Genomic DNA, 53903 nt, shown 5'->3' on the forward strand with positions numbered 1-53903 from the left:
ACCTCCAGCGGCGGCCTGGCGCGGCTCGACTGGTCGGTGCCTGAGGGCACGCAGCTGGTGATCCTCGAACTCGGCGCCAACGACATGCTGCGCGGCGTCGCGCCCGACATTACGAAACGGAACCTGGACGAGATGCTAGGCAGGCTCAAAGAGCGCAAGATTGCCGTGCTGCTGGCCGGCATGCGGGCGGCGCCCAATCTCGGGGCCGACTACCAGAGCGCCTTCGACGCCATCTTTGCCGACCTGGCCGGCAAATACGATGTTCCGCTCTACCCGTTCTTCCTCGACGGCGTCGCCGGCCAGCCCGGCCTGCAGCTCGAGGACGGCCTGCATCCGAGTGCTCGCGGCGTCGACCTGATGGTCGAACGCATCCTGCCTACCGTCGAGAAGGCCATGGCGGCGGCGCCAGGCGGATCGTGACGTCGGATGGAACCGGTTCCGCCGCGGAAGCTTTAGATTGCATGTAGATTGCATCCGCGACCAACAAACCACTTGCTCCATTTGATTATCGATGATTCGCTAGGGATGACAGTTTCGATTCGAGGAAGGGAGGCTCTTCATGCCGCGTCTTTTCACCGCCCTCGAAATTCCGCGTGATGCCGCCCTTTCGCTGTCCCTGCTCCGGGGCGGCCTGCCCGGGGCCCGCTGGATCGACGTCGAAAACTACCATCTGACGTTACGCTTCATCGGCGACGTCCAGGGCCATGTCGCCGACGAGATCGCCAACGCTCTCGACCGGGTGCATCGCCCTTCCTTCTCGCTGACCTTGTCCGGTGTCGGGGCTTTCGGCCAGAAGAAGCCGCATGCGGTGTGGGCCGGCGCTTCGTCCTCGCCCGATCTGGCGGCTCTTCAGGCCGAAATCGAGCGCATCTGCCAGCGGCTCGGCATTCCCGCCGATCCGCGCAGGTTCATGCCGCATGTGACGCTGGCGCGGCTGCGCAATTCGAGCCCGCTCGACGTCGCCCAATATCTGTCGGCGCGCGGCAATTTCTCGACGCTGCCGTTCCGCATCGGCCGTTTCGTGCTGATGTCGTCGCGCGATTCGGTGGGTGGCGGCCCCTATATCGTCGAGGAGGCATGGCCGCTGTCCGGCGTCGATACGCGTGCCGCCAGCCGTGTCGCCAGCACCTCCGACGCCTCGCGGATCATGCGATAGACCTCGGCAAACGCTTGCTGGTCCTCATAGTAGGGGTCCGGTACATCGCGCGGCCTTCCCTCGGCGAATTCCAGGAACAGGTGGATACGGTCGCGCACCGCCGCCGGCGCCAGCGCCTTCAGGTCGGCGACGTTGGACCGGTCCATGCCGAAGATCAGGTCGAAGCGGTGAAAATCCTCCGGCATGATCTTGCGCGCCCGCTGCCGCGAGATGTCGATGCCGTGGTGAGACGCGATGGCGATCGAGCGCGGGTCGGGAGCGGAGCCGACCTCCCAGCCGCTGGTCGCGGCCGAATCGAGCACGATATCGCCGCCATATCCGCGCTCAGCCAGCACGGCGCCAAGGATGCCTTCGGCCAGCGGCGACCGGCAGATGTTGCCGAGGCAGACGAAAAGAATGGAATTTATGGGCTTCGCGATCATGGATCCGGCGCTATGGTGACGACTTCAGCCCAATAGCACGGGAAGCGGACATGACGAGAGAGAAACTGGGCAGGGAGGCCGCCGAAGCAGCGCTCACAGGGCTTGATGGCTGGGCACTGGCGGACGACGGCGCCTCGATCGGCCGCACCTTCACCTTCGCCAATTTCTCCGAAGCCTTCGCCTTCATGACCAGGGTGGCGCTGACCGCCGAGAAGATGGACCACCATCCCGATTGGTCGAATGTCTACAAGACCGTCAGCGTTACCCTGAACACGCATGACGCCGGCGGCGTGACGGCGCTCGACATCGAATTGGCGAAGAAGATGAACCGTTATTTCGGCGGCTGAACACGGGCTGTCCAACGTCCAGGCCCGGCGCGGACCCGGCAAATCGGCGCCCGCATCTTGCAGCCGGGTTAAGCTTTCACCACATTTTGATCGGCGGACGTGCGCTGAGACGCGCATGAGGCCCGCAAGGAGAGATTGATGGCGCAAGAATCCGGTTTTGATTTCTTCGGCTTTGGCGACAAGCTGGCCGGCGAAGGCGAAGTGCGCGAAAAGTTCTGGCGCACGGCCAGGAAGGCCGCTCGGCAGATTCCGTTCATGGAAGATGTCGTCGCCGCCTATTACTGCGCCATGGACAAGAAGACGCCGCTGCGTGCCAAGGGCATATTGGTGGCCGCGCTCGGCTATTTCGTCCTGCCGGTCGATCTCATCCCCGACTTCATCTTCGGTCTCGGCTTCACCGACGACATCGCCGTGCTGACCGCCGCAATCACCGCCGTCAGCGCCCATATCACGCCCGCGCACCGGCAAGCCGCCAAGGACGCCATCGCCGATAAGAGCTGAAGTCCCGCCGGTCGAATCCCGCCGCGACGGCTCGACCGCTGGACAGGGGCGTTCAGCGGCGGGTTAGAAGTCAAACTCTTGCCGTTTTCGTGGCCTCCAAGTCGCCAAAGAGACACCGAGCCGGCCGCTGACAAGGCGGCGGCGCGGAAATGGCGGCGGTTTCCTGGGGTGAAGGTCCTTTTCTCTTGGGAAATTCACCGTTTGGTAACCCAGATTAAATCAAAATGAAGCGACGGCAGGACGCCACGCGGCCCGCCTCCGCACCATTTGGAATACGGGAAAAACGATGCGCGGATTGATTGCACTAGTTTCTAGCCTGGTCCTGGCGGCCTCGGCGGCGCCGGCGCTGGCGCAGCAGGCGACCAAGATCGGCCAGCACAATGCCTGGGGCACCTACAGCTACCAGGCTTCGGGCGGCAAGGTCTGCTACGTGCTGACCGTGCCGACCGACAAGCAGCCGCCGACGCTCGACCACGGCGACATGTTCTTCTTCGTCAGCCAGCGGCCCGGCCAGCAAGTGTCCTATGAGCCTCAGTTCATCGCCGGCTACAATTTCCAGGAAGGTTCCAAGGCCACCGTCACCATCGACAAGAAGAGCTTCTCGATGTTCACGCGCGGGAAATCGGCCTGGGTCGAGAACGCGGCGGAAGAGCCAGTGCTGATCGCCGCGATGAAGACCGGAACCGACATGAAGGTGTCGGCGAAGTCGGGCCGCGGCAATCCCACGAACTATGTCTTCTCGCTTAAGGGCATTTCGGCGGCGCTGTCCTCGATCGCCAAGTGCAAATAGGCCATCTTCGTTTTTGAACCGAAGGCCGGGCCGTAACGCCCGGCCTTTGCTTTTTCAGCCCAGCCCTGATTCCGGTGCGGCCTCCGCCCGCCGCCGCCGGATCGCCTCGGCGATGAACACCCGCGACAGGGCGTGATAAAGCGGCTCGTGCGAGATCAGCCGCGCCGTGCCGTAGCCCAGCATCGAAGCCAGCATCAGGCCGATGACATTGTCGTGATTGCCGGTCATTTCGAGGATGATGACGAAAGCCGTCATCGGCGCTTGCACGACGCCGGCGAAATAGCCCGCCATGCCGAGCAGGGCCGCGACGCCCGCGCTGCTCCCGAACATCAGGCCGAGCGAGCTGCCGATGCCGGCGCCGACCGCCAGCGAGGGCGCGAAGATGCCGCCGGGAATGCCTGAGATCATCGACAGCAGGCCGGCCGCGAATTTCTCGGCAAAGAAGAACCAGGGCAGCGGCGTGCCTTCGACCGCGCTGCGCGCCTGCGCGTAGCCGGTGCCGAAGGTCAGCCCGCCCGAGGCGATACCGATCACCGCGACCGCCAGTCCGCAGATCGCGGCCACCAGCAGCGCGCGCCACAGCGGCTGCAGCGCGTTCCAGCGTCGGATACGCCGTGTCGCCTTGAGGGCCAGCAACGAGAACAAGGCGCCAAAGCCGCCGCCGATGACGCCGCAGGCGATCACCAGCGGCCAGTCGACGGCAAACGAGATCGTCTCCTTGGACACGCCGAAATAGGTGTAGTTGCCGAGCACGCCGAGCGAGGCGAGGCCGGCCAGGATGACCGCTGTCAGCACCAGTCCGTTGGTGCGCGCCTCATAAGTGCGGCCCATCTCCTCGATGGCGAAGACGATGCCGGCGAGCGGGGTGTTGAACGCCGCCGCGATGCCCGCCGCCGAGCCGGCCAGGATCAGGCCGCGCGCCTGCGCCATGCCGCCCCAACGCGCCGCCTGCAGCATCAGCGACGCGCCGACCTGTACGGTCGGTCCCTCGCGGCCGATCGAAGCGCCGCAGAACAGGCCGACAAGGGTGAGCGCGATCTTGCCCGCCACCAGCCTGAGCGACAGGATATGGCTGCGGTCGTCGTCGTCGCGCAGGTGGCGGGCGGCGATCGCCTGCGGAATGCCGCTGCCTTGCGAGCCCGGGAAGAAGGCGTGCGCCAGCCAGGCGCACAGCACAAAGCCGAGCGGCGTGATGGCCAGCGGCAGATAGAAACGCCAGCCGCCGTCATTGCCGATCACGACATGAAAAAGCGCCTGCGCCTTGTCGGCCAGCACGGCAAAGAGCACGCTGATCAGGCCGATGGAGATCGCACCGGCCCAGAACACCAGACGTGGCTGCCAGACGCGGCGCGAGGCCCACATGGCGCGCGAACGCCGCAGCATGGGGTGTTTTCGCGATTGGCCGGCCATGTCTGCCCTCGGGGGGAAAACCCAGCCCTAACACAGGCATGACGCCGATCAAGTGTGAGTCTGCCGATCGGACGGGATCAAAAAGCCCACCGTCGCGGTTGTGTCCCTTTGAACAAGGAGCCCGCAGTCATGAGCTATGTCAGATTCGCCGCGATGATCCTGGTTTCCACGGTCCTCATGTACGGGCTCATGTACCTGAACACCTATGCGCTGGATCATGTTTTCTTCAGCCAGACCCGGGTGTGGATGGCCATCGTGATGGGCGCCGCCATGGCGATCGTCATGATCGGCTTCATGTGGGGGATGTACGAGAGCGTGGCCGCGAATGTAGGCATCGTCATCGGCGGCATGCTGGTATTCGCTGGCGCCTTGTGGCTGGTCAGAAGCCAGGAAACCGTGAGCGACGTCTCTTACATGAAGGCCATGATCCCGCACCACTCGATCGCGATCATGACCAGCGAACGCGCCCATATCCGCGACCCGGAGGTGCGAAAGCTGGCGGACGGCATCATCGACGCCCAGGTGCGCGAGATCACGCAAATGAAGCGTCTGATCGCGCGGCTCGACGCCAATCCCGTAGCGGCCGGCGCTCCCGACCTGCCGTCCTACCGAGCCCTCGGGGCCGCGCCGCCACCGCCGGAAACCGACCAGAGCACCGGGATCGATACGCTCTCCATCGACAGGTAGACGCGGGGATGGACGCGCGGAATATGGAAGCCGCTCGTCCCGCCGGCCTCCAAGCCGGCGGGAACATCCTTGCGGGATCGTCACATAGCCATTTTTTCACATTCGGCCTGGGCCTTCTTGGTCGAGGTGTCGATCATGTAGGCTTTGCCCTTGGCGTCGGTCATCATCATCATGCAGTGCTTGATGGGCTTGGCCATCTTCATCATGTCGGCGCCCATCTTCGCGTCCGGCGTCATGGTGCCCATATGCCCGTCGGGCATGATCGCCGTCACTTGTCCGCCTTTCATCATGCTCATGGTGCCCATCGCGTCCTCGGCAAACGCCTGCGAGGCGCAAAAAGCGGCGAAGCCGGCAACGACGGCGAGCTTGATCGATTTCATCCTGCATACTCCCATTCTGTAGGGGCACAGTTGCCCCATTCAGGGTTCGAAGGCGCGATGGGGATCGTTACGCCAACACGACTAAGTGATCGCCGCCAACGACATCGCGTCCACCGGCGGCGATCGTCCTTCACGGGGACGGTGGCGATCGGGACACCGACGGCGGACCCCAGTTTGGCGTGCACGGCATGACTTCGCGCTCAACCTGTGCTATGCGCCGCGCTTCATATCGGGCCGATGGATGAAATCGGCCGCAAACCGCTTATATCTGTGCAACCATGACCCTTTCACTCGACCTTACCGCCGAAGGCGCCCGTGACGCCTTGCGCGGCCGTGCCGCGCGGACCGAAAAGCCATCGCTGATCGGCCTCACGCGGACGGAACTCGCCGCCGCTCTTGTCGAATCCGGCATCGTGCCGGAGCGCCAGGCAAAGATGCGCGCCCAGCAGCTCTGGCACTGGATGTATGTGCGCGGCGTTTCCGACTTCGCCGGCATGTTCAACATCTCCAAGGATCTGCGCGCCGAGCTCGACAAGCATTTCACCGTCGCCCGGCCCGAGATCGTCGAGGAGCAGATTTCCGCCGACGGCACGCGAAAGTGGCTGTTCCGCTTTCCGCCCCGCGGCGCCGGCCGGCCGGTCGAGATCGAGACCGTCTATATCCCCGAGGAAGGCCGAGGCACGCTCTGCATCTCCTCGCAGGTCGGCTGCACGCTGACCTGTTCGTTCTGCCACACCGGCACGCAGAAGTTGGTGCGCAACCTGACCGCGGAAGAAATCCTGGCGCAGTTGCTCACCGCGCGCGACCGGCTCGGCGACTTCCCCGACCGCGACACGCCGGATGGCGCCATCGTGCCGGCCGAGGGCCGGAAAGTGTCCAACATCGTCATGATGGGCATGGGCGAGCCGCTCTATAATTTCGAGGCGGTGAAGAAGGCGCTGCTGATCGCCTCCGACGGCGACGGCCTGTCCCTGTCGAAGCGCCGCATCACGCTGTCGACCTCCGGCGTCGTGCCCGAGATTTTCCGCACCGGCGAGGAGATCGGCGTCATGCTGGCGATCTCGCTGCATGCGACCAACGACGATCTGCGCGACCTTCTGGTACCGATCAACAAGAAGTATCCGCTGAAGGAGCTGATCGCCGCCTGCCGCGCCTATCCCGGCCTCTCCAACGCCAAGCGCATCACCTTCGAATATGTGATGCTGAAGGACGTCAACGATTCCATCGAGGACGCCAAGGGGCTGATCAAGCTGCTCAAGGGGATTCCGGCCAAGATAAACCTGATCCCGTTCAACCCGTGGCCGGGCACCAACTACCAGTGCTCGGACTGGGAGACGATCGAGAAGTTCGCCGACTACATCAACAATGCCGGCTATGCCTCGCCGATCCGCACGCCACGCGGCCGCGACATCCTGGCCGCCTGCGGCCAGCTGAAGTCGGAATCGGAACGCATGCGCAAGGTCGACCGGCTGGCGCTGGAAGCCATGATGATCGCGGGGCACGGCGAGGTGTGAGCCGTCTCGCCGCCGGCCTCACACGCTTCGCCATGATCGCAGTCGGCTACCTCGCCGCCGTGCTGACCTCAATCCTGGTGCCGGTACTGCTGATCGTTCTTCTGGCAGGGATCGAGGACGGCAACTGGTCGATCATTTTCACATTCGACTGGCTGGCCTCCTTCCCGCTCGCCGTGTTGACCGTGGCGATCTGCGCGCTGCTGATCGTCGGCCCGGCGATCTTCGTCGCCGAACGGCTGGCGCTGCGAGGATGGTTCTACTTCGCCGTCACGGGCGCGGTCACGTCGATCGCCTTTGGTGTTTTTGTGCCGGGCTCCGCCGGAGGCTTCGTTTTCAATCCGGGCTTCCTGGGTTTTCTGGCCGCCGCCGGCATTGCCGCCGGCTGGGTCTACTGGCTTCTGGCCGGACGCAGCTCCGGTCGTCTCAAGGGCCATGATCCCCGATGAACCGTCTCGTCGCCTACATCGTGCGCTTCGCCATCATCCTGTTCGGTTATGCCGTCGCCTCGCTGGCCGCCAGCGCCTTCCTCAACATCCTGTTCCTGGCCTCGCTCGGCTACGCGCCGGCGCAAGCGCATCCGGCGGCAACGGCATCGCTCTATTTTTCAATTCCCTTCGTCGCCCTGTTCGTCGCCTATTTCGGCTTCATGCCGGCGGCGATCGTCATCCTGATTGCCGAAATCCTCGGCCGGCGCGACTGGTTGTTCTACGCGCTCGCCGGCGCGGTGGTGGCGGGGGTTTTCCTCGGCCTCGTCGACAATGTCCGCGATTCCCCTTTCGCGGTCACCGAAGCCAGCGCCATCATGGCGGTGCTCGGTGGCGGCATGGTCGGCGGGATCTTCTATTGGCTTGCCGCCGGGCGCTGGGCGGGAAGCTGGTGGAAGGTTTCTACTTCGCCTGGGCCGTCAGGATCTTGAGCGCGAACGCCGAGAACACGCCGGCGAAGAGATAGTCGACCACCCGCGTCACACGGGGGCTGGCTTTCATTGCCGCCGAGAATTTTTCCGCCGCCAGCACCATCGGCACCGTCACCGGGATCGACAGCACGATGAACATGGAGCCGAGGAAGAACAGTTTCCCCGGCGCGTTCGGATCGTGCGCGGAGACGAATTGCGGCAGGAAGGTCATGAAGAACAGGATGATCTTCGGGTTGAGCAAATTGACGCCGAGCCCCGCCGCCCAGCTGCGCAACAAGGAAATCCGCGGACCGGTCTTCTTTTCCGGCGAGAAAGCCGAGCCCTTGGCGATCGCCTGCCAGGCGAGGAAGACGAGATAGCCGGCGCCAAAGATCTTCAGCACGAAAAAAGCCATCGGCGAGGCGACGATCAGCGCCGAGACGCCGACCACCACCAGCGTGGTGTGGATCAGCGTGCCGCACAGCGCGCCGGCCATCGAGGCGAAGCCGGTGGCGCGGCCCTGGCTCAGCGTGCGCGACACGAACAGCGTCATGTCGGGGCCTGGCGTGATCGCCAGGATCACGGTGGCGATGGCGAACTGGATCAGCGTGGTGGTGTCGGGAATGAAGGACATGGCGGGCCCCGGGGGAACGCGTCGGCTATACAGGACCCGTCTCGCCGGCGCCAGATGGGGCCAGCGCGTCCTTCCGTGGAGTTGGAGCGGTTCGGCCAGTTTCGCCAGCTTACATTTCGCCAGCTTACAGGCGGCGTTCTTGAGCGCCTGGTAACCGGCGGCATGGCCCCGGGATCGGTCCTCCCGATCAAGCCCGGCGTCGCACTGCCGCGCTGGATCAGCAACCTTGCGCCGCGTGCGCTTGCTCGCTTTGCCGTTCCTGCTAAAAGGCGCTCCGACAATCCGTGACGCCTTGCCTCAGGCGTCCGCTTTCCGACGGAGCAGAAATGTCCAAGATCAAAGACGTCAAGAAGGTCGTGCTCGCCTATTCCGGCGGCCTCGACACATCCATCATTCTGAAATGGCTGCAGACCGAACTCGGGGCCGAAGTCGTCACCTTCACCGCCGATCTCGGCCAGGGCGGCGAACTGGAGCCGGCGCGCCGCAAGGCCGAGATGATGGGGATCAAGGACATCCGCGTCGTCGACGTACGCGAGGAATTCGTCGCCGACTTCGTCTTCCCTATGTTCCGCGCCAACACCGTCTATGAAGGCACCTATCTCTTGGGCACCTCGATCGCGCGGCCGCTGATCTCCAAGCACCTGGTCGAGATCGCCAGGGAAACCGGCGCCGACGCCATCGCGCATGGCGCCACCGGCAAGGGCAACGACCAGGTCCGTTTCGAGCTTTCGGCCTATGCGCTCAACCCCGACATCAAGGTCATTGCGCCGTGGCGCGACTGGTCGTTCAAGTCGCGCACCGACTTGATGAACTTCGCCGAACAGCACCAGATCCCGGTGCCGAAGGACAAGAGGGGCGACGCACCGTTCTCCGTCGACGCAAATCTGCTGCACTCGTCCTCCGAGGGCAAGGTGCTGGAAGACCCATGGAGCGAGCCGCCGGAATTCGTGCATCAGCGCACCGTGTCGCCGATGGACGCGCCGGATGCCGTCACCGAGATCGAGATCGAATTCCTGAAGGGCGACCCGGTCGCGCTCAACGGCAAGAAGCTGTCGCCGGCCACTATGCTGGCGGCGCTCAACGATCTCGGCCGCGACAATGGCATAGGCCGGCTCGACCTGGTCGAGAACCGTTTCGTCGGCATGAAATCGCGAGGCGTGTATGAAACGCCGGGCGGCACCATCCTGATCGTGGCCCATCGCGCCATTGAATCGATCACGCTCGACCGGGGTGCCGCGCACCTCAAGGACGAGTTCATGCCGCGCTACGCGGAGCTCATCTACAACGGCTTCTGGTTCTCGCCCGAGCGCCTGATGCTGCAGGCGATGATCGACAAGAGCCAGGAAGACGTCGAAGGCACGGTGCGGCTGAAGCTCTACAAGGGCAATGTCATGGTTACCGGCCGCAAATCTGGGAAGACGCTCTATTCCGACGCGCTAGTCACCTTCGAGGACGACCGTGGCGCCTATGACCAGAAGGACGCCGCCGGCTTCATCCGCCTCAATGCGCTGAGGCTGCGGACATTGGCCGCGCGCAACCGCAACAGCTAGACGGAATGCGCAGTCTCGGTCGATGCCTGGTGCCGCTGCTCTTTCTGGCGGCGCCGGTCATGGCTGGGGACTTCGCGCCCACCTCCCTGGACCTCGCCGCCCTCATCGAATGCAGGGCCGATCTGCCGGCGTATAATGGTCTTGCCCTCTGGCTGGGCGGTGAGCCAGACGCGGCGCAGACCCTTGGCTGGAAGGAGGTCGCTTCCGGCAATCCCTTCCTGCGGCAGTATCGATTGTCGGCCCCGGTCCATGTCTTCGGGCGCGAGACCGCGACGATCGTCTTTACCGCGACAGGGCCGATGGCCGTGCTTGATGGCATCGCCGCGCCGGACCTCGCCCGCCAGCTCGACGTCCCGGCGACGGTCTCGACGCCGGACAAGTTCCTCGGCGAGAAGGTCATGGCCGAAAGCAGCGAGGACGCCGGCGGCGTGAGCCTTGCCACGCGCATCACGCTCAACGTCTCGACCGTCGAGTCCCACCCCGGCAGGACGCTGGCCGGCTGTTCCTATGCGCTCGACGTGAAATGAAACCCGGCGCGGTGGCCGGGTTTTTCGTTCAATGGCCGTGCGGATCGATCAATCAGCGTCGATCGCGGTGGCGATGCGGGCGATGGCCTGCTGATAGACGCTTGCCGAATTCCAGCCGGCGATCGCGCCCATATTCGACTGCGCGCTGGCGCCAGCCCGCCAGCCGTGACCCTTGAGGAAGTTGGCGGTGGAGGCCAAAGCGATCGCCTTGTCGCGCAGGTTTCCGCTGCCTACCGCATACTTCAAGACATTTCCGGGCAGGAACTGCGTGTGGCCGATCTCGCCATGCATGGCGCCGACCGACGAGGCGGTCAACGCTCCGCGATCAACCAGCTTCAGGGCCGCGATGGCATGCGGGTGAAAATAGTCGGGCCGGCGGCAATCATAGGCAAGCGTCACAATGGCGGAGACTGTGTTCTGGTTGCCCATGGAAGCACCGAAGCCGGTTTCCATGCCCCAGATGGCGAGCAGCACGCCCGGCGACACGCCGTAGTTGGCTTCAATCTGGTTGAACAGCGCTGCGTTCGACTTCTTCAGCGAACGGCCCTTGGAGATGATCGCCGACCCGCCGCGGCGTTTCATGAAATCGTCCACCGAGCCGCTGAAAGCCTTGTGGATGGCGCGGTCGGCGGAGATCGTCCTTGTTGCGTAGGTCGCGCCGGCCAGAGCGGCCAGACCCCTCGACCCGACACCTTCGGACTTGGCCTCGGCGGCGAAGTCCTGTTTCCAGGCGTCGAAGCCGGCGCCGGTCTTGCCGCAGCTGGCCGCCGCTTGCGCGCCGGTTGCCAGCCCGAGCACTGCCACCACCGCCGCCGCTAAAATCCTACCCTTGGCACGAAATGCCATGTTGTTCTCCTGGTTGCCTGATTCACGTCCCGTTTGCGAATTTGCCAGCGAAACGCGCATTTGTCACCGTCTGTGGCGCGATGCTGGCGAATGCCGGGGAATTTGCCTACGATCAAGTGATTATTATGGCGAGTGTCAGGCATGAAAGACGCTGATGCCGCCCATGGACCGGGGCAGGCGCGCCTGGACCGGCGAAGCAAAATAGTCGCGCTGGACCGCGGAACACCGGCCGGTGGTTCGCGTTTGGGCACGGGCCGCCATGCATCCCTTTCAGATGAATCATACATCCCTTCTGACGAATTGAGACCGAGATGAAACTTTTCGACTGCCCGCATTGCGGCCACCGTCTCTATTTCGAGAATGCCCAGTGCCTGAACTGCAGCAGTCTCGTGCTCTATGATCCCGAGGGCGCGCGCTTTGTCTTGTCCGGCGTCGACGGCGCGATCCAGTGCACCAATGCCGACGAATGCGCCTGCAACTGGATGGCCGAGCCGGGACAGGTCTTCTGCCGTGCCTGCGTGCTGAACCAGCTGATCCCCGATCTCTCGGTCGACGGCAATCGCCGCCGCTGGATTCGCGTCGAGGCGGCGAAGAAGCGCGCCATCTATTCGCTGCTCGCCTTCGGCCTGCCGGTGGCGCCCAAGCAGAGCCCGACGGACGAGATCGGGCTGGCCTTCGACTTCCTCGCCGATCCGATCGGCGGCGGCCCGGGCGGCGAACGGATTCTCACTGGTCACGACAACGGCCTGATCACGCTGAACGTCGCCGAAGCCGATTCAGCCGAGCGCGAAAAACGTCGCGTCCAGATGGGTGAGAATTACCGCACGCTGCTCGGCCATTTCCGCCACGAGCTCGGCCACTATTACTGGGACCGCCTGATCCGCGACGATCCGCAAAGGCTGGAAGCGTTCCGCGCCTTGTTCGGCGACGAGCGTGCCGACTACGAACAGGCGCTGAAGGCCTATTACGCCAATGGCGCGGCGCCCGATTGGCAGCAAGACCACATCTCGGCCTACGCCACCTCGCATCCGTGGGAGGACTGGGCCGAGACCTGGGCCCACCACCTGCACATTACCGACACGCTGGAGATGGTCCATGCGCTGAACTTCCCGCTCGGCCGGCTGGAGACGGTGGAGACGAACGAACTGCCGCGGGGCGATACCGGGGGCGAGCCGCAGGCAGCACCCTCGGAGCCCGCCAACACACCCGAGCCCTTCGACAAGATCCTTGCCCGCTGGCTGGTGCTGTCGGAAGCCTCCAATTCGATCAACCGCTGCATGGGCCTACCCGACCTCTACCCCTTCGTCATTTCGGACGCGACCGCGCGGAAACTGGCGTTCGTACACGATCTTCTGACCGGCTTGCCGATGGAGGCCGGAACAAATCGTGAGTTGGCTCGCGCATTTTAGCCGGAACGCATGCGCTGCTGTCCCGTTGTCACCGCCGAGGGACTGTGAAACGGAGAGAACCCATGAAATCCTTATTGTTTCCCGCAATAGCCGGGATGCTGACCGCAATGTCGGGCGCGGCATTGGCCGATACCGCTGTCTCGGCAGTCACCGATCTCAACGTGCGTGCCGGTCCCGGCCCGCAATATCCTGTCATTGGCGTTCTCGCCGCAGGCCAGTCGGCGACGCTCAACGGCTGCATCGAAAACAGCAAATGGTGCACCATCGCCGAAGCTGGCGGCCAGGGCTGGGTCTATTCCGACTACGTCACCGCCGATTTCGGCGGCAGCCGCGTGGTGCTGACGCAGCGCCGCTCCGCCGTTGCCGTGGTCTCGCCGCCGGACGACATCGGCAACTATTCGACCGACTATACCGGTGCGATCATTTCCAGCGATCCGGTGGTTGGCGACTTTCCAGCGCCGCCGGCCGCGGTACGGACCTATGTCGACACCCATCGCCTCGACCCCGTCTATCTCGACGGCGAGGTGGTCACCGGCGCGACCCTGCCCGATACGGTCGAGCTGCGCGAAATTCCTGACTACAACTACCGCTATGTCTATGTGAACGGCCAGCGGGCGCTGATCGATCCGCAGACACGGCGCATCATGTACGTCGTGCGTTGACGCGATGCCGGCGGTCGCCGAAGCGGCCGCCGGCGAAACCTGGATTGGCGACCGCGGCAGGCCGGCCCGCGCCTGCGTTCCGTGGCAATCGGAGTGCGCGTATTCCTGCTGATATCGATTCCGGTTCCCGAAGCCATCAGCTGGATCAAGCAGCGATGGATTGGGATCGAGGACAAGCGTGACGATCGACGACACTGCTTTCGAGCGCTATCGCAACACGCCGAACGCCAGGACGACCTTGCCGCGCCTGTTGCTGGGAACGCTGATCGCCGTCCTGTTCTGGGCCGCCACCACCGCGGCCGTGCTGTTCGGTGGCACCCATGTCTACTTCGCCTGGCAGGGGGCGGCGGCTTCGCCATACGGCATGGAAGGTTTTCTCGCCTCGCCCGCCGGCATCCTGTGCGCGCTCGCCTCTTTCGCCGGGATCTGGATCGGCCTGTGGATCGCCATGCGCTGGGTGCATGGCGAGCCGCTGTCGGCGCTGCTTGGCGCCGGCCGCCGCGTAGCGCGACCGGACTTCCTCAAGGGGCTGATCGCGGTGCTGATCACCTCGGCCTTGTCCGAAATCCTGTTCTATCTGCTGCAGCCCGGCATTGCGCGCGGCACGATCAGCCTGGCGTCATGGCTGCTGTTCGCGATCCCAATCGCTGCGCTCACCTTGCTGCAGACTTCGTCGGAGGAGGTGCTGTTTCGCGGCTACCTGCTGCGTGGCCTGGCCAATCGGTTCAGAAGCCCGTTCGCCTGGGCGCTGCTGCCCGGCCTGCTGTTCACCTCGCTGCACTGGGGCGGCGGTTCGTCGGCCGCCATCAACGCCAGCGTGCTGGTGTCGATCGCTGCCTTCGCGCTGCTGCTGACGCTCGTGGTCTACGCCACCGGCAATCTCGGCGCGGCCCTTGGCGCTCATCTTGGCAACAACCTCACCGGCTTCCTGCTGATCTCGCATCAGGAGAGCTACAATTCCTTCGCCTTGTTCACCGCAAAGCCGCTCGAAGGGCCGGGCTGGATGATATCGGATGCCATCCTCATTGCGCTCATCGGTATTGCCTGCAGCCTGCTGACGATTGTCTTGCTGCTGCATCCGCGCTCGCCGCTGAAGGTCACGGCCGAGGTTCCAAACGCCGTGGGTGCTGCTTGATCGCTGCCCGGAAAACATCGCAACACCGGCCTTGCCTTGACTCTCGCGCCAAATTCCTGTCTACAGCCCACCAATTCCGCGACGAGTATCCCTCCGAGCAAGCCGACCAGGATGCCGAAACCTCTTTGAGGCCGAGTGCTGTAAACAGATCCTGGAGGCCAACACCCGGCAGCGCTGTGCGCCCCCGGGTGCTTTTTGGTTTTGGGCTTTTGCTTGGACTGGCTTTTGCTTGGAGACTGGGCGCGAACGCATTACCTCTCGGGCACCATCCGGGTGCCAGGGAAAAGGAAAACGAATGTTTGAATCGCTGCAGGAGCGTCTTGGCTCCATCCTGAACGGCCTGACCGGCCGCGGCGCGCTGTCGGAGGCGGATGTCTCGGCAGCGCTGCGCGAGGTGCGCCGTGCGCTGCTTGAGGCCGACGTGGCGTTGGAAGTGGTGCGATCCTTCACCGACAAGGTGCGCGAGAAGGCCGTCGGCGCCGCGGTGCTGAAGTCGATCAAGCCGGGACAGATGGTCGTCAAGATCGTCCATGACGAGCTGGTCGACATGCTCGGCGCCGAGGGTGTCGCCATCGACCTCAACGCGCCGGCCCCGGTCGTCATCATGATGGTCGGCCTGCAGGGCTCCGGCAAGACCACCACGTCGGCCAAGATCGCCAAGCGGCTGACCGAGCGGCAGAACAAGAAGGTCCTGATGGCCTCGCTCGACACGCGGCGTCCGGCCGCGCAGGAGCAGCTGCGCCAGCTCGGCGAGCAGGTCAAGGTGGCGACGCTGCCTGTTATCGCAGGCCAGAACCCGGTCGATATCGCCAAGCGCGCCGTGCAGGCCGCCAAGCTCGGCGGCCATGACGTCGTCATCCTCGACACCGCCGGCCGCACCCATATCGACGAGCCGCTGATGGTCGAGATGGCCGACATCAAGAAGGTGTCGAGCCCGCACGAGATCCTGCTGGTCGCCGATTCGCTGACCGGTCAGGACGCCGTCAACCTGGCGAAAAGCTTCGACGAGCGCGTCGGTATCACCGGCCTGGTGCTGACCCGCATGGACGGCGACGGCCGTGGCGGTGCCGCGCTGTCGATGCGCGCCGTCACCGGCAAGCCGATCAAGCTGATCGGCACCGGCGAAAAGATGGACGGGCTGGAGGAATTCCACCCCAAGCGCATCGCCGACCGCATCCTGGGCATGGGCGACATCGTCAGCCTGGTCGAAAAAGCCGCCGAGAACATCGATGCCGAGCAGGCGGCGGCGATGGCCAAGAAGATGCAGTCGGGCAAGTTCGACCTGAACGACCTCGCCCAGCAGCTTCAGCAGATGTCGAAGATGGGCGGCATGGGCGGCATCATGGGCATGATGCCCGGCATGGGCAAGATGAAGGACCAGATGGCCGCCGCCGGCCTCGACGACAAGATGTTCGGTCGCCAGCTCGCGATCATCTCCTCGATGACGAAGGCCGAGCGCGCCAATCCCGACATTCTCAAGCACTCGCGCAAGAAGCGCATCGCCGCCGGCTCCGGCACCGATGCCGCCGAGATCAACAAGCTCCTGAAGATGCATCGCGGCATGGCCGACATGATGAAGGCGATGGGCGGCAAGGGCAAAGGCGGTGGCCTGATGCGTGGCATGATGGGTGGCCTTGCCTCCAAGATGGGCCTTGGTGGTTTGGGGGGCGGCATGATGCCCGGCGGCATGGGCGGCATGCCCGATCTGTCGAAGATGGACCCCAAGCAGCTCGAAGCCTTGCAGAAGCAGGCGCAGGCCGCCGGCCTCGGCGGCATGAAGGGGTTGCCGGGCGGTCTTCCCGGCGGCGGCTTGCCAGGCCTGCCCGGCGGCATGAAGCTTCCCGGCCTTGGCGGCGGTGGCGGCCTGCCCGGTCTCGGCAAGAAAAAGTGAGGACGCTATGAACGAAGAAAAGGACATGGCCGACGCCCGCACCATCCTGGCCGGCTACCGCGCCTCGATCGACAACATCGACGCGGCCCTCATTCACATGCTGGCCGAGCGCTTCCGCTGCACCAAGGCGGTTGGCGTGCTCAAGGCCGAGCATGGCCTGCCGCCGGCCGACCCGGCGCGCGAGCAGCAGCAGATCGCCCGCCTGCGCCAGCTGGCGCATGACGCGCATCTCGACCCGGATTTCGCGGAGAAATTCCTCAACTTCGTCGTCCGCGAAGTGATCCGGCACCACGAACAGATCGCCGCTGCCAACGGCGTGACGAAAACGGGTTGAAGAAACCCTGACTTATCAACGAAATCAGAGCTTTTAGGAGAAAAGAAATGGCACTGAAGATCAGACTGGCCCGTGCGGGCTCGAAGAAGCGTCCTTACTACCACGTCGTCGTTGCCGACGCCCGTTCGCCTCGCGACGGCCGGTTCATCGAGTCGCTCGGCTCGTGGAACCCGCTGCTGCCGAAGGACGGCGAGCGCATCAAGGTCGACGCCGACCGCGTCAAGCATTGGCTGTCGCACGGCGCCCAGCCGACCGACCGCGTGCTGCGCTTCCTCGATGAGGCCGGCCTTGCCAAGCGCGAAGCCCGCTCCAACCCGAAGAAGGCCGAGCCCGGCAAGAAGGCGCAGGAACGCGCCGCCCTGCTGAAGAAGGCCCAGGAAGACGCCGCCGCCGCCGTCGCCTCGGCCGCTGCCGCACCGGCCGAAGCGGAAGCCGCTACCGCCGAGTAATCGCGTCCTATTCCTTGCGGGAACAAAACGGCGGGCCTGTGCCCGCCGTTTTGTTGTTTGCATTTGTCACTCACCTGCCCTTTGCTGTTTCATTGGAAAGCTTCTGATTTCCGGCTGAGGATCGGATGGACGAACGGGCAGTCGCGGAGGAAATCCTGTCCGGCTTCGTCGCCGGAACCCTGTTGCGATGCCCCGAGGCCACGACAGGTGTCGTGGTGCTGAGCGGATCGAGCGGCCGCGTCGACGTCGGGCGCGCCAGGCTGTTTGCCGATGTGGGCGTCTCTGCCCTTGCCCTCCGGTGGTTTGGCGGCCAAGACCAGATCCCAGGCATATGCGAAATCCCCCTGGAGATTTTTTTCGCCGCGACCGACCGTCTTGTCGGTTTGGGATGCCGGCGCATCGTTTATGTCGGCACGTCCAAAGGTGCCGAGGCGGCCTTGCTCGTGGCGACGCATGACCCGCGCATCGACGCCGTTGTCGCGATCAGCCCGACATCGGTGGTCTGGGGAAACATCGGGCCGGGCCGCGACGGCGTCAGCTGGCCCGAGCGGTCGTCGTGGACACTCAAGGGGCGCCCTCTCCCCTTTGTTCCGGCCGACCCCAACTGGAAGGCACGCTACGTCGATGGCCTCGTGTCCTACCGAGGGCTTTTCGAACACTGCCTGACCGCTTTCAAGAAGGAGGCCGGCAAGGCCGCCATTCCCGTCGAGGAAATTTCGGCGACGGTCATGCTGGTCGCGGGCGGCGACGACGCGCTGTGGCCGTCCCTGGAATTTGCCGCGTCGATTGTCCAGCGTAGGCAAGACGCCGGAAAGGCCACGCGCCTGGTTTCGGCCCCCGGCGCCGGCCACCGCATCGTCCTGCCTGGCGAAACCACCCCGCGCTCAAGCTCGCATGCGCATGGCGGCAATGACCGCGCCGATGCGGATCTGGGACGGGACGCCTGGCGATGCATTCGGGAGCTGTTGTAGCGCGGCTCGCGGCGGCGGCTGTCTCAAGCGAGTCGCGGCCAATTCATCGATCGAAAACGGCGGGTCAAAAGCCCGCCGTTTTGCTCTTCATGTTTGGACTACGGCCGATCAATAACCGCTTGGGCAGCGATCGACATAGACCCGACCATGGCGATCGCGGTACCGGCATTGGCCGCTTTCGCTGGCATGGCCGATCAGCGCGCCGGCCACGGCGCCGACCGCACCGCCGACAACAGCGCCCTGCACCGGATCTCCGGCCACGGCCGCGCCAACCGCAGCACCGCCCAGGCCGCCCACGGCAGCCCCTTTTTCCGTTTGCGAACATGCACCCAGTGCCGTCGTCAGCACCAGAATGGTCAGTATTTTCTTCATTTGTCGTTCCTCTCACACGCGGATCGCCGTCTCGCCGCCAAGTGCTTAACTCTCAGACGGCTAATTTGATCCCGAGGAGAACGAAGATCGCGACGCCGCTCGCCCAAACAGACCGCATCGGCGGTATCGCCACCCGATGGCGTGCAGGCGAAGTGGACGCTGTTCTTGGCTCGGAACAGCTATCGGCTGAACGGGATCAGCGCACGAACCCTGGGGTCGCGCAGATAGAGGCCGCCCCACAGGATGATGCCGAGATAGACGCCGAACAGCGTGTGCGAGAACAGCGGATTGCCGATGCGCGCATTGGTGGCGATGGCGCCGCCCATATAGGCGGTGAGCAGGAGGGCGCCGAGCACGGAGGTGCGCGGCAGCGCGTAGAGCGCGGTCGAGACCAGGCCGATGACGCCCAGCATGCGCGCGACGTTGGGATCGGCTGGCCACCCAAGCGGCACCATCGTCTGGGTGACCACGTCGAGCGGCGGCAGCTTGATGGCGCCGTCGAAGATCATGAACAGGACGATGAGGCCGCTGAGCGCGCGGCCGGTCCACAGGGCGCCAGCCGAGAGGGGCGCGGTTTGAGAAATGCTCATTGGGTGTCCTCCTGATGGTCAGCCCCTTTTTCGGTGGGGTCGACCCAAGGACGTTCCATGAGGCGTCGATCCGACAAATGTTCGGATTTTTGACGGTGCGGCGTTACGAAAGATAGAACTTTTCGGCCGACAGCATCTTTGGTGGCGTCTCGCCCAAGGCCTCGAACACCGAGATTTCGCAGACCCGGCACAGGCCGTCGAGCGCGAGGTCGTTGGCTTCGGTGCCAAACGGATCCTCAAGCTCTTCCGAAAGCGCGTCGAGGCCGAAGAAGGTGTAGGCGATCAGCGCCGTGAACAATGGTGTCGCCCAGCCGGTGGTCGAGATCAGGCCGATCGGCAACAGCAGGCACACGATGTAGGCCGTGCGGTGCACCAGCAGCGTGTAGGCGAAGGGCAAGGGCGTGCCGGCGATCCGTTCGCAGCCGGCCTGGATGGCGGTGATTGACGCCAGCCTCTCGTCCAGGATGCGGAAGCCGATCGTGTCGAGGTCGCCTGCCCGCCGCTGCGCATTGGCACGGCGGCCCATGCGCCTGACCATCTCGTCCGCCGGATTGGCGAAACTTGCGGCCGTCTCGGCTTCCGCCTCGATGAAGGCACGGACGTCCTTGACACTGTCGATCTTGCGCAACTGGCCGCGCAGAAAATGACAGAAGGCCAGCGCTTCCATCAGCAGGGCGCGCTGCTCGGCCCGATCGGGAATGAGGCTTGTCGTGGCGCGGGCCAGATTGCGGATTTCGAAGACCAGCGCGCCCCACAGTTTGCGCGCCTCCCACCAGCGATCATAGGCGGCGTTGTTGCGAAACGACAGATAGATCGACAAGGTCACGCCCACCAGTCCGAAAGGCGTGATGTTGAAGACGCCGAGATCGAGCTGGAACCGGCGCGCCACGACGAGGATGACCGCCGAATAGATCGCGAAGCCGAAAATCTGCGGCAGGATGCGTGGCACCACCGAACCGCCCATGATGAAGAACAGCTGCAGGAAGGTGGGGCGCGGACGAACGATCATTCGGGAGCCTTTCACGGGCGAGCGTCGGCCCTCAGCTCCTGTATTGTGCGATGCGGCGGCCATGCAAGCCCGGCCGCCAGCGACATTGCCATGTCGTCCGTGTGTCGACTACCGGTGTGTGCTGTTTGCGGATATTGAGAAGCTGCTGCCGTCCCGATGCAGGCGAGAAAAAATGACGGGCGAGACCGATCTGAGCACTCTGTTGGCGTCGATGACGCCGGAACTGCGCGATGGCATCTATGTCTTCGCCACGCTGCCGCCTGGCGTTCCACAGCCCGAAGGCCTCGAACCGGTCATGGCGTTTCGGGAGCGCGAAGGCACGACGCTGATCGTGACGGAGGAAGCCGCCCGGAGCACGGAACTGACCGCCTCGTTCCGCTGCCGGATGATCACGCTGAACGTCCACTCATCGCTGGAAGCCGTCGGCTTCCTCGCCGCCATCACCGCGCGCCTCGCCGCCGCCGGCATGGGCGTCAATCCGGTCTCGGGTTTTTACCACGACCACCTGTTCGTGCCGGCTGGGCGGGCGGAGGAGGCGATGGCGATGCTGCGCGAACTGAGTGTGGATAGTGCGAGTTGAAATCGGCGCAAAGCGGCTAATCTCATGAGTCGCAGCGCCAAAATGGACAGGCCAGCGCCGCCCCTCATCCCCCTGCCGGGACCTTCTCCCCGTATAGTGACGGGGAGAAGAGGGCTAACGGCCGGAGGCCGGGCCCGCGACAGCGGGCCGCCGGTCGTCCGGCGCCCTCGCGGAGGGCCAGCCGCGGCAGCGGCGGTGCGGCCCGTGAGCGGGATTATGCCGCCTTCTTCTTCGGCTGGATAAGGCCGCGCTCGACCAGGAGCTCGGCGATCTGCACGGCGTTCAGCGCCGCGCCCTTGCGCAGATTGTCGGAGACGATCCACATCGACAGGCCGTTGTCGATGGTCGAATCCTCGCGGATGCGCGAGATGAAGGTGGCGTCCTCGCCGGCCGATTCCAGCGGCGTGATGTAGCCGCCATCCTCGCGCTTGTCCAAGACCTGGCAGCCCGGCGCATCACGCAGGATGTCGCGCGCCTCATCGGCGGTGATCGGCTTCTCGAACTCGATGTTGACCGCTTCCGAATGGCCGATGAACACCGGCACGCGCACGCAGGTCGCCGTCAGCTTGATCTTGGGGTCGAGCATCTTCTTGGTCTCGGCGACCATCTTCCATTCTTCCTTGGTAAAACCGTCATCGAGGAAGACATCGATATGCGGGATGACGTTGAAGGCGATGCGCTTGGTGAACTTCTTGACGTCGACGCTGTCGGCGACGAACACCGCACGCGTCTGCGTGAACAGCTCGTCCATGCCTTCCTTGCCGGCGCCGGATACCGACTGGTAGGTGGCGACGACGACGCGCTTGATGGTGGCGAAATCATGCAGCGGCTTCAGCGCCACGACGAGCTGCGCCGTCGAGCAATTCGGGTTGGCGATGATGTTCTTGCGTGTGAACAGCGAGATCGCGTCCGGGTTAACCTCGGGCACGATCAGCGGCACGTCCTGGTCGTAACGGAAGGCCGACGAATTATCGATGACGACGCAGCCCTGCTTGCCGATCTTCGGCGACCATTCCTTGGAGACATTGCCGCCGGCCGACATGATGCAGATGTCAGTGTCGGAAAAATCATACTGGTCGAGCGGCCTGACCTTCAGCGTGCGGTCGCCGAACGACACTTCCGTGCCCATGCTGCGCCGCGAGGCGAGCGCCACGACTTCGCTCACTGGAAAGCCGCGCTCTTCCAGGATGTTGAGCATTTCCCGGCCCACATTGCCCGTGGCGCCGACTATCGCAACCTTGAAACTCATAAAAATCTCCTGTCCCTCTCCGCTTGGTTTTTGGAGAAAACCCGCCGGCCAAGTGCGGGTTCCGTCCCCCGGGCCGGACCCGGGAGAGGGTGGTTAGGCCAAGGGAATCACACCGTTTTGGTGGTGCTTTTGGTGGTTTTCCTGGCCAAGAATAGGGTTTTGCCGGAACGAGGCGACGCAGCGACGCGCCCGGCCCAATGATTCGCATTGAGGCTGGGGGCATCGAATGCAAGAAGAGCCATCAAAAGGCCGCGCATCGAAAAACGATCCCGTTCGAAGCGGGCTTTTACGCGGTTTGCGGCAGGAGTCAATTGGCGGCACGCCGCATAGCCTTCATGGCACCCTGTACAAGAAGGGCGGCAGGAAGTACGAACGGCCAAGATTGTTTGGCTGGCGCCGCCAGCCCCCGGCATGTGCTCCATGATGAGCGCAGAACCCTGAATTCCGAAAGAACGAGATGTCCAATTTCGATGGTATTGTTCCCGCGCTGGCACAAGCGCTGGAAAAACGCGGTTATTCCGACCTGACACCGGTGCAGAAGGCGGTGCTGGAGCTCGGCCAGGCCGACGCGCTGGTGTCGGCGCAGACCGGCTCGGGCAAGACCGTCGCCTTCGGCCTTGCCATGGCGCCGACGCTGCTCGACGGCGCGGAACGTTTCGGCCCGGCAGCGGCGCCGCTGGCATTGGCGGTGGCGCCGACACGCGAACTGGCGCTGCAGGTGACGCGCGAGCTCGAATGGCTCTATGAGCCAACCGGCGCCACGGTGGCGTCCTGCGTCGGCGGCATGGACATGCGCACCGAACGGCGCGCGCTGGAGCGCGGCGCCCACATCGTCGTCGGCACGCCCGGCCGGCTGCGCGACCACATCACGCGGCATTCGCTCGACATGTCGACGCTGAAGGCCGTGGTTCTCGACGAGGCCGACGAGATGCTCGACCTCGGCTTTCGCGAGGACCTCGAATTCATCCTCGATGCCGCACCGGCCGAGCGCCGGACGCTGATGTTCTCGGCCACCGTGCCGCGCTCCATCGCCACGCTCGCACAGGGCTATCAGCGCGATGCCGTGCGCATCTCGGCCGCCGGCGAGGAAAAGCAGCATCTCGACATCGAGTATCGGGCGCTGAATGTAGCCCAGGCCGACCGCGAGAACGCCATCATCAACGTGCTGCGCTTCTATGAGGCCAAGAACGCGCTGGTGTTCTGCAACACGCGCGCCGCCGTCAACCATCTGACCGCACGCTTCAACAACCGCAATTTTTCCGTCGTGGCGCTCTCGGGTGAACTCAGCCAGAACGAACGCAGCCACGCGCTGCAGGCGATGCGCGACGGCCGCGCGAAAGTCTGCATCGCCACCGACGTCGCGGCGCGCGGCATCGACCTGCCCAATCTCGAGCTGGTGATCCACGCCGACCTGCCGACCAATCCCGAAACGCTGCTGCACCGAAGCGGCCGCACGGGACGTGCCGGGCGCAAGGGCGTCAGCGCGCTGATCGTGCCTAACAGCGCCCGCAGGCGCACCGAGCGGCTGCTGCAAAGCGCCAAGCTGACGGCGACCTGGGCGAGCCCGCCCTCGGCCGACGACGTGATGCGGCGCGACGACGAGCGCATTCTTGCCGACCCGGCTTTCGACGAACCGGTCAAGGATGACGAGCGCGAGTTCATCGATGCGCTTCTTAGCCGGCATGGCGCCGAACAGGTGGCGGCCGCTTTCGTGCGCCAATGCCGCGCCAGCCGCTCGGCGCCCGAGGATCTCATGGACGTCGCGCCTTTCACGCCATCGCGTGAAAGAGCGGCGGGCGAAAAATTCAGCCCTCGCGACGAGGCACCGAGCCGCCGCGACGATTTCGGCGCCAGCGTCTGGTTCTCGCTGTCGGTGGGGCGCCGGCAGAATGCCGAGCCGCGCTGGCTGATCCCGATGCTGTGTCGTGCCGGCAGCATTTCCAAGCGCGAGATCGGCGCCATCAAGATGCAGCCGGAAGAGACGTTCGTGCAGATCGCCGCCGACTGGGCGGAGCGCTTTCTCGCCGCGATCGGTCCCGACCGCAAATTGCAGGGCAACATCGTGGTCAAGCGGCTGGACGGCACGCCGGACCTGTCGCGGGCCGGCTATCAGCCGCCGAGCCCGGACAAGAAGCCGCATCGCGGCAAGGCGCCGTTCGACCCGAACGCGCCGAAGCGCAAATTCGAGAAGCGTGCACCGGCCTCAGTCGACCATCGTCCGGCCACCACGCATGAGGCAAAGCCGTGGGCGAAGAAGCCGGGCAAGCCGAAATTCGACAACGCCGGTCCGCCAAAAAACAAGAAGACGAAGAAGCGGCCTTCGTAGGAATCCAGACTGGCCGCGCTCTGCTTCAGGCCGGCCCGGATGATCGCCGCCCAGCTTGCCGACGCCAGTGTCGGCCGGTGCTGTCTGGCGATGTGCCCGGCCAGGGACGCGCGGCAGGCATCGGAACGCTTGGCTGTCATAGCTATGGGCGGCTTGCCCATGGGCTTGGGCCTGTGCCACATCTTGGCAGGGAACGGGCTACAAGGGGCGGGCGGATGCGCGGTGAAGTGCTTCACTATGACGAGGACCAGGGCTTCGGCTTCATCACCGGAGCCGACGGCAGCAGCTACACTTTCACCCGCGAGAACCTGCGCCGGCAAACCGCCATGCCCAACGGGACGGCGGTCGAGTTCCAGCCGGGCGGCGGCCAGGCGCGCGACGTCTTTTCGATCGCTGGCCAAACCACCGCAGGCCCGGCCGTGAACTCGACGGTTGGCGCAGGCATAGATGCGGCACCGGCCCAAGCCGGCACCGCATCCACAGCCCGCGCACCGCAGGCGCAGCATTTCGGCCGATCCAGCGAGAGCGCAACCGCCGAACCCAGTGATCTCTGGGGCTATTTCTGGCGTGGACTGACGCAGAACTACTTCAACTTCGCCGGCCGCGCCCGCCGCAAGGAATATTGGGGCTATTGCCTGTTTTGGGTGGTCTGCCTGCTGATCGTCGGCGGCATCGGCATCTTCACCGATATCGAAATGGGCAATTTCGACACAGATGTCTCGGCGGCGGTGACGGTCGGCCTCTGCGGCACCTTCCTCTGGCGACGCTCCTGCCCGGCCTCGGCATGACCGTGCGCCGGCTGCACGATATCGGCCTGTCGGGCTGGCTCTATCTGGTGATCCTGATCCCCAGCATCGGCAGCCTGATCATCCTGGTCTTCGCGCTGATCCCGACCCAGGCGCGTGAAAACCAGTGGGGACCGATACCGGCGGGAGTCAGGGTTTAGGAGCCAGATCCCTCGAAAAGTCACTCCAAAAAACGACGGTTCAGCCGATCGTCGTATCACAGACGAAGATTCCGCTTGCAATTTAATCCGCGCACAGATAATCTGTGTGCAGATTAAATAGGTGAATGGAGCAAGACGATGTGGACCAATGAATACACCGCGACTTCCCCCCTTCCTGCGCAAGCCATCTGGAACGCGCTCAAGGCCTTGCATGAAGGCCGCCTGACTTATGAAGGCTCCGATACCTTCGTGCTGCATGGGCCATTCGCCAAGGGCACCCGCGTCTCGGTGACGCCGGTCGGTCAGGACACGTTCGAATCGACCATCGTCGATCTCGTCGAAAACGTGACCTATGCCGATGAAACTTCGTTCGGCGACACCAAGCTGCTGTTCCGGCACACTCTGGTGCCTGTCGAAGGCGGCACGCAGGTGACGCACCGGCTCGATATCTCAGGTCCTTCGGCCGCCGAGGTCGGCCCGGAACTCGGGCCCCAGATCAGTGGCGATTTCGACGTGTCGATGGCCAAGTTGTTCGAGCAGGCGGAGGCGTTGGCGAACCATGGCTGAACTCGACACGCGCTTCAAGGGCGGGCCATCGGAGAGCCCCGGCTTGCTGCTCTGGCGAACCACCATGCGCTGGCAGCGCCTCATGACGGCGGCGCTGGCGCCGCTCGACCTGACGCATGTCCAGTTCGTGCTGCTCGCCTCGGCGATGTGGCTTGGCCGCAATGGCGAACCGCCCAACCAGGTGCAGCTCGCCGCCCAGGCCGGCACGGAGGTGAAGATGACCTCTGACGTCGTCGCCCGGCTGGAGGCCAAGGGTTTGATCGCACGCGAAGCCGATTCCCGGGACTCCCGGGCCAAGGTGATCCGCGTCACCGCCGCCGGGGCGGCGGCCGCCCAGCAAGCGATCGTCGCCGTCGAGGCCGCCGACTCAGCGTTTTTCGAGCCGGTGGACGAGGCGCGGCTCGTCGGTCTGCTGCGGCAGCTTGCCGGCGAGATCCGCTGATTATCCCAGGAACTTGGCGATGATCGCGTCGCCCATTTCGACCGTGCCGACCTCGGTCATGCCGGGTGAGAAAATATCCTTGGTGCGCAGGCCCTGGTCGAGCACGGCGGCGATAGCGCCTTCAAGCTTGTCGGCTTCGTCGACCATGCCGAAGGAATAGCGCAGGCACATGGCGAAGGAGGCGATCATGGCGATCGGGTTGGCGATGCCCTTGCCGGCAATGTCGGGTGCCGAACCGTGCACCGGCTCGTACAGCGCCTTGCGCTTCTTGGTCTTGGCGTCAGGCGCGCCGAGCGAGGCCGACGGCAGCATGCCGATCGAGCCGGTCAGCATGGCGGCGATGTCGGACAGCATGTCGCCGAACAGATTGTCGGTGACGATGACGTCGAACTGCTTTGGCCAGCGCACCAGCTGCATGCCGCCGGCATCGGCCAGCATGTGGTCGAGCTTGACGTCGGAATAGCGTGCCTTGTGGGTCTGGGTGACGACCTCGTTCCACAGCACGCCCGACTTCATGACGTTGCGCTTTTCCATCGAGGTGACATGGTTCTTGCGGGTCCGCGCGAGCTCGAAAGCGACGCCCGAAATGCGCTCGATCTCGAACGTGTCGTAGACCTGCGTGTCGATGCCGCGCTTCTGGCCGTTGCCGAGATCGATGATCTGCTTGGGCTCGCCGAAATAGACGCCGCCGGTCAGCTCACGCACGATGAGGATGTCGAGGCCTTCGACGACTTCCTGCTTCAGCGAGGACGACGCGGCCAGCGCTGGATAGCAGATGGCGGGCCTGAGATTGGCGAACAGCTCCATGTCCTTGCGCAGGCGCAGCAGGCCGGCTTCGGGGCGCACCTCGTAAGGCACGGCATCCCATTTCGGGCCGCCGACGGCGCCGAACAGCACCGCGTCCGCAGCCATCGCCTTTTCCATGTCGGCGTCGGAGATCGCCGCGCCGTGCGCATCGTGAGCGCAGCCGCCGACCAGGCCCTCGTCGGTGACGAAGCCACTGCCGAGCTTTGCGTTCATGGCCGAGATCAGCTTCTTGACCTCGGCCATCGCCTCGGGGCCGATGCCGTCGCCGGGGAGCAGGAAAAGATGCTTCGTTGCCATGGTGAGCCGTCCTAGAAAGAATGCGTTTCGGTTTGCACGGCGTCCTTCGCGCGCCAAAGAGGCGCGCGGCGCTGTGCGACGCGGCCTTGCTAAACGCCAAGCGGTTGCAGCGCAAGGGGAGGACGACGAACCTGTCGCCGCTGTCCCGCCGGCATGCCCAAGTTAGTGGCCACGGAAGATGCGCTCACCGGTGCGAGAGAATGTTGACCAGCCGGCCCAGCGGATCGCGCACATAGAAGCGCCGCACGCCCCAGGGTTCATCGGCGGGTCCGTATTCGACGGCGAAGCCGGCGCCCTTCATGGCTTCGAATGCCGCATCGACATCGTCCACCTCGATCGACAGATCCGGCACCGGCGTACCGGACCCGCCTTGCGTCATGAAGCTGACCTGCAGCTCCATCATGTCCTCGGAACCGTAGGTTACGATCCAGCCCTGATCCATCAGGATGTCGAGGCCAAGCACGTCATGGTAGAAACGGTTCGCCGCGGCCACGTCCGGCGTTTCGATATTGGCCACGATACGCCGGACCTTCATGGCGGAAGTCTCCTCACACGGTACGCCGCAGCGCCGTCACCTCGATCTCGATCTTCATTTCCGGCTTGTTGAGCTGGCAGACGATCATCGTCGCCGCCGGCCTGATGTCGCCGAATGTCTCGCCAAGGATCGGGAAGACGACATCCACGAAGGCCTGGTCGGTGATGTAGTAGTGCGCGCGCACCACGTCGGATATCTCGAAGCCGCCGTCCTGCAACGCCTTGCCGATCGTCGCCAGGCAATTGCGCGTCTGCGCCTCGACACTGTCCGGCATCGTCATGGTGGCGTAATCGTAGCCGGTCGTCCCGGACACGAAGCACCAGTCGCCCTGCACCACGGCGCGTGAATAGCCGGCGGTCTTTTCGAACGGCGAGCCGGTTGAGATGAGCCTGCGCATGGGGGAGCCTCGCATTGTTGCAGCTAGTCTGCGGGGAAAAACCGATCCTGCCATGGGCCAATGCGGATGGATCGGCGGTGCAGAAACTGTGGCCTCGACGGCCAGCTTGTGCCCGGACGCCACAAAGGGAAATCGGCAAAGTCAACCGCCGCCACAATTTCTGCTTGCATTCAGGAACAAAAAGAGAACTATATATGTATCCGCGAGAGCAGATGCGGTCACTCCGGGGGGAGGAATCATTATGTCAAGCCGCACCGTCGCGCTCGCTCGCGCCTTCGTGGTACGGTTTTCGCGCGTGCCGGTGGTAGTCTTGACAGCGATGGCGGCCCAGGCCGGGCTTGGCTCTACGGCGCTTGGCGCGGGCATGGATTACGCCACCTGTTTCAGCGACGGCAAGGTTGGCGCCGACCAGCAGATCGCCGCCTGCACGCCCATCGCCGAGGACAGCAGCGAGATACCCGATCTGCGCGTGAATGCCTATTTCTGGCGTGGCCTTGCCTATACGCAAAAGAATGATATCGACCATGTCATCGCTGACATGAATGAGGTGATAGCGCTCGATCCGACTTACGTGCGCGCTTTTACCAACCGCGCCATTGCCTGGGAGAGCAAGGGGGACTTCGACCGAGCCGTGGCGGACTATACGGGCGCGATCGCGCTCACGCCGAACGACGCCAACCTCTACGCCTATCGCGCCAGGGCACTCGGCAAAGGAGGCGAGCATGATCGCGCTATTGCCGAGTGCGACAAGGCGATCGACATCGACCCCGCCAACGAGATCGCCTATGGCGTGCGCGGTGTCCAATGGGAAGACAAGGGCGACGCGGCGCGGTCCCAAGCCGACTATGACAAAGCGGAGAGCGTCCGTACCGACCCGGTCGCGCCTTATCAAGACCGCGTCCGCTCGTGGATCGCGAAGGGCGAGCGCAAGCGCGCTGAAGCCGACTGCAAGTACATAGCTGGCGTCGACGTGAGCAAAGGACGCGCTTGCAGCCACCTGATCGTGAAAGCTCTCGGCGACCCGCGCGACGGCGGCCCCGGCTCAAACCCCGCTTCTGCTCAAAATGCGATTGGAGTGGGGTGGCAGGAAAAGGGCGACCATACCCGCGCCATCGCTGCATTCGACGAGGCTATCCGGCTCAATCCAACAAGTTCCGCTTTCTACTTCAATCGCGCCAAGAGCTGGGGCTTAAAGAAGAATTATACCCGCGCGCTCACCGATCTGAATGAAGCCGTCCGCCGCAACCCGGCCAACGCCGAGGCTTATCGCGTGCGCGGGATGACTATGGCTCGAATCGGCAATTCAAAGGAGGCTTTTGCCGACCTCGACAAAGCGATTTCCATCAGTGCCGACGATCCAAAACCGTATTTTGAGAGGGCGCTTGTCTGGGAGACGAGCGATCCCAACAAGGCACTCGCCGATCTGGATAAGGCAATCGCGCTCGATCCGGCCAACGTGGGCTACCGCAACGAAAGGCTTCGCGTCCAGCTCGACAAGCGCAGGGCGAAGGGGCAACCCGGGCAACCCGTACTGCAGGCACCAGACACGGAGGACAATCAGGGTCCCGAGACCGCCGACACCTCCAACCCAGCCGCGATGCAAGCGGCGAAGCCTGCCGAGCCTCCAACGTATGAGCCGTTTCAGCCATACCCCAAGAAGGTGGATCATTCCGAGATCGTGGCCTCGACGCTCAAGCGGGGCCTGGAGCAACAGGCGCGTGGAAATCTCAATGACGCGATAGACTCGTTCAACTTTGCAATCGAACGCGACCCCTACAATGCCGACGCCTTCTACAACCGCTCGATCGCCGAGGCATCGCGAGGGAACGACGCCGTCGCCGCCAAGGACTGCCGGCGCGCCGTTGATCTCGACCCCAGGCGAACGGGTTCCTGCAACGACCATGCGTCGGCCGAACCAGCCGAGTCGGCTGCGGGAGGGACCAGGAACCCGGCAGCTGCGAAAGTCCTGATCGAGCGCGCCAAGGCGCGTCTCGCGGAATATAGCGCCGACAGCGCGCTCATCGATCTTGCCACTGCGATCCGCCTCGATCCCGACAATGCTGAAGCCTATCTGGCGCGAGGGCGAGCGAGGGCGACGAACGGGGACAAGGCCGGAGCATCGGCGGATTGCCGTCACGCGGTCGAACTCGATCCGAAATGGGCAGGAGCTTGCGACGAGCAGGTTGCAAGCGTCGAAAGCATGCAGTTGACTCCACCGAGGGTGGAACAGCCGAAACCCTCCGTCGCGGCCGGGGTTGAAATCCTGGCCCGGCAACTCAGCCAGGGTAAAGCAAAGCCAACCGAAAAGCTGCCCGCGTCAAAGATAACGGAGCTGGCTCAGGCGGCTCGCCCGGGCGTCCTGAGCGCAGTGCAGAACGGCGACACTTTCTCGGGTGCCGGAAAATACGAGCAAGCCATCGGGCAATATGAGAAGGCGATCGCCCTCGACCCCAATAGCCCGTTCGCCTATTTCGGTCGCGGCAAGGCCTGGGCCGCAAAACGCAACTACAGTCGAGCGATCGCCGACTATGATCGGGTGATCGATCTCCTCCCAAACTTAGAGTCGGCGTGGATTTTCCGGGGCATCGCCAAGACCATGTCGGGCGATGTCGACGGAGCCTTGGCGGATTGTAGCCAGGCCGCCAAGATTGACCCGGAAGCGAGCGACGCATTTGTCTGTTCCGCGTCGGCTTGGAGCGCCAGGGGCGACGCCGAGCGGGCGATCGCGGCCTACTCAGTGGCGATTAAGATCGACCCGAAAAATGCAGCCAGTTACTTCGGGCGCGGCATGGCACGAGTCGACATGAATGACTATGAGGGCGCCATTGCCGATTTCGATCAGGCGATAAAATTCGATCCTTACAATGTCAGCTATGTGACCGAGCGCATTACGGCTCTGGCCGCGAAGGCAAAAGACGCTGCTGCATCGGGTGCCGTTGGGCCTGAGCCGAAGAATCTAAAGGCTTTGACCGATCGTGGCTACACTATTCCACCTGCAGCCAGAGTGGCTTTCGAGCAGGGAGGGGTGCTGGATAACGAAAATGACTATGACGGCGCCATCGCGCAGTATGGCAAGGCAATCCTCCTGTTCCCTGCATTCCGGGACGCATATGTGGCCCGCGCCTTCCTTTGGGAGATAAAGGGCGATTATGCTCAGGCCATTGCCGATTTCAGCCTTGCGATCGCGATCAACCCCGACATTGGCGAGACCTATGGCGATCGCGGCCGCAACCTCAAATATCAAGGGGATTATGACGGAGCGGTGGCGGATTACGACAAAGCCGTCCGTCTTGATCCAACGAACGCCAGGAGCTATGCCGGTCGAGGCATGTTCCGAATGGCCCGGCGAGAAGACGCAGCAGCACTTGCCGATTTCGAGACTGTGCTCAGCCTCGATCGCAATAACGTTTTCGGTTACTTCGGCCGAGGAGCGATCGGCGTTCGCCAATCGAACTATGATGGCGCCATTGCCGATCTGAACCAAGCAATAAGGATGAAGCCGAATTTCGCTGCCGCTTATCAAGCGCGAAGCCAAGCATGGGAAGCCAAGGGAAACCACAAACGCGCCGAGGCCGACCGCAAGAAAGCGCTCAGCCTCGAAGCGAAATAAGCTTGTCCGTCGGAGTTGCATGGAGGTCGTCCGACTGGTCCGATGGCGGGCTCACAACGGTGAGCCGGTGATGAATCAGGCTCGCAGTTGCGCCAGGACGCCTGCGATATCACCCATGCCCAATGCCGATGATGCGACCGTCTTCCACCCGAAAAAATGTCGCAGGAGGTGAAGTGCAGCGTCCGGCCGGTCGGTGCGACACCGAAATAGACACCTTGTGTGCCGCTGTAGACGAAGCTCGCGGCCACATGGTCCTTGTCGGCGACCACGACTTCCGTGACGACTTTGAGATCCGGCATTGCCGTCAGCCGCGCCTTGAAGAAAGCGACCGTCGCCTGTTTCGGACTGACATTGGCCGGCGGCGGTGCCGCGGCGCTCTGTTGATGATTCACATAGGTGTCGGCGAACAGTTCGGAGAAGGCGTCGATATCGCCCGCGCTCAATGTCGCCGCGAACCGTCCCGCCAGTGGTTGAGCCGAGCAGCCGCCCGGGCGAGGGTCGGTGTCAGCAAGCCGCCACCGAGAAGCAGCCCGGCTGCTGTCACTTGTCGCTGATTCTGCATCGTAGCCTCCGTCGGGAAATGGCGACGGAAGACCGTCGCGCTTGGCGACAGCGCTAGTTCGCCGACCCCAGCGCCTTGTCCAGCGCTTCCTTCACATCGGCCGGCCATGTCGCCAGCGCCGGCCAGGCGTTCGGTTGGCCATTGTCGCCGCGGCGGGCGAAATAGAGCTGGTGCTTGGCCGGGTCGACGGCCATGAAGCCGTCATTGCCGCCGCAATCATGCGGCACGCAGCCGCTGGCGAAGAAGGCGCCGGACGCGGTCTTTTCCGTGCCGCCGCCGACCAGCAGGCTGGTCGCCATATCGGGCATGTCCTTGCCGAGCAGCTTTTCGGCTTCCTTGTAGACAGCCTCATTGTGGAAGGCGTCGATGATGTTCTGGTACTTTTCCGGATCGATGTCTTTCCAGTCGGTGCCGGGTTCGGGCATGTAGGTGAGATTGCCCGAAATCGTCAGCCCATCCGTCGGCGACCACTGCAGGGCCGGCTTCTGGTCCCCCGGCAGGAGATAGGGCACGAAATAGATGGCGTTGTCGGACACTCCGGCGGGCGGCGCGCCGCACTCGTCCTGCTCGACCTTGGTGCTCTGGATGGCGCCGCCTTCCGGCTTCCAGACGATCACCGTCGCCGGGCCGCATTGATTGCCGCCATCGCCAACATCGAACAAGGCCACCTTGATGCCGCCAACCTCCACAATCTTGTCGAAGAAGAGATCATAATTGCTGGCCAGCTGCTTACCGTCATAAGCAAGCACCTTCTCGCCGTCCTGCTCCGGCTGCGTGATGGTGAGGTGGCCGCCTTCGAACGGCACCGGCGCCTGTTTGTCGTCGTCGGCGGCGTCGGCGGCGTTGGCTCCCGCATCCTGATCGGGGGCCGGCTTTTCCACCGCCGGCGCCCTCTGCGCGGCGGGCATCTGGGTCTGCGCGAGCCCGCTCGCGGCGGGCGCCAGCAACAAGGCCAGCCCGCAAACGCCGGCAAGAAGCTGATGTCTCACGACTGTCCCTCCCTCGACCCGGCCCGGAAAGGGCCCGGTCCTGGCGGCCGCTCAGGCCCAGGGGCGCAGTTCGGCGTTCTTCTTCTCGAACGAGGCGATGGCGCCTGCCTTTTCCATGGTCAGGCCGATATCGTCGAGCCCATTGAGCAGGCAGTGCCGCTTGAAGTCGTCGAGGTCGAAGGTGACCACGCCGCCGTCCGGACCACGGATTTCCTTGGCTTCGAGATCGATCGACAGGGTGGCGTTGGAGCCGCGCGATGCGTCGTCCATCAGCTTCTCCAGGTCCTCGGGGCTGACGGTGATCGGCAGCACGCCGTTCTTGAAGCAGTTGTTGTAGAAGATGTCGGCGAACGAGGTCGAGATGACGCAGCGTATGCCGAAATCGAGCAGCGCCCATGGCGCGTGTTCCCTGCTTGAGCCGCAGCCGAAATTGTCGCCGGCAACCAGGATCTGCGCCTTGCGGTAAGCGGGCTTGTTGAGCACGAAATCCGGATTTTCCGAACCGTCGTCCTTGTAGCGCATCTCGGCGAAGAGGCCGGTGCCAAGCCCGGTGCGCTTGATCGTCTTGAGATAATCCTTCGGGATGATCATGTCGGTGTCGACATTGACGATCGGCATGGGAGCGGCGACGCCGGTGAGCTTGGTGAATTTTTCCATGGCTTTGGCCCGTGTTTTCGTTGCGGGGGGATTTGCTGAGGCTCGGTTTACACAAAGCCGCGGGCAAATAAAAGGCAACTGTTCGTGCGCGCCGGCACAAGGGCGCTGTGCAAAACAGCTTCGAATTCACCGCCCGATGGTGCAGTCTGGTCCAATGGTGGAAAACTCCCACGTTCTCTATGCGCGCGAACTGGCGCTCGGCATTCCCGAATTCCGCCGCGTGCTGGTGGAATCCGGTCTCGGCGAAGTCCGGCCCGTCGATGACGAGGCAAGGCTGAAGGCGATGCTGGAGGGCGCCAGCCTGATCGTGACCGCCCGTCTCGACATGGCCCGTCTCGACAGGGCCGGTCTCGACAGGGCCGGTCTCGACATGGCCGGTCTCGACATGGGAGGCAGGCCGCTGATTGGCGTTGCCCGCTGCCTGACCGACTTTTCCTGGGTCTGCTACATCAGCGATCTTGCCGTCTCGGCCAAGGCGCAAGGCCTGGGCATCGGCAAGGGACTGATGGACGAGGTGGCCCGGCAGCTCGGACCGTCGGTCGCCATCAGCCTGATTTCCATGCCCGACGCTGTCGGATTCTATGAACGCATCGGCATGAAGCGCATGCCCGACGCCTTCTGGATCTCCCGCCAGCGCTGACTTTTCCTCTGTGATCCATCCATCGTCAACGGTGAGCGACCTTGTCGCTTGACATGCAACCAAATGGTTGCATATTAAAGCCATGAGCATGGATGCCGTCTTTCGCGCCCTGGCCGACCCGACACGCCGGCAATTGCTGGACAGCCTGCATGCCAGGAACGGACAGACGCTCAATGCGCTGTGCGCGGAGATGGCCATGACCCGCCAGGCGGTGACCAAGCACCTGGCGATCCTGGAAGAGGCGAACCTCGTCACCACCATCCGCCGGGGCCGAGGGAAGGAGCACTACCTCAACCCGGTTCCGATCAATGAGATCGCCGAACGCTGGATCGGCAAATTCGAGCGCCACCGGCTTGATGCATTGAGTGATCTGAAGAAACGCCTCGAAAGGGAAGACTGATGAGCAACAGCTTCGTTTACGTGACCTATATCCGCACCACGCCGGAGAAACTCTGGGAGGCGTTGACCGACCCGGAGTTCAACCGGCAGTTTTTCCTCTGCTCCTATCAGGAGAGCGATTGGAAAGTGGGCTCCAGCTGGAAGCTGATCTTCCCGGACGGCCGTGTCGCCGACAGTGGCGAGATTCTCGAGATCGACCCGCCACGACGCCTGGTCATCAAATGGCGCAATGAATGGATGCCCGAGATCAGGCAAGACGGCTACACGCGCTGCACCTTCACCATCGAGCCCGACGGCGAGCTGATGAAACTTGCCGTCACCCATGAGGCGGACGGCCCGCACAGGCTGATCGGCAATGTCGCCAAGGGCTGGCCGCTGGTGCTGGCCAGCCTGAAGAGCCTGCTCGAGACCGGCAAGGGATTCGAGCGTCCGCCATCGAAAGCTTGAACTCGTTTCGCTAGCGGAACAAATTTCACGTGGAGGCATCGATGATGCGCGCTCTCAGGGTGCGGAGAATGACCAATGGCGAGACGATCATGGCATCGGCCGAGATCGGCGCGCCTCCCGAACGCGTCTTCGGGGCGCTGGTCGGCAAGGAAGCCGAGCAATGGTGGGGGTCGGCCGATACCTACCGGATGGTCGACTGGTCGGCCGACCTTCGCGTCGGCGGCCGCTGGACCGTTGTCGTGCGCACGGCCGGCGGTAGGGACCTGCCGGCCGGCGGCGAATTCCTCGAAATCGAAACACCGCGCCGGATCGTGCAGACGTGGGCCCATGGCTGGGATCATCCCACGCTTGGCCGGCGGCAAACCAAGGTCGCTTGGCTGCTGGAGCCTATCGCCGACGGCACGCGCGTCACCATCTGCCATGGCGGCTTTGGCGGGCGGCAAGAGGCGGCGGCCGAACATGCCGAGGGCTGGGCACGGGTGCTGGCCTGGCTGCAGGCGCATGTCGAGGCTGGTAGGCTGGCCGCGGCTTGATCGGCGAGCGTCGTCACGCGCCCTCCGCACGCCTTGACCCACGCCTCTTCTGGCCCACATCCCGTGCATGGGAAAACAGGCATGTTTCATAGGCACGGCTGGCTGGGGCATTCCGACACGATACAAGAATAATTTCCCGCAACCCGGATCGCATCTCGAACGCTACGCCCGGCACTTTCCGGTCGTCGAGATCGACACGTCCTTCTACAAGCCGCACCGTCGCGAGACCTACGAACGCTGGGCACACGCCGTGCCGCAGCACTTCCGCTTCGCCGTCAAGATGCCGAAGGCGATCACCCATGAGCGCCGTCTCGTGGACTGCAACGAAATTTTGCAAAGCTTTCTCCAGGAGGTCGAAGGTCTCGGTGGAAAGCTGAGCGTGCTTCTGGTGCAGCTGCCGCCGAGCCTGCCCTTCGCGCCGGATGTCGCGAGCGATTTCTTCGACATGGTGGGCACCCGAACCGAAACTAGGCTGGTCTGCGAGCCGCGCCATCCCAGCTGGTTCGAAGCAGAGGCTGAAGCGCTTCTGGCCGATCGCCGGATCGCGCGCGTTGCCGCAGATCCCGCTCCGGTGCCACCTGCGGCGATGCCGGGCGGCTGGCCCGGCATCGCCTATTTCCGCTGGCACGGCGCGCCGCGCGTCTACTACTCCGACTACGATGCCGAAAGCCTCGACCGATTCAGCCGGCAAGTCGAGGCGGCGGCCGCTTCGGGTGCCGAGGTCTGGGGAATCTTCGACAATACGGCCGGAGGCAATGCGCTGGGCAACGCGCTCAAGGTTGACGTGATGATGGCATAGACGCTGGAGGGGCAGCTGACGTCAATCGTTCTTGTCGCCTCAAATCACATTCAATTCCCGGAAGGCCCGCCCTTCGGCGACACGCGCGTAGCCAAATGCCGAGCAGTCGATCGTCCGGTAGCCGCCATGCACGATCAGTTCGGCCAGCGCCTTGCCGACCGCCGGCGCCTGTTGCAGGCCATGGCCGGAGAAACCGTTGGCGAACAGGAAATTCGTCACTTGCGGGTGCGGGCCGATCACGGCGTTCTGGTCCAGCGTGTTGTAATCGTAGTGCCCGGCCCAGGCGCGCGTCGCCTTGATCGCCTCGAAGGCCGGGATGCGGGTTGCCAGCACCGGCCAGATCACCTCTTCAAACAGCGGCCAGTCGACGTCGAAGTCCCCGGGGTCGGCCGGGCCGTCGCCCTCTTCCGGCTCGGCGCCGCCGGTGAGGTAGACCGAGCCTTCCGGCCTGACATAGATGCCGGAGGGATCGACCAATAATGGCATGTCAGTGAATTTGTCCCGCGCGTCGAACACGAAGACGTTGCGCTTGCGTGGCTCGACCGGCAGCGAAAGCTGGGCAAGGGCGGCGACCTTGCCAGCATTCGGCCCGGCGGCATTGATGACGGTGCCGGCCTCGAGCCGATCGCCATTGTCGAGGCTGACGCCGGTGACGCGGTCACCCTGCCGCTCGACGCCGGTGACCGACGCGCTGATGAAGTCGATCTTCTTCTGCCGCAGCGCCTTGCGAAACAGCATCAGCATCGCATGCGCGTCGAACCAGCCCTCGCCGGTCCGGCCATAGGCGCCGGCGGTGATGCCTTCGGCCGACAGCCAGGGGAAGCGGCGCGTCAGCTGGTCGGCGTCCTCGAGCAGGATGTCGGCTCCCTCGGCGACCTGCGCTTCGTGGTTGGCTTTCAGGATCGGCAGCCCGGCCTCGCCAGCAAGGATGAGATAGCCGCCCTCGCGAAAACCGATATCGGCGTCGGTGCCGAATTCTTCCTTCAGCCGCCGGAACAGTTTTAGCGTGAACTGCGACAGGCGGATGTTTTGCGGAATGGAGAATTGCTGGCGGATCGAGGCCATGGACAGCGTCGTCGCCGCATGGGCGAATTGCGGGTCGCGCTCGATCAGCGCGATCGAGCCGGAAAACCCTTCCTCGCGCAGATAGTAGGCGATCGAGGACCCGACGATGGCCCCGCCGATGATGACGATGTCGTAGCGCACTTTTTTCTCCGATCCGCCGTCCGCAATCTACGCGACCGGCAAAGTGATCTCGAAGCGCGTGCCGCGCTCGGAGTCAACCAGCCGGATCGTACCATCATGCGCTTTCAGGAGGGCCAGCACGATGCCAAGCCCCATGCCGGTGCCGCCCGTATCGCGTCGCGTGGTGAAGAACGGCTCGAAGATGCGCGCTTGGTTGCTTGGCGAGATGCCGGCGCCGTCGTCGCTGACCAGCACGGTCGCCTTGCCGCCGGCGCTTGCGGCGGTGATCGAAACCAGCGTCGCGCCGTGCCTGGCGGAATTGTCGATGAGATTGGCAAGCACGATCGCCGCGTTCTCGGCCGAGATGCGCAAGGCCAGGTCGCCACCGGCCTTGACTTCAACCGCCAGCCTGGTGTCGACGGGAAGCAGGGCCAGCGCCGCGCCGACCGAGGTGCTCTCGCCGCTGGGTGCGAGGTTTTCGGCCCGCGCCAGGTCGAGCAGCCGCCGGACCAAAAGGTTGAGCCGCCATGCATCGGTGACGATATTGTCGGAGAAGCGCCGCCGCTCGTCATCGCCCATCGCGCTGCCTGAATCGCGCAGCAGTTCGGCCGCGCCCTGGATCGCCGTCAGCGGCGATTTGAGTTCATGCGAGACATGGGTGGCGAAGGTCTGGATGGCGTCCGAGCGCGCCTGCAGTTTTTCGGCCATGTCGAGAAAGGCGGCGGAAAGCTCCGCCATTTCTCGCGTGCCATGGTGGTCGAGAGGCCGGATCGCGTCGCGCTCGCCGGCGGCGATGCGCTGGGTGCGGTCGATAAGCGCGTAGATCGGCCGGCTGACGGTGCGCAGGAAGACGAGGCCGATGAGCAGCGTGCCGCCGAGAATGGCGATCGCCGCCGCCGTCACCTTGCCGCGTTCGCCATAGAGATGTTTTATGATGTTGTTGGGCGTCCGCGACACATAGACCACGCCGGCGACCTTGCCGTCGACGGCCACCGGCAAAGCGACGAAGACGCGCACTTTGGTGCCGCGGCTGACCGAATAGAGCGGCGGCGCCGGCTGGTTGGGGATGCGCAGCCGGAGCGCGCTGGCATAGCGCCCGGCAAGTGCTGCGCGCACCTCCTCGACCCCGGCAAGCGACTGCCCGATCTCGTCGCGCCCGGCAATCACCACACCCCGGGGATCGAGCAGCCGGAAGCCGGCCAGCGTGGTCTTCTGCGTCGCGTCGAGAATGCCCGCCAGCCGCGCGCCGATCGTGGCGAAAGCGGGATCGACCGTGGCGGGGATCCCCGCCGGCCGGGTCGCAAGCACGTAGTCCGAGGCGAGATCGAGCCGCGGCTCGATCGGCCGATAGGGCGAATCGAGATTGGCGCCTCGGCTCGCATAGCCATTGGCCGGCGGCATCGCCACGCCAAGCTTTTCCGGTGAAATGCCCGCGTCGCGGACCTCCTGCGCATAGATGGCGGCGATGGCCGCGCCCTGTGCGATCAGTTCTGCCTCGGTCTGGCGGATCAGCTGGTTCTCGTAGAGGCGGAAGAAGAACAGGCCGACCAGCGGCAGGGACATCACCAGGATCAGGATGGCGACGACGACCGTGGCGAGGCGCGGCCGCCATTTGCGGCCGATCCACTTGCTGCCAATCGACTTGCTTGATGTCGTCAGCCGCATCGGCCGAGCCGGAAGCCGACGCCGTGCACGGTCTCGATGACCTCCGGGCACCCCACGGCCGCCAGCTTGGCCCGGATATTGCGGATATGGCTGTCGACGGTGCGGTCGGCGACATGGATCTTGCCGGCATAGGCATTGGCCATCACCGCGTCGCGGTCGAGCACATGGGTGGGCCGCGCCAGAAACCCTTTCAGGATCGAGAACTCGATCGCCGTCAGGGCGAGCGGCTTGCCGTCGAAGGCGGCCGCGTGGCTGGCCGGCGCCAGGGTGAGCTTTCCCTGCGCGAACTGCCTGTCGTCGGCCGGTTCCGGCGCCGCCGGACGGGCGCGGCGCAGGATGACGTTGACACGGGCGACGAGTTCGCGCGGGCTGAACGGTTTGGTGACATAGTCGTCGCCACCCATTTCCAGCCCGAGGATGCGGTCGATCTCCTCGTCGCGCGCGGACAGGAACAACACCGGCACGTCTGATGTGTGACGCAGCCGCCGGCAGACCTCCAGCCCGTCCATCTCCGGCATGCCGATGTCGAGCACGACAAGGTCGGGCGTGCTTCGTTCGATTGCCTGCAGGGCGGCGGCGCCATCGGAGACGGCAGCCGTTTTCATGCCGGCCTTTTCCAGCGCGAAGCAGATCACTTCGCGGATATGCGGGTCGTCGTCGGCGACGAGGATGTGATGCGGCATGGATTAGCGATCCGGCACGGGTTCTGCGACGCTGGGAACAATAGGCCGCCTGTTGTCGAGATAGCGAAGCAGGCGCCAGTCGCGGAAGCTCCAGCTTCGCCAGTTTTCCTGCAGGCTGCGATACCAGCCTTCATCGACACCGCGCAACCTTGCCAGTTCGCCGACGGCACCGGCATTGGCCGTCCCGCGCTGACGATCGAAGATGCGATCGAGCGCTGGAAACGCGTCCGGCCCGAGCGAGCGGAGATACCAGGCGTCGAGCGGGATGCCTTGGCCGCTCATTTCGAGGGAATTGTCGACATTGTAGGTGGCGATCATGGCTGCGAAGTTGATGAAACAGCAGGCATAAAGCGTTAGGGATAACGTCAGAAGATTGGCGGAGAGCAGCCATTCACTGGATTTTCCGAGCGCGATACGGGCGACGATCAGCGCAAGGCCGGCGGCCACCAGTCCCATCCAGACGAAAGCGGCGACGCGCCAGTAAGTCAGCGCATAGATGCCGACATAGAGGTCGAGCCGCAGGATCGACGAGACGACCAGCATGATGTTCTGTGCCACCCAGGCATAGACCAGCCGGCGGATGAGCGGGTCGGCCGATGTTTCACTGCCGGGCCTCAGCGCCGCAAGGACAAAGCCGGCGGCCAGCAGCGCGGTGACGATCAAGGGATAGGCGCCGCGATGCGCGTAGGCGGCGTAGCTCAAACCATCGGGCAGCGCGACCCTGCCCCACAGATAGGTGGCGTCGAGCCCGCTCTGCAGCGCAAACAGAATGTTGAAGACGATCAACGCCCGCAGGATGGCGGCCTTGCCGAAGACGATGTCCTCGACGGCGTGCCTGTCGGCCACTGGCTGGGCATCGGCAGGAGGGTGATTTGGTCTGGCGATCCGGCGCTGAAAGCGCGGCAGGCGCGGCCGGAGAAAGGCCCAGACGCCGGCAAGCACGAATAGCCAGAAGGCAATCCGCGTCAGCTGGATCAGGTCGAGCAGCTTGAAGACGTCGATCAACGACAGCCAGTCTTCGATGACCGGATTGGCAGTGCCGAACAAAGCGACGAAGACCGCGCCCAGCGTCAGCGGCATTACCCAGACCGCGATTGCCGCCAGCCTTATGCGATGTCCGCCGAACCGCCGCGCCGCTCTTCGCCATTGGAGAAAATCGCCGAGGAACCGGACCGGTGCCGCCAGTCCGAACAGCACGATCTGGCCGGCAATGCGCGGCGTGCGGTGTCGCAGCCGGCCGCTCAGCGAAAGCGCGAACGCCACCAGCGCGGCAAGAGCGATCCAGACGGACAAGGGACTGACAGTCTCGGCGAGCGGCAACAGCGCGACAAGCAAGGCGGCCGACTTGAGCCACATCTTGCCGTCGCTGAAGGCGGCGGGATGCACGGCAACCATCGCGGCGGCAATCAGGATGGCGAACAGCGGAACCGTGATCCCGGCGGGCTGGCCGTAGAACAGGAAATCGGCGAGCGCGACCAGCAGCACGGCGACGCCGAAGCGGCTGCAATAGCTTGGCGCGGCGCGGAAGAAAGAGGTCATGGCCTGATCTTCCTGATGGCGTCCCATCGCCATGGCGGCGGACTCTTGCGGACAAATGGGATGGGAGTTGCAGCGGGGTTGGCGCGTTGCGGGTCGACCAGCCACCAGCCTTCGCTGCGCAGCCGGTAAGGCAGACGGGGTTTTGCTCGCTTGTGCATGCCGCCTGTGTCGCAGGCCTGCAGGAAAGCGATGCGGCGGATCGGAGGAGGTTTTCGGCAGGCGCGTGCAGTTTTCGTGCAGGGCTGGCGGCTTGCCTCGACCAATCACACACGGCATAGATCTGGCATGACCGAAATCTACCGCCCGCGCCGCTCCGTGCTCTATGTCCCGGCCTCCAACGACAAGGCGCTGGCCAAGATCGCGCAGCTTGCCTGCGACGCCGTCATCATCGACCTCGAGGACGCCGTCGCCCCCGCCGACAAGATCGCCGCGCGCGAAAAACTGGCCGGCATTTTCGCCAACCGCCCTGATGCCAATGGCCGGCGCCGCGAGATGGTGGTACGCGTCAATGCGCTGTCCAGCGAATGGGGCACTGACGATCTTGCGGCCGTGGCCAAGGCGGAGCCGGACGGCATCCTGCTGCCGAAGGTCGACACGCCGCGTGACGTGCTCGAAGCCGGCGATGTGCTGGACGATAATTTTGCCCCGGACAGCGTGAAACTATGGGCGATGATCGAGACGCCCAAGGCCATGCTCAACATCGGCGCCATCGCCGAACTCGGCCGCGACCCCGCCTCCCGCCTGGATTGTTTCATCGCCGGAACGAATGACCTGATCAAGGATACCGGCGTGCTGGCGACACCGGATCGCGCCTATCTGCTGCCATGGCTGATGCAGATGCTGCTGGCGGCACGCGCCGGCGGGATCGACATGCTCGATGGGGTGTTCAACGATTTCCGCGACCCGGACGCGTTCGCGCGTGAGTGCACGCAGGCCGCCGCCATGGGCTTCGACGGCAAGACGCTGATCCATCCATCGCAGGTCGAGGCGGCCAACCGTGCCTTCGCCCCGTCGGCGCAGGCGCTGGCCGAGGCGCGCGCGGTGAAGGATGCCTTCGCGCTTGCGCAAAACAGTGGCAAGGGGGTCATCGCACTGAATGGCAGGATGGTCGAGCGGTTGCACTTGGCGCAGGCCGAAAAACTTCTGGCGAAAGCGGCCGCCATCGGCGCATGATATTCGCCGATTGGGATACACGACAGGAATTGGACGATGAAACTCTACCGCTTTCTCACCGCCCCGGACGACGCCAGCTTCTGCCATAAGGTGACGGCGGCGCTGAACAAGGGCTGGCACCTGTTCGGCTCGCCGACCTACGCCTACGACAAGAAGACCAAGACCATGCGCTGCGGCCAGGCCGTGGTGAAGGATGTCGATGGCCAGGAATACGGGCCGGATACGAAGCTCAGCGACTGGTAGCCGCTGGCAAGGAGAGCATCAGGCGGCCTCGACAATATCAAGACGCACGGTAAGTCCGGCCAGCGCGGCAAGATTGATCAACGTGTCCAGACTGAAATTCGTGATCCTGCCCCGCAGGAGGTCGCTAAGGCGTGGCTGGGTAATCCCGAGCCGGTTGGCTGCTTCGGCCTGGGTAACGTCCCAACTCCGCACCCGCTGTTCGATAGCGATCAGCAAGTTGGAGCGCATGGTCATGTTGGCGGACTCGGCCGGAGTCTCCTCCAGCGCATCCCACACGTTTTCAAAACTCTGACGGTCCATCGTTCTTACCTCCACTAGATTTGTCTGAACCGGGATGCGGCAAGATCCAAGTTTCGTTTCACTGTCTGTTGCGTCTTCTTCTGGAAGGCGTGCAGCACATAGACAGCGTCGCCTATGCTCGCGACGTAAAGCACCCGGAACGCGCCGGTTGCGTCGCGGACGCGGATTTCCCGCACACCTGGGCCGACCGTCGTCATCGGCTTCCAGTCGCTTGGCTCCAGTCCGAGCTGCACCTTATGCAGCTGAACGCCCGTTTCCTTGCGTGCCGCCTCTGGAAAATCCCGGAGCTGGGCAAGAGAATCTCCGAGAAACTCTAAGCGCTTTGTTACTGGCATTGGTGGATTTATATCAAAACTTGTATAATTGCGCAAGGCGGTGATCCGGCCAATCGATGACCATAGCGGCGGCTCACCGACCATGCTGAGACCAACATGGTTAGGGATATCGACTGAGAAGGGAAGCGCGGTAACCTCTCTCTTCGTCACCTAGGGCGAAGCAAGAAGCGAAGCGGCATAGAGCAGGAAGACGAAGGTACGGGCTATTCAGCCGCCTCTTCGATCTTCTCCATATCATCGTCCGACAGGCCGAAATGGTGGCCGATCTCGTGGACCAGTACGTGGGTGACGATGTCGCCCAGCGTTTCCTCGTTTTCGGCCCAGTAGTCGAGCATGGCGCGGCGGTAGAGCGTGATGCGGTTCGGGCCTTCGCCTGTCTGCGGGTTCCAGCGTTCGGCGATGCCGCGCCCCTCGAACAGGCCGAGCAGGTCGAACGGCGTTTCCAGCGACAGGTCGTCCATGATCTCGTCGGTCGGGAATTCGGCGATCTGGATGACGATCTCGCCGGTCAGCTTGCGAAAATCCTCCGGCAGGTGGGCGTAGGCCTCCAGGGCCAGGAACTCCAATTCCTCCATCGAGGGCGCAAGTTCACCATGCCAGGTGCGGGTCTTGTAGATGCGGGCCATGCTTTGTCCTTTGATCCCGGCATATAGGCGTTCGCGCTGGTCGAGGCAAATGACGCCTGTACGCCGGTGTCGCGCAAGAAGAGGAATAAATTCCTTGATGACTCTGCTTGACTCTTCCGATCCCCTCTGGAATCTATAGGAACATAACAGGAACAATTGTGAGTGAAAGCTGACCGTCATGGCGATGACCGCCGTGGCGCGGGAGACTGTTTTTGCCCTGCGCCGCCAGATCGCGAAGATCGAGGGAACACTGCCCGAGCGCCTGCAGGCGCCGGCTGGCGCGCCCCTTGATGCTGACACCGGCAGCGATCTGACGATCGTCCGGCGCGGGCTTGCCGCGGCCTTGCCGGATGCTTTCCTGCCCATCGGCATCGAGCGGCTCGATGCCGCGCTCAGCGGCGGCCTGCCGAAAGCCGCCCTGACCGAAATCCATGGCCTGGAAACCCGCGATGCGGGCGCCGTCGCCGGTTTCGCCCTGTCGATCGTCAGCCTGATCCTCAACCAGGCGCAGGGGCTGCCCATCCTGTGGATCGGGACATCGGAAATTTTCCATGAGGCCGGCTTTCCCTATGCCAGGGGGCTGCATGCCTCGTTCGGCATCGAGCCCCAGCAATTGCTGTTTTCCGAGGCGCCCCGGCTTGTCGATGCACTGTGGATCGCCGAGGAGGCGGCCCGCATGACCGCGCTTGCCGCCGTCATCCTGGAGATCCGCGGCAATCCGCAGCGGCTGGACCTGACCGCGACACGCCGCCTGCATGCGCGGGCGCAAGGTGCCGGCCGGCCGGTGTTCCTGCTGCGGCAGGCGGCCGAGCCCGAACCGACGGCGGCGCCTGTTCGTTTGATTGTCGCGTCGGCGCCGGCCGTGCCGCGCGAAACAGTCGCCGGGCCGCTCGCCGGCTCGATCGGCCACCCGGCCTTCACCATCAGCATCGGCAAGAGCCGCACGGCCCTGCCTGGACAATTCACACTGGAGTGGAACCCCGATGAACGCAGATTCGACGAAAGAAGGGGCGAGGAAAGACGCAGGGCAAGCAACGAATGGGCAGAGAATCCTGTCCCTGTGGTTTCCCTATCTCGCGACAGAAAGGATCCTGCGGCAGCGTCTGGGGAAATCCTGGCGTTCCCGGCCGCCGGATCATCCGCAGCCATCTCATCCACCGCTCGTGATCAGCCATCGCCAAGGCAACGCGCAGCGCATCTCGGCCCTCGACGCGCGGGCTGAGGCGCTGCACCTGAAGCGCGACATGGGGATTGCCGATGCGCGCGCCATGCATCCGTCGATCGACATCGTCGAAGCCGATCCGGAGGCCGACCGGCGCCTGCTCGAGGGCCTTGCCGACTGGTGCGACCGCTACACGCCGCTGGTGGCGCTGGACGGCATCGACGGCCTGTTCCTCGACGTCACCGGCTGCACCCATCTGTTCGGCGGCGAACGCGCCATGCTGGACGAAATCCTGTCGCGCTTCTTCCAGCAGGGTTTCGACGTCCGCGCCGGGCTTGCCGGCACGCCCGGGGCGGCCTGGGCGGCGGCCCGCTTTTGCGGCGACCGCATCGTTCCATCAGGCGAGGAGGAAGCCCTGCTCGCGCCCTTGCCGCTGGCCGCCCTTCGCATAGCGCCGGAAACCCGTACCAGCCTGGAAAGCGTGGGGCTGCGCACGGCGGGTGCCGTCATGGCGGCACCGCGCGCGCCGCTCGCCCGCCGCTTCGGCGCTTTGCTGCTCCAGCGCCTCGACCAGGCGCTTGGCCGTCTCGACGAGGCGATCTCACCGCGTCTTCCCGTCGCGCCGCTTTCGGTCGAGCGTCATCTCGCCGAGCCCGTCACGCTGACGGAGGAGATAGAGCGGCTGGTGGGCATGCTGGCGACGACCTTGAAGACCGACCTCGAACGCCGCGGCGAAGGCGCAAGGAGCCTGGCGCTACTGCTTTTTCGCGTCGACGGCGCCGTCAGCCGCATCGCGCTCGGCACCTCGCGGCCGATGCGCGAACCCTTGCTGATCCGGAAATTGTTCCATGAAAGGCTGGCGGCACTCGAGCAGCATATCGATGCCGGCTTTGGCTTCGACCTAGTGCGCCTCTCGGTGCTGGCCGTCGCCGCTTTCGACATGCAGCAGGCCGATCTGACCGGCGAAGCGGCCGATGACGGCGCCGACATCGCCCTGTTCGCCGACCGTATCCGCGCCCGCCTCGGCGAGGGCGCGGTTCTGCAGCCGGTTCCCGTGGAAAGCCACCTGCCGGAACGCGCCGTCGCCGTCATTCCCTTCACCGAAGCCCCGCGCCGGACCACACCACCCAAGAAGCCGGACAGGATGCAGGCGCCGATGACCATCTTCCCGCCGGAACGACCGATCCGGCTGTTCCGTTCGCCCGAGCCCATCGAGGTGCCGGCCACCGAAATGCCGGAGGGACCGCCGCTGCATTTTCGTTGGCGCCGCGCGCTTTACCGTGTGACGCGCGCCGAAGGGCCGGAGCGCATCGCCGCCGAATGGTGGCGCGAGGCGCCGGGCGACGCGGCGGCGTCGACACGCGATTATTTCCGCATCGAGGATGCCGGTGGCCGCCGCTACTGGCTCTACCGGCAAGGCCTTTACGGCGGCGTCTCGCAAACCCCGCCGCGCTGGTTCATGCATGGGGTCTTCGCATGAACGCGCTGACCGTCATTCCTTATGCGGAGTTCGGCATCCAGTCGAATTTCTCCTTCCTGCGCGGCGCCTCCAAACCCGAGGAGCTGGTGGTCGCGGCCAAGCTCATGGGCTTCTCCGCGATCGGGCTCGCCGACCGCAACAGCGTCGCCGGCGTGGTGCGCGCCTGGCAGCAGGCCAAGGTCGAAAAGCTTGCCTACCATCCCGGCTGCCGGCTGGTTTTTGGCGACGGCACGCCGGACATTCTCGCCTATCCCAGGGACCGTGCGGGCTGGGGCCATCTGTGCCGCATGCTCACCCAGGCCAATCTGCGTGACGAGACCGAAAAGGGCGCCACCCTGCTCCGGCGCGACGACCTGCTCGAATGGGGGGACCGGATGTCGCTGGCGGTCCTGCCCGATCTGGCGGCCGGCGCGCAAGACAGTCTGGCTTTGCTCCGTGAACTCAGGGATCGCTTCGGCAGGATCCTGCGGCTCGGCGTCTCACCCTGTTATGCCGGCCATGATCGCTTCCGGATCGAGCAGGCGGCGGCGTTCGCCGAGAGCACCGGCATCCCGCTGATGGCGACCAACGATGTGCTCTACCACACGGCCGAACGGCGCCCGCTGCAGGACGTGCTGACCGCGATCCGCCTCAATGTTCCGGTCGCCGAGGTGGGGCTGGAACTGACCGCCAATGCCGAACGCCATCTGAAGCCGCCGCTGGAAATGGCGCGCCTATTCCGCCGGTATCCGCAAGCGCTGGCGGAGACGCTGCGGTTTGCGCAAGAGCTGACCTTCTCGCTCGGCGACCTTCAGTACAATTATCCCGACGAGCCGACGGAATCGGGTCTCGGACCGCAGGCGGAGCTGGAGCGACTGGCTCGGGAAGGTGCGGCCCGGCGCTTTCCCGGCGGTATCCCCGCCAGCGTGATAAAACGAATCCAGGAAGAGCTCGCCCTGATCGAGCGGCTGAATTACGCCCGTTATTTCCTGACCGTCCATGACATCATCAAATTCGCCCGCGGCGAAGGCATTCTCTGCCAGGGCCGCGGCTCCGCGGCCAATTCGATTATCTGCTTCTGCATTGGCATTACCGAGGTCGGGCCGGACAAGATCGACACGCTCTTCGAGCGTTTCATTTCCGAGGAACGCAACGAGCCGCCGGATATCGACGTCGACTTCGAGCATGAACGGCGCGAAGAGGTGATGCAGTACATCTATACGAAATACAGCTCCAAACGCACGGCACTCGCCGCCGCCGTCATCAGCTATCGCGGCCGTTCGGCGCTGCGCGAAGTGTCGAAAGCGATGGGCCTTTCGGAGGATGTCAGGGCGTCTCTCTCCGGCTCGATCTGGGGTTGGTCGACCTCGGAACTCGGCGAGAAGGAAGCCAGGGCCGGCGGCCTCGACCGCAGGGATCCGGTGTCACGGCATGTGATGGAACGCGCCAACGAGATCATGGGCTTTCCCCGCCACCTCTCCCAGCATGTCGGCGGCTTCGTCATCACCAGGGACCGGCTCGACGAGATCGTCCCCATCGTCAAGACGGCGATGGACGAGCGCAAGATGGTCGAATGGGACAAGGACGATCTCGATTCGGTGAAAATCCTCAAGGTGGATATCCTGGCGCTCGGCATGCTGACCTGCCTGCAGCGCGCTTTCACTTTGCTCGAGACCCATTACGGCGTGAGAGACGATTATGGCAGGCCATTGACCCTGGATACGATCGCCAAGGAGGATTCCCGTGTCTACGACATGATCTGCCGTGCCGATACGCTCGGCGTCTTCCAGATCGAATCGCGTGCTCAGATGTCGATGCTACCGCGTCTCAAGCCGCGCGAATTCTACGACCTCGTCATCGAGGTGGCGATCGTACGGCCGGGCCCGATCCAGGGCGACATGGTGCACCCCTATCTGCGCCGGCGGCAAGGCAAGGAAAAACCCGAATATCCCAAGGCGGAGCTGAAAGAGATTCTCGGCAAGACGCTGGGCGTGCCGCTGTTCCAGGAGCAGGCAATGAAGATCGCCATCGTCGCCGGCGGCTTCAAACCGGGCAAGGCCGATGAACTGCGCCGTGCCATGGCCACCTTCAAGCGCACCGGCACGATCGGCAATTATCGCCAGCAGATGATCGACGGCATGACAGGACGAGGCTACGAAAAGGACTTCGCCGAGCGCTGTTTCAAGCAGATCGAGGGCTTTGGCGAGTATGGCTTTCCCGAAAGCCACGCCGCCTCCTTCGCCCTGCTCGTCTATGCCTCCTGCTGGTTCAAGACCTTCTACCCGGACGTGTTCTGCGCCGCGATCCTGAATTCGCAGCCGATGGGCTTCTATCAGCCGGCGCAGCTGGTGCGTGACGCCCGCGACCATGGCGTCGACATCCGCGAGGTCGACGTCAATTTCTCCGTCTGGGACTGCACTTTGGAAAAGGCGCTTTTCGACCCGGCCCGCATCCTGCCGCGTCATGCCGAAATGCGCGGTGTCATCGAGACTCAGCATGCGGTGCGGCTCGGCTTCCGGCAGATCAAGGGACTTTCCAAGGAACGCATGGAGGTTTTCGTCGAGCGGCGCGGCGCCGGCTACTCGACGGTCCGGGATGTCTGGCTGCGCTCCGGCCTCAATGTCGACGAGATCGAGAAATTGGCGCAGGCCGACGCCTTTCGTTCCATCGGCCTCGACCGCCGCGCGGCACTATGGGAGGTCCGCGCGCTTGACGGCAAGAGTGCCGCCGAGAAGCTGCCGCTGTTCGACCAGCCGGCGCTCAGCCTGCGCGAGCTGGAGCCCGAGACGAAGCTGCCGAAAATGCCGCTCGGCGAGCATGTCATCCATGACTACCGCTCGCTCGGCCTGTCGCTGAAGGCGCATCCGGTCGCCTTCCTGCGCGAGCGGCTCGACCGCGCCGGCATCACTCCCAATGCCAGCCTGCCTTCCGTGCGCGACGGCAGGCGGGTCTCCGTTGCCGGGCTGGTGCTGGTGCGCCAGCGCCCCGGCAAGGGCAACGCGATCTTTCTCACGCTGGAAGACGACAAGGCCGTCGCCAACGTCATCTTCTGGGAAAGGACCTTCACCCGTTTCCGGCCCATCGTCATGGGTGCCCGGTTTGTGAAGGTCACCGGAAAACTGCAGTCGGAATCAGGTGTCGTCCATATCGTCGCCGAGAAGATCGAGGACCTGACGCCCTGGCTGACCGTGCTGCTGGAGAAGGTCGGTGCGGCCGCACTGCCGGCCGCCGATCCTTCGGACCGCTCCGGCCAACCCGCAATTCGGCCCGCGATGCTGAAAGACGAACGGGATCTCGCAACGCTGTCGGAAGAGGCGGAGAGGGTCATGCCCAAAGGGCATAATTTTCAGTAGGCCCGACCCACCTTCGTCATCCACGGGCGAGCAGGAGCGAAGCTCCGTCGCGGCGACCCGAGGACGACAAACGTGATGGGTTGCTCAGCCGTAGATCTGCTTGTGGATCTGGTAGAGCATTTCCGAACGGTCGGCGCGCATGTCGGCCAGATCGCGGCTGGAGAAGCTGTCGATTTCGGCGATGAGGCGATTGTAGTGCTTGCGCTTGGCGATGCTGGTGCGAGCGCGGGTCACGAGGTCGTTGAAGATCATAGCAAGGTTCCTTCTGTGCCGCATTCGGCGCGGCCGTTTCTTCCTCCCTTGATCGGTACGGATCATGACATAGGAATGGTGCGTTGCAAAAAGAAGATGTTGCAATGCACCATTGCAGCCAGCGCATAGCCGGTTAATGGCTTCCTAAGCTCCCGCACGACGCGCGGCCCGGGCCGGCAGGCGAGCCGCCTCCCATTTTGTCTTACAAATTAGCGTTACCCCGTCTTGCCAGATCGATTGCGGGCTGGCTTGATCCAATGTCACCTGATGCCTGGAGGAAACATGGCGGCCGCAGATTACTATGAAGTTCTCGATCCGCGTTTCGGGCGCCTGTTCAACGGCAACGCGCAGGTGGAGAAGCTGTTCACCGGCTGCCGGTGGGCGGAAGGGCCGGCCTGGTTCGCCGCCGGCCGCTATGTCGTCTGGTCGGACATTCCGAACAACCGCATGATGCGCTACGACGAGACGGACGGCAGCGTCAGTGTCTTCCGTCAGCCCTCCGGCAATTCCAACGGCAACACCGTCGACCGGCAAGGCCGGCTGGTCACCTGCGAGCATTCGGGCCGGCGCGTCAGCCGCACCGAGCATGACGGCTCGATCACCACCATCGCCGCCAAATGGAAGGGCAAGCCGCTGAACTCGCCCAACGACGCGGTGGTGAAGTCCGACGGCTCGATCTGGTTCACCGATCCGACCTACGGCATCGACACCGACTATGAGGGCGACAAAGCCGAGAGTGAAATCGGCGCCTGCCATGTCTACCGGGTCGATCCCGACACGGGCGATATCGAGGCTGTCATCACCGACATGGTCAGGCCGAACGGCCTTGCCTTCTCGCTCGACGAAAGCCTGCTCTATGTCGTCGACACCGGCCGCACGCATGGCGCCGAGAACCCGGCGCATATGCGGGTGTTCAACGTCGGCAAGCACGGCAAGAAAGTTTCCGGAGGCAAGGTGTTCGCCGACTGCACGGCCGGACTGTTCGACGGCTTCCGGCTCGACGCCGATGGGCGCATCTGGACGAGTGCCGCCGACGGCATCCATTGCTACGATCCCGACGGCACGCTGATCGGCAAGGTCAAGGTGCCGGAGGTGACCGCCAATTGCGTTTTCGGCGGCGCCAAGCTGAACTGTCTCTACATCGCAGGCACCACCTCGCTTTATTCGGTGCGGCTGATGGTGAATGGGGCCAAGACCTATTGAGCCTGCTGGAAACGCTTCTCTGGCGTCCGTTATTGGCCGTTTTGCGGGTAGCCACAGCGCCCGCTTCGCCGCGGCTTCCGGAGCCACCATCCTGCGGTTCGCCGGAGCGGAGTTCGAAGCCGCCTGTCCGCGGTATCAGACACAATTCAAGGGGAGGGCGTCATGCCATTCGTCAACATCCGCATCGTCAAGGAAGTGATCGCCGCCGATCCGGCCGGCAAGAAGGCTGACATCGCCAGGAAAGTCACGGCGGCCATCATGGACGCCACTGGGCTTAGCAATGACGATGTCTGGGTGGTCTTCGAGGAGGTCAATGCCCGCGACTGGTACGTCGGCAAGACCGACGTGGAGACGTTGAGAGGCAAGAAATAATCCCAAGGCGCGATGAGCGCCGCAAATCCGGGCTCTGCTCAGGAAGGTGCGGCGGCCGTGTCCGCGCCTGCCGTGCGTCCGCCGACCGTACCTTCACCCGGCCGGCGCTTCGCCCAGCTCTCCAGCCAGTCGCGGCTTTGCATCTCGATCAGCCGCGATGCGGTTCGCTCGAATTCGAACACCTCGACGCCGCGCTTGGCCACATAAAGCGCGTGCGGTGGCGCCTCGGCGCTCACCACCAGCCGCGTATGATGGTCGTAAAGCGTGTCGATCAACAGGATGAAGCGTTTGGCCTCGTTGCGCTTGCCTTCGCCCAGTACCGGCACACGGTCGATGAAAACAGTCGAAAACCGCCCGGCGATCGCCAGGTAATCGCGCGCGCCGAGCGGCTTTTCGCAGAGGTCGGCGAAGGTGAAACGCGCCGCGTCACCAGCGGCGGCCGGCACCACCACCTTGCGTCCCTTCAGCGTCAGCGAGGTCTCGGCCGTCGGCGCACCGCGCGTCATCGACTGCCAGGCCTCATCGAGCGCCTGGTCGGCCGCCGCATCGGCCGGTGTGACATAGACCGGCGTGCGTGCGAGCTTTTCCAGCCGGTAATCCTTGTCGCTGTCCAGCGACAGCACCTGCGCGTGGCGTTCCAATATGGCGATGAACGGTAGGAAAAGCTGGCGGTTCAACCCGTCACGGTAAAGATCTTGCGGCGCCACGTTCGAGGTGGCGACCAGCACGACCCCGTTGGCAAACAGTGCCGAGAATAGCCTGGACAGGATCATGGCGTCGGCGATGTCGGTGACCGAGAACTCGTCGAAACACAGCACCCAGGCCTGCTCGGCGAGCGCCTTGGCCACCGGCGGGATCGGATCGTCTTCCCTGACCGTGCCTTCCTTGCGCGCCTGCCGGTGTTTCTGGATACGGTCCTGCACATCGGCCATGAAGTCGTTGAAATGCACACGGCGCTTGCGCCTGACCGGCAGGAGCTCGAAGAACATGTCCATCAGCATGGTCTTGCCGCGGCCGACGCCACCATGGATGTAGAGGCCCTTGACAGCTTCATGCGTCTCGCGCTTGCGCGCAAACAGCCAGCCCAGTG

Annotated in this window: 58 protein-coding genes and 1 pseudogene (2 of these 59 only partly in view); 36 read left to right on the forward strand and 23 right to left on the reverse strand. The window is 64.2% G+C overall.

All coding sequences use genetic code 11. The features are described from left to right. Window positions 1-420, forward strand: partial view of an arylesterase gene (locus FJ954_RS03330; RefSeq protein WP_015314939.1) — the 3' portion only. It extends 225 nt beyond the left edge of the window; 420 of the gene's 645 nt are visible here — the last part of the coding sequence; its start codon lies off the left edge, out of view; it ends in the stop codon at window positions 418-420. A gap of 139 nt (window positions 421-559) precedes the next feature. After that, window positions 560-1156 carry an RNA 2',3'-cyclic phosphodiesterase gene (gene thpR / locus FJ954_RS03335; RefSeq protein ID WP_015314940.1) on the forward strand — a complete coding sequence of 199 codons (597 nt, stop codon included), beginning with the start codon at window positions 560-562 and terminating at the stop codon, window positions 1154-1156. Here thpR and FJ954_RS03340 read toward each other — a convergent pair. Beyond that, window positions 1060-1578, reverse strand: coding sequence for a low molecular weight protein-tyrosine-phosphatase (locus FJ954_RS03340; protein WP_015314941.1), 519 nt, complete (start codon window positions 1576-1578; stop codon window positions 1060-1062). The genes thpR and FJ954_RS03340 overlap by 97 nt on opposite strands. Before the next feature lie 50 nt (window positions 1579-1628). Between FJ954_RS03340 and FJ954_RS03345 the strand changes: the two genes are divergently transcribed. The 3 genes from FJ954_RS03345 to FJ954_RS03355 all read left to right on the forward strand — a co-directional run bounded on the left by FJ954_RS03345 (window position 1629) and on the right by FJ954_RS03355 (window position 3216). Further along, window positions 1629-1925, forward strand: a complete 297-nt coding sequence (locus FJ954_RS03345; RefSeq protein ID WP_015314942.1) for a 4a-hydroxytetrahydrobiopterin dehydratase — start codon at window positions 1629-1631, stop codon at window positions 1923-1925. 138 nt (window positions 1926-2063) lie between these two features. Next, entirely contained in the window at window positions 2064-2426 is a 363-nt protein-coding gene (locus FJ954_RS03350; protein ID WP_015314943.1) for a YkvA family protein, read from the forward strand. A 286-nt stretch (window positions 2427-2712) separates the two neighbouring features. Beyond that, window positions 2713-3216 carry an invasion associated locus B family protein gene (locus FJ954_RS03355; protein WP_015314944.1) on the forward strand — a complete coding sequence of 168 codons (504 nt, stop codon included), beginning with the start codon at window positions 2713-2715 and terminating at the stop codon, window positions 3214-3216. A 54-nt stretch (window positions 3217-3270) separates the two neighbouring features. Here FJ954_RS03355 and FJ954_RS03360 read toward each other — a convergent pair whose 3' ends face one another. Continuing rightward, window positions 3271-4626: a chloride channel protein gene (locus FJ954_RS03360; protein WP_140660410.1), complete on the reverse strand. Its 1356-nt coding sequence runs from the start codon at window positions 4624-4626 to the stop codon at window positions 3271-3273. A 129-nt stretch (window positions 4627-4755) separates the two neighbouring features. Between FJ954_RS03360 and FJ954_RS03365 the strand changes: the two genes are divergently transcribed. Further along, entirely contained in the window at window positions 4756-5313 is a 558-nt protein-coding gene (locus FJ954_RS03365) for a DUF305 domain-containing protein (RefSeq protein ID WP_015314946.1), read from the forward strand. An 80-nt stretch (window positions 5314-5393) separates the two neighbouring features. Here the strand turns inward: FJ954_RS03365 and FJ954_RS03370 are convergent, their stop codons facing one another. After that, window positions 5394-5693: a hypothetical protein gene (locus tag FJ954_RS03370; protein WP_140660411.1), complete on the reverse strand. Its 300-nt coding sequence runs from the start codon at window positions 5691-5693 to the stop codon at window positions 5394-5396. Between the two features lie 278 nt (window positions 5694-5971). On the opposite strand from FJ954_RS03370, the gene rlmN reads away from it, so the two are divergent. From rlmN to FJ954_RS03385, 3 genes are read left to right on the forward strand one after another with little or no spacing between them, the layout of a single operon-like run. Next, a complete protein-coding gene (gene rlmN, locus FJ954_RS03375) occupies window positions 5972-7207 on the forward strand; it encodes a 23S rRNA (adenine(2503)-C(2))-methyltransferase RlmN (protein ID WP_015314948.1) in 1236 nt (411 codons plus the stop codon). Beyond that, window positions 7204-7653: a hypothetical protein gene (locus FJ954_RS03380; RefSeq protein ID WP_015314949.1), complete on the forward strand. Its 450-nt coding sequence runs from the start codon at window positions 7204-7206 to the stop codon at window positions 7651-7653. The genes rlmN and FJ954_RS03380 overlap by 4 nt, the downstream gene beginning before the upstream one ends. Further along, window positions 7650-8123, forward strand: coding sequence for a hypothetical protein (locus FJ954_RS03385; protein ID WP_015314950.1), 474 nt, complete (start codon window positions 7650-7652; stop codon window positions 8121-8123). The genes FJ954_RS03380 and FJ954_RS03385 overlap by 4 nt, the downstream gene beginning before the upstream one ends. Here FJ954_RS03385 and FJ954_RS03390 read toward each other — a convergent pair. After that, entirely contained in the window at window positions 8095-8736 is a 642-nt protein-coding gene (locus tag FJ954_RS03390; protein WP_015314951.1) for a LysE family translocator, read from the reverse strand. The two genes, FJ954_RS03385 and FJ954_RS03390, sit on opposite strands and share 29 nt — an antisense overlap. Before the next feature lie 326 nt (window positions 8737-9062). Here FJ954_RS03390 and FJ954_RS03395 point away from each other — a divergent pair, with 326 nt between their 5' ends. Next, on the forward strand, window positions 9063-10286 hold the full coding sequence (locus FJ954_RS03395; protein ID WP_015314952.1) for an argininosuccinate synthase: 1224 nt from the start codon (window positions 9063-9065) through the stop codon (window positions 10284-10286). A 5-nt stretch (window positions 10287-10291) separates the two neighbouring features. Continuing rightward, on the forward strand, window positions 10292-10813 hold the full coding sequence (locus tag FJ954_RS03400) for a hypothetical protein (RefSeq protein WP_140660412.1): 522 nt from the start codon (window positions 10292-10294) through the stop codon (window positions 10811-10813). Between the two features lie 48 nt (window positions 10814-10861). Here the strand turns inward: FJ954_RS03400 and FJ954_RS03405 are convergent, their stop codons facing one another. Continuing rightward, window positions 10862-11659: a lytic transglycosylase domain-containing protein gene (locus tag FJ954_RS03405; RefSeq protein ID WP_015314954.1), complete on the reverse strand. Its 798-nt coding sequence runs from the start codon at window positions 11657-11659 to the stop codon at window positions 10862-10864. A 311-nt stretch (window positions 11660-11970) separates the two neighbouring features. On the opposite strand from FJ954_RS03405, the gene FJ954_RS03410 reads away from it, so the two are divergent. The 7 genes from FJ954_RS03410 to FJ954_RS03440 all read left to right on the forward strand — a co-directional run bounded on the left by FJ954_RS03410 (window position 11971) and on the right by FJ954_RS03440 (window position 18510). After that, window positions 11971-13068 carry a putative zinc-binding metallopeptidase gene (locus FJ954_RS03410; RefSeq protein ID WP_140618257.1) on the forward strand — a complete coding sequence of 366 codons (1098 nt, stop codon included), beginning with the start codon at window positions 11971-11973 and terminating at the stop codon, window positions 13066-13068. Between the two features lie 62 nt (window positions 13069-13130). Next, window positions 13131-13730, forward strand: coding sequence for a DUF1236 domain-containing protein (locus FJ954_RS03415; protein WP_015314956.1), 600 nt, complete (start codon window positions 13131-13133; stop codon window positions 13728-13730). Between the two features lie 178 nt (window positions 13731-13908). Next, window positions 13909-14865 carry a type II CAAX endopeptidase family protein gene (locus FJ954_RS03420; RefSeq protein ID WP_140660413.1) on the forward strand — a complete coding sequence of 319 codons (957 nt, stop codon included), beginning with the start codon at window positions 13909-13911 and terminating at the stop codon, window positions 14863-14865. Window positions 14866-15160: 295 nt separating this feature from the next. Beyond that, window positions 15161-16756 (forward strand): signal recognition particle protein, encoded by a 1596-nt coding sequence (gene ffh / locus FJ954_RS03425; RefSeq protein ID WP_015314958.1) that lies wholly within the window; start codon window positions 15161-15163, stop codon window positions 16754-16756. A gap of 7 nt (window positions 16757-16763) precedes the next feature. Beyond that, entirely contained in the window at window positions 16764-17090 is a 327-nt protein-coding gene (locus FJ954_RS03430; protein ID WP_015314959.1) for a chorismate mutase, read from the forward strand. Between the two features lie 47 nt (window positions 17091-17137). Then, window positions 17138-17539 carry a 30S ribosomal protein S16 gene (rpsP, locus tag FJ954_RS03435; protein ID WP_023774471.1) on the forward strand — a complete coding sequence of 134 codons (402 nt, stop codon included), beginning with the start codon at window positions 17138-17140 and terminating at the stop codon, window positions 17537-17539. Window positions 17540-17664: 125 nt separating this feature from the next. Further along, window positions 17665-18510, forward strand: coding sequence for an acyl-CoA thioester hydrolase/BAAT C-terminal domain-containing protein (locus FJ954_RS03440; RefSeq protein WP_140660414.1), 846 nt, complete (start codon window positions 17665-17667; stop codon window positions 18508-18510). A gap of 108 nt (window positions 18511-18618) precedes the next feature. On the opposite strand, the gene FJ954_RS03445 is transcribed toward FJ954_RS03440, so the two are convergent. The 3 genes from FJ954_RS03445 to FJ954_RS03455 form a co-directional block, all read right to left on the reverse strand. Then, window positions 18619-18882, reverse strand: a complete 264-nt coding sequence (locus FJ954_RS03445) for a YMGG-like glycine zipper-containing protein (protein ID WP_015314961.1) — start codon at window positions 18880-18882, stop codon at window positions 18619-18621. Between the two features lie 179 nt (window positions 18883-19061). Beyond that, a complete protein-coding gene (locus FJ954_RS03450) occupies window positions 19062-19472 on the reverse strand; it encodes a DoxX family protein (protein WP_140660415.1) in 411 nt (136 codons plus the stop codon). Between the two features lie 103 nt (window positions 19473-19575). Beyond that, complete coding sequence (locus FJ954_RS03455) at window positions 19576-20481, reverse strand: bestrophin family ion channel (RefSeq protein ID WP_140660416.1); 906 nt, start codon at window positions 20479-20481, stop codon at window positions 19576-19578. A 172-nt stretch (window positions 20482-20653) separates the two neighbouring features. Here FJ954_RS03455 and FJ954_RS03460 point away from each other — a divergent pair, with 172 nt between their 5' ends. Further along, window positions 20654-21061 (forward strand): ACT domain-containing protein, encoded by a 408-nt coding sequence (locus tag FJ954_RS03460; RefSeq protein WP_140660417.1) that lies wholly within the window; start codon window positions 20654-20656, stop codon window positions 21059-21061. Window positions 21062-21275: 214 nt separating this feature from the next. On the opposite strand, the gene FJ954_RS03470 is transcribed toward FJ954_RS03460, so the two are convergent. Continuing rightward, entirely contained in the window at window positions 21276-22310 is a 1035-nt protein-coding gene (locus FJ954_RS03470) for an aspartate-semialdehyde dehydrogenase (protein WP_023774477.1), read from the reverse strand. A gap of 457 nt (window positions 22311-22767) precedes the next feature. Here FJ954_RS03470 and FJ954_RS03475 point away from each other — a divergent pair, with 457 nt between their 5' ends. From FJ954_RS03475 to FJ954_RS03490, 4 genes and pseudogenes are all read left to right on the forward strand, one after another. Then, a complete protein-coding gene (locus FJ954_RS03475; RefSeq protein ID WP_140660419.1) occupies window positions 22768-24636 on the forward strand; it encodes a DEAD/DEAH box helicase in 1869 nt (622 codons plus the stop codon). A gap of 215 nt (window positions 24637-24851) precedes the next feature. Beyond that, a pseudogene (locus FJ954_RS03480) lies at window positions 24852-25582 on the forward strand (DUF805 domain-containing protein). Window positions 25583-25720: 138 nt separating this feature from the next. Beyond that, on the forward strand, window positions 25721-26149 hold the full coding sequence (locus tag FJ954_RS03485; protein ID WP_015314969.1) for a polyketide cyclase: 429 nt from the start codon (window positions 25721-25723) through the stop codon (window positions 26147-26149). Then, window positions 26142-26591: a MarR family winged helix-turn-helix transcriptional regulator gene (locus FJ954_RS03490; RefSeq protein ID WP_140660420.1), complete on the forward strand. Its 450-nt coding sequence runs from the start codon at window positions 26142-26144 to the stop codon at window positions 26589-26591. Before FJ954_RS03485 ends, FJ954_RS03490 begins: the two co-directional genes overlap by 8 nt. Here FJ954_RS03490 and leuB read toward each other — a convergent pair whose 3' ends face one another. The 3 genes from leuB to FJ954_RS03505 form a co-directional block, all read right to left on the reverse strand. After that, window positions 26592-27695, reverse strand: coding sequence for a 3-isopropylmalate dehydrogenase (gene leuB, locus FJ954_RS03495; RefSeq protein ID WP_140660421.1), 1104 nt, complete (start codon window positions 27693-27695; stop codon window positions 26592-26594). It abuts the gene before it with no gap. Between the two features lie 184 nt (window positions 27696-27879). Beyond that, window positions 27880-28230, reverse strand: coding sequence for a VOC family protein (locus FJ954_RS03500; protein ID WP_015314972.1), 351 nt, complete (start codon window positions 28228-28230; stop codon window positions 27880-27882). A gap of 13 nt (window positions 28231-28243) precedes the next feature. Further along, window positions 28244-28627, reverse strand: coding sequence for a RidA family protein (locus FJ954_RS03505; RefSeq protein ID WP_140660422.1), 384 nt, complete (start codon window positions 28625-28627; stop codon window positions 28244-28246). Window positions 28628-28868: 241 nt separating this feature from the next. Between FJ954_RS03505 and FJ954_RS03510 the strand changes: the two genes are divergently transcribed. Then, window positions 28869-32237: a tetratricopeptide repeat protein gene (locus FJ954_RS03510; RefSeq protein WP_246681009.1), complete on the forward strand. Its 3369-nt coding sequence runs from the start codon at window positions 28869-28871 to the stop codon at window positions 32235-32237. Between the two features lie 615 nt (window positions 32238-32852). On the opposite strand, the gene FJ954_RS03520 is transcribed toward FJ954_RS03510, so the two are convergent. Both FJ954_RS03520 and leuD read right to left on the reverse strand, forming a co-directional pair. After that, on the reverse strand, window positions 32853-33788 hold the full coding sequence (locus FJ954_RS03520; RefSeq protein WP_140660423.1) for a hypothetical protein: 936 nt from the start codon (window positions 33786-33788) through the stop codon (window positions 32853-32855). A gap of 51 nt (window positions 33789-33839) precedes the next feature. After that, window positions 33840-34445: a 3-isopropylmalate dehydratase small subunit gene (leuD, locus tag FJ954_RS03525; protein WP_140660424.1), complete on the reverse strand. Its 606-nt coding sequence runs from the start codon at window positions 34443-34445 to the stop codon at window positions 33840-33842. A 154-nt stretch (window positions 34446-34599) separates the two neighbouring features. Between leuD and FJ954_RS03530 the strand changes: the two genes are divergently transcribed. The 5 genes from FJ954_RS03530 to FJ954_RS03550 all read left to right on the forward strand — a co-directional run bounded on the left by FJ954_RS03530 (window position 34600) and on the right by FJ954_RS03550 (window position 37263). Beyond that, complete coding sequence (locus FJ954_RS03530; protein ID WP_140660425.1) at window positions 34600-35085, forward strand: GNAT family N-acetyltransferase; 486 nt, start codon at window positions 34600-34602, stop codon at window positions 35083-35085. An 82-nt stretch (window positions 35086-35167) separates the two neighbouring features. Next, the gene (locus FJ954_RS03535) at window positions 35168-35485 is read left to right on the forward strand and encodes a helix-turn-helix domain-containing protein (protein ID WP_140660426.1); all 318 of its coding nucleotides are present in this window, start codon (window positions 35168-35170) and stop codon (window positions 35483-35485) included. Next, a complete protein-coding gene (locus FJ954_RS03540) occupies window positions 35485-35931 on the forward strand; it encodes an SRPBCC family protein (protein WP_140660427.1) in 447 nt (148 codons plus the stop codon). The genes FJ954_RS03535 and FJ954_RS03540 overlap by 1 nt, the downstream gene beginning before the upstream one ends. 41 nt (window positions 35932-35972) lie before the next feature. Then, on the forward strand, window positions 35973-36464 hold the full coding sequence (locus FJ954_RS03545; RefSeq protein WP_140660428.1) for an SRPBCC domain-containing protein: 492 nt from the start codon (window positions 35973-35975) through the stop codon (window positions 36462-36464). 67 nt (window positions 36465-36531) lie between these two features. Beyond that, window positions 36532-37263: a DUF72 domain-containing protein gene (locus FJ954_RS03550; protein ID WP_140660429.1), complete on the forward strand. Its 732-nt coding sequence runs from the start codon at window positions 36532-36534 to the stop codon at window positions 37261-37263. Window positions 37264-37302: 39 nt separating this feature from the next. On the opposite strand, the gene FJ954_RS03555 is transcribed toward FJ954_RS03550, so the two are convergent. From FJ954_RS03555 to FJ954_RS03570, 4 genes are read right to left on the reverse strand one after another with little or no spacing between them, the layout of a single operon-like run. After that, window positions 37303-38469, reverse strand: coding sequence for an FAD-binding oxidoreductase (locus tag FJ954_RS03555; RefSeq protein WP_015314982.1), 1167 nt, complete (start codon window positions 38467-38469; stop codon window positions 37303-37305). Between the two features lie 27 nt (window positions 38470-38496). Next, window positions 38497-40113, reverse strand: a complete 1617-nt coding sequence (locus FJ954_RS03560) for an ATP-binding protein (protein ID WP_140660430.1) — start codon at window positions 40111-40113, stop codon at window positions 38497-38499. After that, a complete protein-coding gene (locus FJ954_RS03565) occupies window positions 40104-40796 on the reverse strand; it encodes a response regulator transcription factor (RefSeq protein WP_140660431.1) in 693 nt (230 codons plus the stop codon). The genes FJ954_RS03560 and FJ954_RS03565 overlap by 10 nt, the downstream gene beginning before the upstream one ends. A 3-nt stretch (window positions 40797-40799) precedes the next feature. Continuing rightward, window positions 40800-42335 (reverse strand): DUF4173 domain-containing protein, encoded by a 1536-nt coding sequence (locus FJ954_RS03570; RefSeq protein WP_140660432.1) that lies wholly within the window; start codon window positions 42333-42335, stop codon window positions 40800-40802. Between the two features lie 285 nt (window positions 42336-42620). On the opposite strand from FJ954_RS03570, the gene FJ954_RS03575 reads away from it, so the two are divergent. Both FJ954_RS03575 and FJ954_RS03580 read left to right on the forward strand, forming a co-directional pair. Continuing rightward, window positions 42621-43508, forward strand: coding sequence for a CoA ester lyase (locus FJ954_RS03575; RefSeq protein ID WP_140660433.1), 888 nt, complete (start codon window positions 42621-42623; stop codon window positions 43506-43508). Window positions 43509-43544: 36 nt separating this feature from the next. After that, window positions 43545-43751 carry a DUF1737 domain-containing protein gene (locus tag FJ954_RS03580; protein ID WP_015314987.1) on the forward strand — a complete coding sequence of 69 codons (207 nt, stop codon included), beginning with the start codon at window positions 43545-43547 and terminating at the stop codon, window positions 43749-43751. A gap of 18 nt (window positions 43752-43769) precedes the next feature. Here the strand turns inward: FJ954_RS03580 and FJ954_RS03585 are convergent, their stop codons facing one another. The 3 genes from FJ954_RS03585 to FJ954_RS03595 form a co-directional block, all read right to left on the reverse strand. Further along, on the reverse strand, window positions 43770-44051 hold the full coding sequence (locus tag FJ954_RS03585; RefSeq protein ID WP_015314988.1) for an XRE family transcriptional regulator: 282 nt from the start codon (window positions 44049-44051) through the stop codon (window positions 43770-43772). 14 nt (window positions 44052-44065) lie between these two features. Continuing rightward, window positions 44066-44386, reverse strand: coding sequence for a type II toxin-antitoxin system RelE/ParE family toxin (locus FJ954_RS03590; protein WP_140660510.1), 321 nt, complete (start codon window positions 44384-44386; stop codon window positions 44066-44068). A 203-nt stretch (window positions 44387-44589) separates the two neighbouring features. Further along, window positions 44590-45012: a metallopeptidase family protein gene (locus tag FJ954_RS03595; protein ID WP_140618287.1), complete on the reverse strand. Its 423-nt coding sequence runs from the start codon at window positions 45010-45012 to the stop codon at window positions 44590-44592. Window positions 45013-45190: 178 nt separating this feature from the next. On the opposite strand from FJ954_RS03595, the gene FJ954_RS31890 reads away from it, so the two are divergent. Genes FJ954_RS31890 through FJ954_RS03610 form a run of 3 tightly spaced genes read left to right on the forward strand, consistent with a single transcriptional unit; the run spans window position 45191 to window position 50986 of the window. Beyond that, window positions 45191-46234 (forward strand): hypothetical protein, encoded by a 1044-nt coding sequence (locus FJ954_RS31890; RefSeq protein ID WP_140660434.1) that lies wholly within the window; start codon window positions 45191-45193, stop codon window positions 46232-46234. Beyond that, a complete protein-coding gene (locus tag FJ954_RS03605) occupies window positions 46176-47654 on the forward strand; it encodes a DUF6504 family protein (RefSeq protein ID WP_140618291.1) in 1479 nt (492 codons plus the stop codon). The genes FJ954_RS31890 and FJ954_RS03605 overlap by 59 nt, the downstream gene beginning before the upstream one ends. Beyond that, window positions 47651-50986: an error-prone DNA polymerase gene (locus tag FJ954_RS03610; RefSeq protein ID WP_140660435.1), complete on the forward strand. Its 3336-nt coding sequence runs from the start codon at window positions 47651-47653 to the stop codon at window positions 50984-50986. Before FJ954_RS03605 ends, FJ954_RS03610 begins: the two co-directional genes overlap by 4 nt. An 84-nt stretch (window positions 50987-51070) precedes the next feature. Here FJ954_RS03610 and FJ954_RS03615 read toward each other — a convergent pair whose 3' ends face one another. Beyond that, the gene (locus FJ954_RS03615; protein WP_015314993.1) at window positions 51071-51238 is read right to left on the reverse strand and encodes a hypothetical protein; all 168 of its coding nucleotides are present in this window, start codon (window positions 51236-51238) and stop codon (window positions 51071-51073) included. A gap of 282 nt (window positions 51239-51520) precedes the next feature. Between FJ954_RS03615 and FJ954_RS03620 the strand changes: the two genes are divergently transcribed. Further along, window positions 51521-52441 (forward strand): SMP-30/gluconolactonase/LRE family protein, encoded by a 921-nt coding sequence (locus tag FJ954_RS03620; RefSeq protein WP_015314994.1) that lies wholly within the window; start codon window positions 51521-51523, stop codon window positions 52439-52441. A gap of 162 nt (window positions 52442-52603) precedes the next feature. Further along, on the forward strand, window positions 52604-52813 hold the full coding sequence (locus FJ954_RS03625) for a 4-oxalocrotonate tautomerase family protein (RefSeq protein ID WP_015314995.1): 210 nt from the start codon (window positions 52604-52606) through the stop codon (window positions 52811-52813). Between the two features lie 38 nt (window positions 52814-52851). Here FJ954_RS03625 and zapE read toward each other — a convergent pair whose 3' ends face one another. Continuing rightward, window positions 52852-53903, reverse strand: partial view of a cell division protein ZapE gene (zapE, locus tag FJ954_RS03630; RefSeq protein WP_140660436.1) — the 3' portion only. 169 nt of this gene lie beyond the right edge of the window; the window shows 1052 of its 1221 coding nt (coding positions 170-1221); its start codon lies off the right edge, out of view; its stop codon occupies window positions 52852-52854.

It is taken from the genome of Mesorhizobium sp. B2-3-15 (assembly GCF_006442875.1).
Lineage (GTDB): Bacteria > Pseudomonadota > Alphaproteobacteria > Rhizobiales > Rhizobiaceae > Mesorhizobium > Mesorhizobium australicum.

Bases quoted from the DNA above. Each gene is read 5' to 3' on its own strand.
- thpR (WP_015314940.1), top strand. From the start codon at position 560: ATGCCGCGTCTTTTCACCGCCCTCGAAATTCCGCGTGATGCCGCCCTT.
- FJ954_RS03340 (WP_015314941.1), bottom strand. From the start codon at position 1,578: ATGATCGCGAAGCCCATAAATTCCATTCTTTTCGTCTGCCTCGGCAAC.
- FJ954_RS03345 (WP_015314942.1), top strand. From the start codon at position 1,629: ATGACGAGAGAGAAACTGGGCAGGGAGGCCGCCGAAGCAGCGCTCACA.
- FJ954_RS03350 (WP_015314943.1), top strand. From the start codon at position 2,064: ATGGCGCAAGAATCCGGTTTTGATTTCTTCGGCTTTGGCGACAAGCTG.
- FJ954_RS03355 (WP_015314944.1), top strand. From the start codon at position 2,713: ATGCGCGGATTGATTGCACTAGTTTCTAGCCTGGTCCTGGCGGCCTCG.
- FJ954_RS03360 (WP_140660410.1), bottom strand. From the start codon at position 4,626: ATGGCCGGCCAATCGCGAAAACACCCCATGCTGCGGCGTTCGCGCGCC.
- FJ954_RS03365 (WP_015314946.1), top strand. From the start codon at position 4,756: ATGAGCTATGTCAGATTCGCCGCGATGATCCTGGTTTCCACGGTCCTC.
- FJ954_RS03370 (WP_140660411.1), bottom strand. From the start codon at position 5,693: ATGAAATCGATCAAGCTCGCCGTCGTTGCCGGCTTCGCCGCTTTTTGC.
- rlmN (WP_015314948.1), top strand. From the start codon at position 5,972: ATGACCCTTTCACTCGACCTTACCGCCGAAGGCGCCCGTGACGCCTTG.
- FJ954_RS03385 (WP_015314950.1), top strand. From the start codon at position 7,650: ATGAACCGTCTCGTCGCCTACATCGTGCGCTTCGCCATCATCCTGTTC.
- FJ954_RS03390 (WP_015314951.1), bottom strand. From the start codon at position 8,736: ATGTCCTTCATTCCCGACACCACCACGCTGATCCAGTTCGCCATCGCC.
- FJ954_RS03395 (WP_015314952.1), top strand. From the start codon at position 9,063: ATGTCCAAGATCAAAGACGTCAAGAAGGTCGTGCTCGCCTATTCCGGC.
- FJ954_RS03400 (WP_140660412.1), top strand. From the start codon at position 10,292: ATGCGCAGTCTCGGTCGATGCCTGGTGCCGCTGCTCTTTCTGGCGGCG.
- FJ954_RS03405 (WP_015314954.1), bottom strand. From the start codon at position 11,659: ATGGCATTTCGTGCCAAGGGTAGGATTTTAGCGGCGGCGGTGGTGGCA.
- FJ954_RS03410 (WP_140618257.1), top strand. From the start codon at position 11,971: ATGAAACTTTTCGACTGCCCGCATTGCGGCCACCGTCTCTATTTCGAG.
- FJ954_RS03415 (WP_015314956.1), top strand. From the start codon at position 13,131: ATGAAATCCTTATTGTTTCCCGCAATAGCCGGGATGCTGACCGCAATG.
- ffh (WP_015314958.1), top strand. From the start codon at position 15,161: ATGTTTGAATCGCTGCAGGAGCGTCTTGGCTCCATCCTGAACGGCCTG.
- FJ954_RS03430 (WP_015314959.1), top strand. From the start codon at position 16,764: ATGAACGAAGAAAAGGACATGGCCGACGCCCGCACCATCCTGGCCGGC.
- rpsP (WP_023774471.1), top strand. From the start codon at position 17,138: ATGGCACTGAAGATCAGACTGGCCCGTGCGGGCTCGAAGAAGCGTCCT.
- FJ954_RS03440 (WP_140660414.1), top strand. From the start codon at position 17,665: ATGGACGAACGGGCAGTCGCGGAGGAAATCCTGTCCGGCTTCGTCGCC.
- FJ954_RS03445 (WP_015314961.1), bottom strand. From the start codon at position 18,882: ATGAAGAAAATACTGACCATTCTGGTGCTGACGACGGCACTGGGTGCA.
- FJ954_RS03450 (WP_140660415.1), bottom strand. From the start codon at position 19,472: ATGAGCATTTCTCAAACCGCGCCCCTCTCGGCTGGCGCCCTGTGGACC.
- FJ954_RS03455 (WP_140660416.1), bottom strand. From the start codon at position 20,481: ATGATCGTTCGTCCGCGCCCCACCTTCCTGCAGCTGTTCTTCATCATG.
- FJ954_RS03460 (WP_140660417.1), top strand. From the start codon at position 20,654: ATGACGGGCGAGACCGATCTGAGCACTCTGTTGGCGTCGATGACGCCG.
- FJ954_RS03470 (WP_023774477.1), bottom strand. From the start codon at position 22,310: ATGAGTTTCAAGGTTGCGATAGTCGGCGCCACGGGCAATGTGGGCCGG.
- FJ954_RS03475 (WP_140660419.1), top strand. From the start codon at position 22,768: ATGTCCAATTTCGATGGTATTGTTCCCGCGCTGGCACAAGCGCTGGAA.
- FJ954_RS03485 (WP_015314969.1), top strand. From the start codon at position 25,721: ATGTGGACCAATGAATACACCGCGACTTCCCCCCTTCCTGCGCAAGCC.
- FJ954_RS03490 (WP_140660420.1), top strand. From the start codon at position 26,142: ATGGCTGAACTCGACACGCGCTTCAAGGGCGGGCCATCGGAGAGCCCC.
- leuB (WP_140660421.1), bottom strand. From the start codon at position 27,695: ATGGCAACGAAGCATCTTTTCCTGCTCCCCGGCGACGGCATCGGCCCC.
- FJ954_RS03500 (WP_015314972.1), bottom strand. From the start codon at position 28,230: ATGAAGGTCCGGCGTATCGTGGCCAATATCGAAACGCCGGACGTGGCC.
- FJ954_RS03505 (WP_140660422.1), bottom strand. From the start codon at position 28,627: ATGCGCAGGCTCATCTCAACCGGCTCGCCGTTCGAAAAGACCGCCGGC.
- FJ954_RS03510 (WP_246681009.1), top strand. From the start codon at position 28,869: ATGTCAAGCCGCACCGTCGCGCTCGCTCGCGCCTTCGTGGTACGGTTT.
- leuD (WP_140660424.1), bottom strand. From the start codon at position 34,445: ATGGAAAAATTCACCAAGCTCACCGGCGTCGCCGCTCCCATGCCGATC.
- FJ954_RS03530 (WP_140660425.1), top strand. From the start codon at position 34,600: ATGGTGGAAAACTCCCACGTTCTCTATGCGCGCGAACTGGCGCTCGGC.
- FJ954_RS03535 (WP_140660426.1), top strand. From the start codon at position 35,168: ATGAGCATGGATGCCGTCTTTCGCGCCCTGGCCGACCCGACACGCCGG.
- FJ954_RS03540 (WP_140660427.1), top strand. From the start codon at position 35,485: ATGAGCAACAGCTTCGTTTACGTGACCTATATCCGCACCACGCCGGAG.
- FJ954_RS03545 (WP_140660428.1), top strand. From the start codon at position 35,973: ATGATGCGCGCTCTCAGGGTGCGGAGAATGACCAATGGCGAGACGATC.
- FJ954_RS03550 (WP_140660429.1), top strand. From the start codon at position 36,532: ATGGGAAAACAGGCATGTTTCATAGGCACGGCTGGCTGGGGCATTCCG.
- FJ954_RS03560 (WP_140660430.1), bottom strand. From the start codon at position 40,113: ATGCGGCTGACGACATCAAGCAAGTCGATTGGCAGCAAGTGGATCGGC.
- FJ954_RS03565 (WP_140660431.1), bottom strand. From the start codon at position 40,796: ATGCCGCATCACATCCTCGTCGCCGACGACGACCCGCATATCCGCGAA.
- FJ954_RS03570 (WP_140660432.1), bottom strand. From the start codon at position 42,335: ATGACCTCTTTCTTCCGCGCCGCGCCAAGCTATTGCAGCCGCTTCGGC.
- FJ954_RS03575 (WP_140660433.1), top strand. From the start codon at position 42,621: ATGACCGAAATCTACCGCCCGCGCCGCTCCGTGCTCTATGTCCCGGCC.
- FJ954_RS03580 (WP_015314987.1), top strand. From the start codon at position 43,545: ATGAAACTCTACCGCTTTCTCACCGCCCCGGACGACGCCAGCTTCTGC.
- FJ954_RS03585 (WP_015314988.1), bottom strand. From the start codon at position 44,051: ATGGACCGTCAGAGTTTTGAAAACGTGTGGGATGCGCTGGAGGAGACT.
- FJ954_RS03590 (WP_140660510.1), bottom strand. From the start codon at position 44,386: ATGCCAGTAACAAAGCGCTTAGAGTTTCTCGGAGATTCTCTTGCCCAG.
- FJ954_RS03595 (WP_140618287.1), bottom strand. From the start codon at position 45,012: ATGGCCCGCATCTACAAGACCCGCACCTGGCATGGTGAACTTGCGCCC.
- FJ954_RS31890 (WP_140660434.1), top strand. From the start codon at position 45,191: ATGGCGATGACCGCCGTGGCGCGGGAGACTGTTTTTGCCCTGCGCCGC.
- FJ954_RS03610 (WP_140660435.1), top strand. From the start codon at position 47,651: ATGAACGCGCTGACCGTCATTCCTTATGCGGAGTTCGGCATCCAGTCG.
- FJ954_RS03615 (WP_015314993.1), bottom strand. From the start codon at position 51,238: ATGATCTTCAACGACCTCGTGACCCGCGCTCGCACCAGCATCGCCAAG.
- FJ954_RS03620 (WP_015314994.1), top strand. From the start codon at position 51,521: ATGGCGGCCGCAGATTACTATGAAGTTCTCGATCCGCGTTTCGGGCGC.
- FJ954_RS03625 (WP_015314995.1), top strand. From the start codon at position 52,604: ATGCCATTCGTCAACATCCGCATCGTCAAGGAAGTGATCGCCGCCGAT.